Source organism: Furfurilactobacillus milii, from assembly GCF_009864005.1.
In the GTDB taxonomy this organism is placed as follows: domain Bacteria; phylum Bacillota; class Bacilli; order Lactobacillales; family Lactobacillaceae; genus Furfurilactobacillus; species Furfurilactobacillus rossiae_B.
This window is the reverse complement of record NZ_WEZQ01000019.1, coordinates 173,015-230,685: the sequence shown is the minus strand read 5'-3', so window position 1 is coordinate 230,685 and position 57,671 is coordinate 173,015. Positions and strand designations below refer to the sequence as shown.

The 57,671-nt window shown below is 42.7% G+C and carries 59 protein-coding genes (1 of these 59 cut by a window edge); 4 read left to right on the top strand and 55 right to left on the bottom strand.

Annotated features, from left to right (window positions below; translation table 11 throughout):
- Positions 1 to 88: 88 nt before the first annotated feature.
- The 12 genes from GB993_RS11015 to GB993_RS10960 form a co-directional block, all read right to left on the bottom strand.
- Positions 89 to 1,480: an amino acid permease gene (locus GB993_RS11015; RefSeq protein ID WP_161004324.1), complete on the bottom strand. Its 1,392-nt coding sequence runs from the start codon at positions 1,478 to 1,480 to the stop codon at positions 89 to 91.
- Positions 1,481 to 1,713: 233 nt separating this feature from the next.
- A complete protein-coding gene (locus GB993_RS11010; RefSeq protein ID WP_161000896.1) occupies positions 1,714 to 2,898 on the bottom strand; it encodes an acetate/propionate family kinase in 1,185 nt (394 codons plus the stop codon).
- A 46-nt stretch (positions 2,899 to 2,944) separates the two neighbouring features.
- Positions 2,945 to 3,955, bottom strand: coding sequence for a class I SAM-dependent methyltransferase (locus tag GB993_RS11005; protein WP_162854121.1), 1,011 nt, complete (start codon positions 3,953 to 3,955; stop codon positions 2,945 to 2,947).
- Positions 3,956 to 4,043: 88 nt separating this feature from the next.
- Positions 4,044 to 4,370 (bottom strand): hypothetical protein, encoded by a 327-nt coding sequence (locus GB993_RS11000; RefSeq protein WP_161004323.1) that lies wholly within the window; start codon positions 4,368 to 4,370, stop codon positions 4,044 to 4,046.
- Positions 4,360 to 4,812 (bottom strand): competence type IV pilus minor pilin ComGF, encoded by a 453-nt coding sequence (locus GB993_RS10995; protein WP_161004322.1) that lies wholly within the window; start codon positions 4,810 to 4,812, stop codon positions 4,360 to 4,362. Before GB993_RS10995 ends, GB993_RS11000 begins: the two co-directional genes overlap by 11 nt.
- Positions 4,772 to 5,014: a hypothetical protein gene (locus tag GB993_RS10990; RefSeq protein ID WP_161004321.1), complete on the bottom strand. Its 243-nt coding sequence runs from the start codon at positions 5,012 to 5,014 to the stop codon at positions 4,772 to 4,774. The genes GB993_RS10995 and GB993_RS10990 overlap by 41 nt, the downstream gene beginning before the upstream one ends.
- Positions 4,995 to 5,423, bottom strand: coding sequence for a pilus assembly FimT family protein (locus GB993_RS10985; RefSeq protein WP_161004320.1), 429 nt, complete (start codon positions 5,421 to 5,423; stop codon positions 4,995 to 4,997). The genes GB993_RS10990 and GB993_RS10985 overlap by 20 nt, the downstream gene beginning before the upstream one ends.
- Positions 5,410 to 5,757 (bottom strand): competence type IV pilus major pilin ComGC, encoded by a 348-nt coding sequence (gene comGC, locus GB993_RS10980; protein ID WP_161004319.1) that lies wholly within the window; start codon positions 5,755 to 5,757, stop codon positions 5,410 to 5,412. Before comGC ends, GB993_RS10985 begins: the two co-directional genes overlap by 14 nt.
- Positions 5,757 to 6,836 (bottom strand): type II secretion system F family protein, encoded by a 1,080-nt coding sequence (locus tag GB993_RS10975; protein ID WP_161004318.1) that lies wholly within the window; start codon positions 6,834 to 6,836, stop codon positions 5,757 to 5,759. The genes comGC and GB993_RS10975 overlap by 1 nt, the downstream gene beginning before the upstream one ends.
- Entirely contained in the window at positions 6,763 to 7,761 is a 999-nt protein-coding gene (gene comGA, locus GB993_RS10970; protein ID WP_161004317.1) for a competence type IV pilus ATPase ComGA, read from the bottom strand. The genes GB993_RS10975 and comGA overlap by 74 nt, the downstream gene beginning before the upstream one ends.
- A 138-nt stretch (positions 7,762 to 7,899) precedes the next feature.
- Positions 7,900 to 8,643, bottom strand: a complete 744-nt coding sequence (locus tag GB993_RS10965) for a YebC/PmpR family DNA-binding transcriptional regulator (RefSeq protein WP_161000889.1) — start codon at positions 8,641 to 8,643, stop codon at positions 7,900 to 7,902.
- A 141-nt stretch (positions 8,644 to 8,784) separates the two neighbouring features.
- Positions 8,785 to 9,858 (bottom strand): S66 family peptidase, encoded by a 1,074-nt coding sequence (locus GB993_RS10960; protein WP_161004316.1) that lies wholly within the window; start codon positions 9,856 to 9,858, stop codon positions 8,785 to 8,787.
- A gap of 152 nt (positions 9,859 to 10,010) precedes the next feature.
- Here GB993_RS10960 and GB993_RS10955 point away from each other — a divergent pair, with 152 nt between their 5' ends.
- Together GB993_RS10955 and GB993_RS10950 are read left to right on the top strand one after the other, a co-directional pair.
- Positions 10,011 to 10,460: a hypothetical protein gene (locus tag GB993_RS10955; protein WP_161004315.1), complete on the top strand. Its 450-nt coding sequence runs from the start codon at positions 10,011 to 10,013 to the stop codon at positions 10,458 to 10,460.
- 244 nt (positions 10,461 to 10,704) lie between these two features.
- The gene (locus GB993_RS10950) at positions 10,705 to 11,310 is read left to right on the top strand and encodes a recombinase family protein (protein WP_161004314.1); all 606 of its coding nucleotides are present in this window, start codon (positions 10,705 to 10,707) and stop codon (positions 11,308 to 11,310) included.
- On the opposite strand, the gene GB993_RS10945 is transcribed toward GB993_RS10950, so the two are convergent.
- From GB993_RS10945 to ccpA, 12 genes are all read right to left on the bottom strand, one after another.
- On the bottom strand, positions 11,307 to 12,071 hold the full coding sequence (locus GB993_RS10945) for a tyrosine-protein phosphatase (RefSeq protein ID WP_161004313.1): 765 nt from the start codon (positions 12,069 to 12,071) through the stop codon (positions 11,307 to 11,309). The genes GB993_RS10950 and GB993_RS10945 overlap by 4 nt on opposite strands.
- The gene (locus GB993_RS10940) at positions 12,072 to 12,839 is read right to left on the bottom strand and encodes a CpsD/CapB family tyrosine-protein kinase (RefSeq protein ID WP_161004312.1); all 768 of its coding nucleotides are present in this window, start codon (positions 12,837 to 12,839) and stop codon (positions 12,072 to 12,074) included. It abuts the gene before it with no gap.
- 12 nt (positions 12,840 to 12,851) lie between these two features.
- Positions 12,852 to 13,739, bottom strand: a complete 888-nt coding sequence (locus tag GB993_RS10935) for a YveK family protein (RefSeq protein WP_161004311.1) — start codon at positions 13,737 to 13,739, stop codon at positions 12,852 to 12,854.
- Positions 13,740 to 13,741: 2 nt separating this feature from the next.
- A complete protein-coding gene (wecB, locus tag GB993_RS10930; protein ID WP_161004310.1) occupies positions 13,742 to 14,893 on the bottom strand; it encodes a non-hydrolyzing UDP-N-acetylglucosamine 2-epimerase in 1,152 nt (383 codons plus the stop codon).
- On the bottom strand, positions 14,890 to 16,317 hold the full coding sequence (wzx, locus tag GB993_RS10925) for an O-unit flippase-like protein (protein ID WP_161004309.1): 1,428 nt from the start codon (positions 16,315 to 16,317) through the stop codon (positions 14,890 to 14,892). The genes wecB and wzx overlap by 4 nt, the downstream gene beginning before the upstream one ends.
- A gap of 22 nt (positions 16,318 to 16,339) precedes the next feature.
- Positions 16,340 to 17,467, bottom strand: coding sequence for a glycosyltransferase (locus tag GB993_RS10920; RefSeq protein WP_161004308.1), 1,128 nt, complete (start codon positions 17,465 to 17,467; stop codon positions 16,340 to 16,342).
- Between the two features lie 9 nt (positions 17,468 to 17,476).
- Positions 17,477 to 18,562: a glycosyltransferase family 4 protein gene (locus GB993_RS10915; RefSeq protein WP_161004307.1), complete on the bottom strand. Its 1,086-nt coding sequence runs from the start codon at positions 18,560 to 18,562 to the stop codon at positions 17,477 to 17,479.
- Positions 18,563 to 18,573: 11 nt separating this feature from the next.
- Positions 18,574 to 19,629, bottom strand: coding sequence for an EpsG family protein (locus GB993_RS10910; protein WP_238331657.1), 1,056 nt, complete (start codon positions 19,627 to 19,629; stop codon positions 18,574 to 18,576).
- Between the two features lie 14 nt (positions 19,630 to 19,643).
- Positions 19,644 to 20,513 carry a glycosyltransferase gene (locus GB993_RS10905; protein ID WP_161004305.1) on the bottom strand — a complete coding sequence of 290 codons (870 nt, stop codon included), beginning with the start codon at positions 20,511 to 20,513 and terminating at the stop codon, positions 19,644 to 19,646.
- A gap of 71 nt (positions 20,514 to 20,584) precedes the next feature.
- Positions 20,585 to 21,250 (bottom strand): sugar transferase, encoded by a 666-nt coding sequence (locus GB993_RS10900; RefSeq protein ID WP_238331653.1) that lies wholly within the window; start codon positions 21,248 to 21,250, stop codon positions 20,585 to 20,587.
- A gap of 15 nt (positions 21,251 to 21,265) precedes the next feature.
- Positions 21,266 to 22,201 carry an NAD-dependent epimerase/dehydratase family protein gene (locus GB993_RS10895; protein WP_161004304.1) on the bottom strand — a complete coding sequence of 312 codons (936 nt, stop codon included), beginning with the start codon at positions 22,199 to 22,201 and terminating at the stop codon, positions 21,266 to 21,268.
- 511 nt (positions 22,202 to 22,712) lie between these two features.
- A complete protein-coding gene (gene ccpA, locus GB993_RS10890; protein WP_161000886.1) occupies positions 22,713 to 23,714 on the bottom strand; it encodes a catabolite control protein A in 1,002 nt (333 codons plus the stop codon).
- Between the two features lie 209 nt (positions 23,715 to 23,923).
- Between ccpA and GB993_RS10885 the strand changes: the two genes are divergently transcribed.
- Positions 23,924 to 25,030: a M24 family metallopeptidase gene (locus GB993_RS10885; protein ID WP_161004303.1), complete on the top strand. Its 1,107-nt coding sequence runs from the start codon at positions 23,924 to 23,926 to the stop codon at positions 25,028 to 25,030.
- Positions 25,031 to 25,153: 123 nt separating this feature from the next.
- On the opposite strand, the gene GB993_RS10880 is transcribed toward GB993_RS10885, so the two are convergent.
- From GB993_RS10880 to racE, 7 genes are all read right to left on the bottom strand, one after another.
- Positions 25,154 to 25,378 (bottom strand): hypothetical protein, encoded by a 225-nt coding sequence (locus GB993_RS10880; RefSeq protein WP_161004302.1) that lies wholly within the window; start codon positions 25,376 to 25,378, stop codon positions 25,154 to 25,156.
- A 134-nt stretch (positions 25,379 to 25,512) separates the two neighbouring features.
- Complete coding sequence (locus tag GB993_RS10875; RefSeq protein ID WP_161004301.1) at positions 25,513 to 26,118, bottom strand: hypothetical protein; 606 nt, start codon at positions 26,116 to 26,118, stop codon at positions 25,513 to 25,515.
- Between the two features lie 20 nt (positions 26,119 to 26,138).
- On the bottom strand, positions 26,139 to 26,552 hold the full coding sequence (locus GB993_RS10870; protein ID WP_161004300.1) for a DUF948 domain-containing protein: 414 nt from the start codon (positions 26,550 to 26,552) through the stop codon (positions 26,139 to 26,141).
- Positions 26,553 to 26,645: 93 nt separating this feature from the next.
- The gene (locus GB993_RS10865; RefSeq protein WP_161004299.1) at positions 26,646 to 27,500 is read right to left on the bottom strand and encodes an aldo/keto reductase; all 855 of its coding nucleotides are present in this window, start codon (positions 27,498 to 27,500) and stop codon (positions 26,646 to 26,648) included.
- A gap of 2 nt (positions 27,501 to 27,502) precedes the next feature.
- A complete protein-coding gene (locus GB993_RS10860) occupies positions 27,503 to 28,027 on the bottom strand; it encodes a metallophosphoesterase (RefSeq protein WP_161004298.1) in 525 nt (174 codons plus the stop codon).
- Positions 28,027 to 28,629, bottom strand: a complete 603-nt coding sequence (locus GB993_RS10855) for an XTP/dITP diphosphatase (RefSeq protein ID WP_161004297.1) — start codon at positions 28,627 to 28,629, stop codon at positions 28,027 to 28,029. Before GB993_RS10855 ends, GB993_RS10860 begins: the two co-directional genes overlap by 1 nt.
- 61 nt (positions 28,630 to 28,690) lie before the next feature.
- Positions 28,691 to 29,515, bottom strand: a complete 825-nt coding sequence (racE, locus tag GB993_RS10850; RefSeq protein ID WP_161004296.1) for a glutamate racemase — start codon at positions 29,513 to 29,515, stop codon at positions 28,691 to 28,693.
- A gap of 192 nt (positions 29,516 to 29,707) precedes the next feature.
- On the opposite strand from racE, the gene GB993_RS10845 reads away from it, so the two are divergent.
- Positions 29,708 to 30,217 (top strand): DUF2507 domain-containing protein, encoded by a 510-nt coding sequence (locus GB993_RS10845; protein ID WP_161004295.1) that lies wholly within the window; start codon positions 29,708 to 29,710, stop codon positions 30,215 to 30,217.
- Between the two features lie 218 nt (positions 30,218 to 30,435).
- Here GB993_RS10845 and dltD read toward each other — a convergent pair whose 3' ends face one another.
- The 24 genes from dltD to GB993_RS10725 form a co-directional block, all read right to left on the bottom strand.
- The gene (dltD, locus tag GB993_RS10840) at positions 30,436 to 31,710 is read right to left on the bottom strand and encodes a D-alanyl-lipoteichoic acid biosynthesis protein DltD (protein WP_161004294.1); all 1,275 of its coding nucleotides are present in this window, start codon (positions 31,708 to 31,710) and stop codon (positions 30,436 to 30,438) included.
- 2 nt (positions 31,711 to 31,712) lie between these two features.
- Entirely contained in the window at positions 31,713 to 31,949 is a 237-nt protein-coding gene (gene dltC / locus GB993_RS10835) for a D-alanine--poly(phosphoribitol) ligase subunit DltC (RefSeq protein ID WP_017261174.1), read from the bottom strand.
- Positions 31,950 to 32,012: 63 nt separating this feature from the next.
- Positions 32,013 to 33,221 carry a D-alanyl-lipoteichoic acid biosynthesis protein DltB gene (gene dltB / locus GB993_RS10830; protein WP_161004293.1) on the bottom strand — a complete coding sequence of 403 codons (1,209 nt, stop codon included), beginning with the start codon at positions 33,219 to 33,221 and terminating at the stop codon, positions 32,013 to 32,015.
- Positions 33,218 to 34,747, bottom strand: a complete 1,530-nt coding sequence (dltA, locus tag GB993_RS10825) for a D-alanine--poly(phosphoribitol) ligase subunit DltA (protein WP_161004292.1) — start codon at positions 34,745 to 34,747, stop codon at positions 33,218 to 33,220. Before dltA ends, dltB begins: the two co-directional genes overlap by 4 nt.
- Positions 34,748 to 34,768: 21 nt before the next feature.
- A complete protein-coding gene (locus GB993_RS10820) occupies positions 34,769 to 34,915 on the bottom strand; it encodes a teichoic acid D-Ala incorporation-associated protein DltX (RefSeq protein ID WP_017261177.1) in 147 nt (48 codons plus the stop codon).
- A 203-nt stretch (positions 34,916 to 35,118) separates the two neighbouring features.
- Positions 35,119 to 35,436, bottom strand: coding sequence for a thioredoxin (gene trxA / locus GB993_RS10815; protein WP_161000873.1), 318 nt, complete (start codon positions 35,434 to 35,436; stop codon positions 35,119 to 35,121).
- 133 nt (positions 35,437 to 35,569) lie between these two features.
- The gene (locus GB993_RS10810; protein ID WP_161004337.1) at positions 35,570 to 37,939 is read right to left on the bottom strand and encodes an endonuclease MutS2; all 2,370 of its coding nucleotides are present in this window, start codon (positions 37,937 to 37,939) and stop codon (positions 35,570 to 35,572) included.
- A 21-nt stretch (positions 37,940 to 37,960) separates the two neighbouring features.
- A complete protein-coding gene (locus tag GB993_RS10805; RefSeq protein WP_161004291.1) occupies positions 37,961 to 38,488 on the bottom strand; it encodes a CvpA family protein in 528 nt (175 codons plus the stop codon).
- A 109-nt stretch (positions 38,489 to 38,597) separates the two neighbouring features.
- The gene (locus GB993_RS10800; protein ID WP_017261181.1) at positions 38,598 to 38,915 is read right to left on the bottom strand and encodes a DUF1292 domain-containing protein; all 318 of its coding nucleotides are present in this window, start codon (positions 38,913 to 38,915) and stop codon (positions 38,598 to 38,600) included.
- 82 nt (positions 38,916 to 38,997) lie between these two features.
- Positions 38,998 to 39,432: a Holliday junction resolvase RuvX gene (ruvX, locus tag GB993_RS10795; protein ID WP_161000871.1), complete on the bottom strand. Its 435-nt coding sequence runs from the start codon at positions 39,430 to 39,432 to the stop codon at positions 38,998 to 39,000.
- On the bottom strand, positions 39,429 to 39,695 hold the full coding sequence (locus tag GB993_RS10790; RefSeq protein WP_017261183.1) for an IreB family regulatory phosphoprotein: 267 nt from the start codon (positions 39,693 to 39,695) through the stop codon (positions 39,429 to 39,431). The genes ruvX and GB993_RS10790 overlap by 4 nt, the downstream gene beginning before the upstream one ends.
- Before the next feature lie 302 nt (positions 39,696 to 39,997).
- Positions 39,998 to 42,643, bottom strand: a complete 2,646-nt coding sequence (gene alaS, locus GB993_RS10785) for an alanine--tRNA ligase (protein WP_161004336.1) — start codon at positions 42,641 to 42,643, stop codon at positions 39,998 to 40,000.
- 333 nt (positions 42,644 to 42,976) lie between these two features.
- Positions 42,977 to 44,353 (bottom strand): DEAD/DEAH box helicase, encoded by a 1,377-nt coding sequence (locus tag GB993_RS10780; protein WP_161004290.1) that lies wholly within the window; start codon positions 44,351 to 44,353, stop codon positions 42,977 to 42,979.
- Between the two features lie 44 nt (positions 44,354 to 44,397).
- The gene (locus tag GB993_RS10775; RefSeq protein WP_161004289.1) at positions 44,398 to 45,339 is read right to left on the bottom strand and encodes a DHH family phosphoesterase; all 942 of its coding nucleotides are present in this window, start codon (positions 45,337 to 45,339) and stop codon (positions 44,398 to 44,400) included.
- A 79-nt stretch (positions 45,340 to 45,418) separates the two neighbouring features.
- Positions 45,419 to 46,558, bottom strand: coding sequence for a DNA polymerase IV (gene dinB, locus GB993_RS10770; protein ID WP_161004288.1), 1,140 nt, complete (start codon positions 46,556 to 46,558; stop codon positions 45,419 to 45,421).
- 150 nt (positions 46,559 to 46,708) lie between these two features.
- Positions 46,709 to 47,173 (bottom strand): preprotein translocase subunit YajC, encoded by a 465-nt coding sequence (gene yajC / locus GB993_RS10765; RefSeq protein WP_225439104.1) that lies wholly within the window; start codon positions 47,171 to 47,173, stop codon positions 46,709 to 46,711.
- 75 nt (positions 47,174 to 47,248) lie between these two features.
- A complete protein-coding gene (gene ruvB, locus GB993_RS10760; protein ID WP_017261190.1) occupies positions 47,249 to 48,256 on the bottom strand; it encodes a Holliday junction branch migration DNA helicase RuvB in 1,008 nt (335 codons plus the stop codon).
- A gap of 186 nt (positions 48,257 to 48,442) precedes the next feature.
- Complete coding sequence (ruvA, locus tag GB993_RS10755) at positions 48,443 to 49,045, bottom strand: Holliday junction branch migration protein RuvA (RefSeq protein ID WP_161004286.1); 603 nt, start codon at positions 49,043 to 49,045, stop codon at positions 48,443 to 48,445.
- Positions 49,046 to 49,133: 88 nt separating this feature from the next.
- Positions 49,134 to 51,197, bottom strand: a complete 2,064-nt coding sequence (gene mutL, locus GB993_RS10750; RefSeq protein WP_161004285.1) for a DNA mismatch repair endonuclease MutL — start codon at positions 51,195 to 51,197, stop codon at positions 49,134 to 49,136.
- Between the two features lie 53 nt (positions 51,198 to 51,250).
- Positions 51,251 to 53,878 carry a DNA mismatch repair protein MutS gene (gene mutS, locus GB993_RS10745; RefSeq protein WP_161004284.1) on the bottom strand — a complete coding sequence of 876 codons (2,628 nt, stop codon included), beginning with the start codon at positions 53,876 to 53,878 and terminating at the stop codon, positions 51,251 to 51,253.
- 243 nt (positions 53,879 to 54,121) lie between these two features.
- Positions 54,122 to 55,684 carry a ribonuclease Y gene (rny, locus tag GB993_RS10740; protein WP_017261194.1) on the bottom strand — a complete coding sequence of 521 codons (1,563 nt, stop codon included), beginning with the start codon at positions 55,682 to 55,684 and terminating at the stop codon, positions 54,122 to 54,124.
- Between the two features lie 143 nt (positions 55,685 to 55,827).
- Positions 55,828 to 56,616 (bottom strand): hypothetical protein, encoded by a 789-nt coding sequence (locus tag GB993_RS10735; protein ID WP_161004283.1) that lies wholly within the window; start codon positions 56,614 to 56,616, stop codon positions 55,828 to 55,830.
- On the bottom strand, positions 56,606 to 57,463 hold the full coding sequence (locus GB993_RS10730) for an ATP-binding cassette domain-containing protein (protein WP_161004282.1): 858 nt from the start codon (positions 57,461 to 57,463) through the stop codon (positions 56,606 to 56,608). Before GB993_RS10730 ends, GB993_RS10735 begins: the two co-directional genes overlap by 11 nt.
- Positions 57,435 to 57,671, bottom strand: partial view of a GntR family transcriptional regulator gene (locus tag GB993_RS10725; RefSeq protein WP_161000859.1) — the 3' portion only. It continues 159 nt past the right edge of the window; the window shows 237 of its 396 coding nt (coding positions 160-396); the start codon falls outside the window, past its right edge; its stop codon occupies positions 57,435 to 57,437. The genes GB993_RS10730 and GB993_RS10725 overlap by 29 nt, the downstream gene beginning before the upstream one ends.

Sequence of the window (57,671 nt, the reverse complement as noted above, 5' to 3'; positions counted from 1 at the left end):
TTAATGCTTCATTATAAAATGACAAAACAAAAGCCATTATCTGTCCGTTCAAACGGCAAGGTAATGGCTTTAAAAATTTATTTAATCATCAATCATGTTGTGCCATTTCGGACTCAGCCTTCATGCTAATTGACTTAGCCACAAACAAAAAGATAAACCAAGCTACAGCGCCAATAAGTGCAATCAATGTTTCCGTCTTAAATAACATCACAACCGCTACGAAACCAAGAAAGATCAATACTAGGTAATCAGTTAATGGTGCAAATGGCATTTTGAAATCAGCCAATGGAAGATGTTGTGCCTTCATTGATTGCCGATATCTCAAGTGCGCAACGATAATCAGCCCCCAAATGAGAATAAAACACGTTGTGGCAACACTGGAAATAAAGGTAAATACACCAGCAGGAAATAAGAAATTCAAAACTACCGCGATGGCAATAATCAAAGTTGAGAAACGTAATGCATTAGCTGGCACTTGATGTGAAGATAACTTACTCATCCGTTTGGAAAAACGTGATTTACCACCATACGTCAATGAGTAAAGCATCCGACCAGTTGTAAACAAAGAACTATTACATGCAGATGCAGCCGCGGTCAGCACAACAAAATTAATAATACCAGCCGCCGCCTTAATTCCAACGTTTTGAAAGACTTGAACAAATGGACTGCTAGATGGTGACACGTAAGACCACGGATAAATGCTCATAATAACTAACAACGAACCCACATAGAACAGGATAACCCGCATGGGGATTTCATTGATTGCCTTTGGAATGACTTCATGTGGATTGGCCGTTTCAGACGCAGTCATCCCCACCATTTCAATTCCGACAAACGCAAACACCACCATTTGAAATGACAGAACAAAGCCCTTTACACCCTTAGCGAAAAAGCCTCCATCGCGAAACAAGTTGCCAAAAGAAGCATGACCAACAGGCGTTTTAATCGAAAGAAAGATCATCGCCAACCCGCCAACAATTAGCGCAATAATCGCTACAATTTTAATAATGGCAAACCAAAATTCTGCCTCACCAAACGCCTCTACAGTGATTAAGTTTAAACACAACAACACAATTAAAATCACAAAACCTGGTAACCACTGTGGTACTTTCGGAAACCAAAACTGAAAGTACAATCCAGCAGCCGTGATTTCTGCCATGGCAATTGTGATCCATGACACCCAGTAGGTCCAGCCAACCACAAAGCCAGTGCGTTTACCTATGTAGCGGTCAATAAAGTCGATAAATGAGTGTTGCGACAAATCCGACATGAGCAACTCACCTAAGGCACGCATCAACCAAAAACACATCAATCCGGTCAACATATACACTAAAATAATGGCCGGCCCCGCCAAATGAATGGATTGTCCAGCCCCTAAAAACAGCCCAGTCCCAATTGTTCCACCTAGCGCGATAAGTTGTACGTGCCGACTTTTTAATGATCGTGATAATTCTTGCTGATCCGTTTGATTTTCTGCCATCGAATCCTCTACTTTCCGTATGTCCGTTTAAAATTAGCACTCACTAATTCATAAATTATATTATACGAGCGTTTTTCATAATGAACAAACGAAACGATTTCACAGGAAAGGTGAAAATAATTCATCTCAATATTTCAGGTACTAAAAAAAGAGTTAACTGACAGTGAAAAAATATGCCAGCTAACTCTCTCTTTATCTTAACTATATCCGTTAATCGTACTAATCACGCTCAATTATTTCTTCAATCTCTCAACGTCACGCGCAATCATTAACTCCTCATCAGTTGGAATCAATAAGACCTTTGCCGTTGAATCATCTGTCGAAATAATCGCTTCTTTGCCATGAATGTCATTACGTTCATCATCGATCTTGATACCAGCATAATTAAACGCATTAACCACTGCAGCACGAATGGCCTTCGCGTTTTCACCGATTCCGGCAGTAAATACCAACGCGTCAACACCACCCATTTCAGCAATGTATGAACCGACATACTTCACAATGCGGTTAACAAAAATCTTGATGGCCAATTGAGCCCGGTGATCATCACTTGTTTGTAGATCACGCATATCACCAGACGTACCAGAAATACCAAGCAAACCAGACTTCTTGTTCAAAATGTCAATCATCGCTTCAGGGTTAGTAATTCCCAACTTTTGTTGAAGGAACGTAACCAGCGAAGGATCCACATCCCCTGAACGGGTTGCCATTGTAATTCCTGCTAGTGGTGTAAAGCCCATGGATGTATCAATCGATTCACCATTTTTAATCGCGTCAATTGAGGCACCTGCCCCTAAATGCAACGTAATGACTTTTAAGTCTGACAATGGTTTACCCAGAATTTCAGCGGCCCGAGCGGAAACATAGCGATGACTTGTACCATGTGCACCATAGCGACGGGCACCAAACTTCTCGTAGTATTCGTAAGGGATTGAATACAAGTAGTTTTCTTCAGGCATTGTGCTGTGGAATGACGTATCAAAAACGGCGACTGCAGTTGCATTTGGCAAAACTTCACGGAAAGCACGGATGCCTGTTGCATTGGCAGGATTGTGCAATGGTGCATATTCAGCTAACTCATCAATCTTCGCTAAGACATCATCATCAATCACAACTGAGTCCTTGAAGAATTCACCACCAGCAACCACACGGTGTCCAACACCAGTAATTTCATCAAAACTGCCGATAACTTTCAGATCAATAAGTTCTTTCAACAAAACGTTGATAGCAACCTTGTGATCTTTAAAGGGCTGTTCAATTTTAAAGTGTTGACCATCACCATAGTCAATTGTAAATGAGCCTTCTGCTAAACCGATTCGGTCCACTAGCCCCTTTGCAATAACCTCTTCCGAAGGCATGTCGAAAAGTTGGAACTTTAAAGTTGAACTACCTGCGTTAACTGCGATTGTTTTTGCCATGTGCGCGATTCTCCTTTTAGTTACTTATCAAATTTATGAAACGAAACTATTTTTGAATATTTGCTGCTACCCAGTTATCAATTTGATTGGTGAACTGGCGGACAGCGTTTGAATCCTTAAATGATGGAAATTCACCCAATAGAACCTGACCGGCCTGTTTTGCATTGCCGCCCTTTTTCTGAAGCATCAAAATGGCCTTGCGAGCAGCCTTATTAATAAATAGTTCTGTCGGCAAGTTGAGTAGTCCCTGAAGGTGTGCCTCCGTTTGAATCCACTCAACCAATCCCTTGGCCTCAACAGATGTGAATAGTTCACTAGGAACAAGGAAAATCCCCCAGCCGCCGGGTGTTAACTGATTAACAGCTTGTTCAAGAAGTAAATGATGCACATACGAATGTCCTGATTGGGCTGCCGTTTTAAACTGTTTGGCGTGTTCATCCAAGGGGTAATACCCCACCGGTAAGTCACTCACCACTAGGTCTGCCTTAGGCATCACTAATGGATCTAACGCATCTTGATGAAACAATTGAATATCGTGTTTCTGCAAGGTGCCGACAACATTGGCCGCCGCGAGCATAGAATCATCGTTATCAACACCAAAACTGCTGATTTTTACCGAGTTTGACTCAGCTAGTTGATTAATAACTGTCGTCAGTAAGTTACCTGTACCCACTGTAAGATCCAACAGATTTAACTGGTCGCGATGAATAACGCGACTGGCCAAATATGCAACCAAAAAGCCAATGGTATCCGGTGTCAGCTGATGATTAGCATCAACTGCATCGGTCTCGACATCCTTCAATAGGACTAATTGGAGGCCACGTCGGATGGTTTCTTCATCTAGTTGATTTAACTTAATCTGACGATACAAAGCTGTTAACTTTTCGACCGCTTCCGTATCAGGCCGACCATTCTCAACTCTGACCTGACCGCCGTCAATAAGATCGTCACCCACTTCAATAAAGGCGTCTAAATAACTCGTTTCCAGCTGTGTCTGTAAAATCCCAATCGCTTGATCAAGTGTTTGATAAAGTGTTTGTGCCTGTTCTTGTGACAGCGCTACTCACCTCTTTAAAAATTTTTCTTTTTTAATTACATCAAAAACAAAAATCGATGTCCTTGTTAAGGATACCGATTTATGTCAGTTATTTCAAGTTATGTTTCCGCTCCCAAACTTGATAGGACGCGGTTTCTCCACTTGTTAAAATTATTTTTATTTGTGAATTTTTTAACGTGGCTTTCCCCTCAGAAAAAGAAAAGCTGATTTGCTGGGAATGCCTTGCCTGCATCAGACTGACTTCGTTCACGATTGTTTGAATCTGCCAATATTTTCGTTCATTTCTTTGGGCATAAATAGTCGACTCATACGTCATTAACTGAATGAGCAAAATAGTCAGCGTCATAGTCATCAAAAAAATGGCGGTTGGCATAACAAACGCTGTTCGTAATTTTGTATCACCGCTAACTTTCAAGACTAGCCTCCGGAAGGAACGTTGTTCTGCTTACTTGTCGATGATGACGTGTTTTAAACGAGATGGTCAAACAACCATTCGCATACATCATCGAAATGTCTGATATGTTTTCTACTAATGGCATATAACCACCCTTAGTTGTTGTCATAATAAGGCTGTTTCGCTTAGCAACTAAGCGATAATGCTGAACAACGCCCTTATGCGTTTGCCCAATCATCCTAACCTCATTGTCCTGCTGGCTTTCAAACCGAAATTTTTCTTCTGGATTTCCTAAATGCATAACAGTGTTATCCAGCTGGTGAATGCTTTGATATTCATTCGAGGCATTATACCGCAATTGTTGCAACGTTAATGCCACGGTAAACAATACCAGCACACCGATTGTTAGCCCCCACAAAGTTTCAACTATTGTGAACGCTGGCCTTGACCTCACGCTTACCATTCATAACCTCACCTAACTGTCGACTTGTTTTTTCGTAGCGTAAACGGGCCTTTTTTGTACGCTGTCGTTCGAAAGTTAGTCGAGTGTTCATTTGTTGTGTGACCCCCATTACTAGCGTACAAGCACTGAGCGCTAGCGCCAAAGCCAACATTGCCTCGACCATAACAAAGCCAGCTCGTTGACTAACGTTTGAGTTTTTCAATGTGAATAATCCCCCATCCCAGTTGTGGTTTAATCGCGTACTCTTCGCCTAGTGAGGACGTTAACACAATTCTTCTTGGCGCAATCATTTCATCCTTGATGATCAAGATTTTAGGTGATGTCTTTGTCACGGATAAGGTTGACGGCATTTTGATTGTTTGTGGTTGATGATAAGTTTCCTTGTAAACAACTTTTCGATCATCGATGTTAATTTCTGTAACTAGGCGTCCCAACATCGTATGCATTTTGGCCCGTTCAAATAGACTCACTAGTGTTTCAAAAAACTGAGTTTCGGCCTGGCGCTCACGAGTCACTTTAAACGTTTGCACACCAATTCCTAGAATTGCTGTCGTAACTGCAAGGACTAACAAACTTTCAACCAATGTAAATGCCGACCTATTTTTTAACATCCACGGCTGCCACATTATTGTGGATTTCAATGCCCTCATCCTTGGCCTTCGAAACTTGCTTACCCGTGAGATAATTTCCCGTCTGAAGTTCATCAAAGGTCACGTCCTTATCACCGTTATCATTCTGATAAAGATCTACTTGTGTTTGAACTACCTGTGTCATGGCTTCCCCATGGGTTTTAGTAGCATTGCGACGAGATGCCGTTAAGTTCGGCACGATGATCAGAATCAACAGTGAAATAATAAATAGAACAATGGCCATTTCAATTAACGTAAAGGCCTGCCGTTGTTTAACCCGCGTTTTTGGGGCATAGCTTTTCAATTTTTTTATCATTATGATAATCCTCCTATTGTGTGGTAAAGCGGCAACAGAATGCTGAGATAGACACCGACAATGCCTAACCCGATGACACCAAATAGTAATGGCTGAATCAGCCCAATCAAGCCCTCTATCCGATTAAACAAACGGTGGTAAGTTAGTTGAGCATCTACTTTGAGATCTTTAGCAATTTCACGATTACTCAAACCTTTGTTGAAAAAGACTTTAAACGTTGCCGGTATAAAACGGTAACGATCGACGAAAGTGTTCAATTTAGCGCCTTCCATCAAATGATCATTTAATTGATCAGCCAACTGGCGTAATAACGACTTTGCTTCATACGTTTGCAATAATTTCATAACATCATGTGACTGCATGCCACTATTTAATAGCAGACTCAAGTTAAGTGATAAATAGTAATGCCAATACATTTTCAAAAGTGGGCCAATGATGGGCAATTTACATGACACTTGTAATTGGCGTAACCTCGGCAGATGCCAAAAACGCCATCCCACAATGATGATGCCAGTGATAAAAAATATTAAACCCACTCTTAACGGCCATCCGATGCTAGGAATCAATAACTGTTTTGCACCCAGACCAGATAATTCTGGTAGCAATAACTGTTTGACGGCCACAATTAACAGGCCCAAACAAATCAGAATGCCCATTGGATACCGCAATACTGCACGAATCTTTTGTTGTTGGCGAACCTTAACAGCCAAAAAATTACCCAGGTTCGTCAAAACTGAAATCAATTCGCCATTTTCTTCAGCAATTTTTATTTGATAAAAACAGTCGACAGAAACAAACGGACGCATTGCCTCAGCAAACTGAATTCCCTGGGCCAATCGATTCTGAATGTCTGCGATTGTTTGATGCATTTTGGGCAGCATCACTCGTGCAAAATTTAATCCTTCACGCAATGAAAATCCTGCGGTCAATACGTCAGCCATTAGACTGAATAATTGTGCAGTCTGTGGTCCTGACAATTGCCGTATTGCTCCACGCTTGCGCCAACTAGCCAGCCTGATATCTTTGAGCCACCTCTGGGGCCACCAAACCGTCGTCAACTGCTTCTCTGAGCGCATCATGCCACCTCCTTGTCATTTGTGTTTTCCTTTGTTGACCATTGAAAAATGGGCTGGCTTCACTAAATAATTCTTCACGTGTTAACCAGTCGTATATTGTCACTGGCTGGTGCCGCCCCGGTAACAATCGCTGATAACATACTCCTGCAATTGCCTGTTCTAAGTCGTTTTTGGCAATGCCCAACTGTGTTAACCGGCCAACGACACCAGGCGCACTTTGAGCATGAACTGTGGATAACACTAAATGGCCACTCAAAGCTGCCTTGATTGCCACCCGTGCCGTTTGCTCGTCTCGAATTTCACCAATTATAAAAACATCTGGTCGATGTCGTAGCGCTAACTTCAAAAGGGCATCATAGGTCATGCCAGCAAGTTCGTTCACTTGTAATTGCAAAAAATCTGGCTCTTCGATTTCTACTGGGTCCTCAATGGACAGCACTACTGAGTCCGTTTGCCGTTCATGCGCTAATTGATAGATTGTGGTTGTTTTTCCAGAGCCCATCGGACCACTAAGGACAACTAGTCCGGCCGAATTTGTAAGTCCACGAATTGCTGGCCACTGTTTATTTTGCCGAACTGCATGACTCACCTCCGCCAAAGCATAAATAATTCGAATCACCATCGACTCACGGTCTTGAAAATCCCCGACCGTCGAAAGTCTCAGGTGAACTTGCACCCTATCAACTCGAACGTGTAGTGCTCCCAGTTGTGGGCGCCTGCGTTCACTAATTGACATATTCGCCTCATACTTAACGTATGCAATAAGTTGTTCTGCCTGCTCACAACTCAACTCCCCCATCTTTTCAATTCCGGTGACCGTATGGCAGACAATCTCGTAACCTTGAAACTTTGGAAAAAAATACACATCACTTGCATGTTTGGCAATTGCCTGAGTCAACGTATGCGTCATTTTTTCTGCTGGTTGCATCTCATCACTCCTTTCATACCCTTTACATACGCAAAAAGTGACCCCGTTGTTTGCCGATGTCAAAAAAAGACAAAAAAGACATGATTCAAAAAGAATCATGTCTTAGCTTGCACTATTTAATTCGAGTTTTGAAAACGCCTATTCAGCGAGATCCTCGTCAGCAACTTCAGCTGCTTCATAGACATCTGAAACGTCGTCATTGTCGCTCAACTCATCAATCAAATTGACGTATTGCTTAGCCTTGTCACTTGGAACCTTGGTTACATTTTCCGGAATCATTGTAATTTCGGCAGTATCCAAATCAAAGCCCTTTTCTTGTAAGGCATCACGAACTGCAGCCAATTGTGTTGGATCCGTGTAAATTTCAAATGCATCATCAGTCGTATTCATGTCGTCAGCACCGGCATCCAGTGCGTCCATTAACATGGTATCCTCGTCAGCATCTAAACCATCACGTAGGATTACAATGTACCCACGGCGGTTAAACATGAATGCCACAGAACCTGAGGCCCCTAATGCACCACCATGATGAGTAAAGGCAGAACGAATTGCCGAAGCAGTTCGGTTTTTATTATCTGTCAAAGCAGCAACCATGATGGCAGTACCACCAGGTCCGTAACCTTCGTAAGTGATTTCTTCAAACTTTTGACCACCAGCACCAGTCGCTTTGTCCAAAGCACGTTTAACAACGTCTTTAGGCATGTTAGCAGCACGCGCTTTTTCCATGACTAACCGTAGTTGTGCGTTTCCGTCAGGGTCGGCACCACCAGTTTTTGCGGCTTGGTATAAGTCACGTGATATTTTTTGGAAAATTTTTCCACGCTTGGAATCCTGGGCGTTTTTACGACCCTGAATATTATGCCATTTTGAATGTCCTGACATGTTCAGCACTCCTTTGATAGTTAGTATGATTTTTGAGCAAAAAATAACCCTATACACTATACCACTGGGCCGCGGTCGGTTCAATCATTTAACCAGATAATCACAAACGAACTCCCGCCACTAGATTACACGTCTGTCATCTCACTTAAAATAAGGTTCTTCAACCGTGACTGTTGCCTGATCAAAATCGACTGCAGTCGTGGCATCATAAGGTAAAATTGTTCGTGGGTATGCGTGCCCAAAGTTTAAGTTAAACAAGATTGGCGTTTGGTAACATTCCGTTGCATTCAATAATAACCGTTGATAATCCCTAAAGTAGCTTTCATCTTGAGGTTTACCAACTAAAATACCCCTTACTGATCTCAGGATACCAACTTGATCCAATCGTGTGAGCATTTTTTTGTACAGCGATGGGGCTGGTTGTTCTTCACTGGTTTCAATAAACAGAATCTTGTCTTGCCACTCTGTCGCCGGTGGAATGAGTTGAAATTTAGTTGCCACCTGCGCCTCATCGGCGTACCGCGTATTCGTTAATAAATCATAGAAGCTATCTAAACAACCACCAAGCAACCGACCACAGACAACACCGTGGCCCCGAAGCACGACATAACCATGTGTTTCATCATGCTCGATTGGAAGAGTCCCAATTGCATCTGTAGAAAAATCATGACGACTTTCATACCACTTTGAACTACCAATAATTTTTGTGGCCGCTGGATTATGAAAGACATGCATAAACTCGTCCTTCGTATACTGCAGCATTTGTGGCCCTAACTCTGCAAAGTCTGATAGAAAACTGGGTCCATAAAAGGTCTCCAAACCAATTTTATGAAACATTAAATGATTGATAGTGGTATCTGAAAATCCCATAAACACTTTAGGATGCATATGTACCAAATTGATGAATGTGTCGTCCTCACACAAATATGGCAGCAAACGATACGTATCATCTCCACCAATTGCCGCTAAAACACCCTGAACTGAATCGTCGGCAAAGGCCTGCTGCAAATCTGCTGCACGTGCTTCAGGATGATTGTGCAAGAAAGCACTACCCATCAATGCATGCTTCATATACACAGGAACCAAGCCGATGGCCCGTAATCTCTGGTCTCCTAACTGTTGTTCATGCTTAAAGGATTCGTCACCTAACCCACCACCTGACAAACTCACCACGGCAATGCGATCACCTCGTTTTAATTGAGTAGGCTTAAACATGTTCACTCACCTCACCACCCTGTTTTAAATTAATCACAGTATGAACCTTCATAACTTCAATTAATATTGTTTGTCGGATTAATTCAAGGTTTTCAAAAAGCGTTATTGTACAGTTTATTTTATAATAATTATGAAGAAAGGAATGGTTATTTATGAAGCAACCACCGATTGCCAAATTGTACGAGGCTTATTCCGCTGTCGCAGATCAACGAATTCATCAAATTGATGAAACGCACTGGCAAATTATTTCAAGTGATCGTGCACAACATTACACGGTCATCAGTAGTGACAACGGTCAAACATTTAGTAGCAATGATAATGCCACTTATTGGCAAGGTTATCCAGGATATCCTATTTTGGCCACTTGGCTGACGTTAGACGTGCTACCTACTGATCACGAAATTCTCCCCAGTTTTAAAAACATTAACTGGCATGTTCGTAATGAAGCCGTTCACAACCATTATGACCAGGCCATCGACCAATTTTTGAGTGAACAATCAGACAAGATGGCAAAGGTTATCCCACTAGTACTTGCGGCGGGTATGAATAAATTAGCGTCCTTTAATTACACCATCAAACGCAATCGGGCGGTAAAAAAATAGCGACGTTGTGTAGCCTAATTATTAAAACTTAATTCGATTCAAAATCGGAATACTCATCTCGGCACTTGTGCTACCTTGCGAGTATCCTGATTTTTATTATGTTTTCAGGTTCGCATTAACTCTGCTAACTAAAGAGAAATAGTACCAGTTTGGCATCTGAAACTAAAATGCAGGCATTTGTTCGGAAAAGATAGGTGCTTTCAGCTAACATGGTAGTTAACCATTAAAACTGGAGGAACCTAACATGCACCAACGTGTGATTGCATATATTCGAACATCCACAAATCGTCAGGATTTAGGTCTTGAATTTCAACTTGAGCAAGTACGTCAATACCATCCAGATAAGATTTTTCATGAACAAATTTCTGGCAGAAAACGTGATCGTCCAGAGCTCACAAAAGCCCTTTCTGAAATTCAACCTGGCGACCAACTTCTAGTGTATAAGCTCGATCGATTAGGTCGAAGTACAAAACAACTCGTCAATATTATCGCTGAATTAGATGTCAAAGGCGCACATTTTAAATCAATTCACGACAATATTAATACAGAAACCATTAATGGCCGTTTTCTATTCACGATTCTTTCTGCTGTGGCAGAATTGGAAGCCAATATGATTTCAGAGCGAACAAAGGATGCACTTAAAATGACAACAAAAAAGTTAGGCAGACCGGTTCGAATTACCTCAGACACCAAAGAGATTATTTTGCACAACTACGCTGAATCAAAATTAACTGTGAAAGAAATAGCGACACGAAACCACGTCAGTCCCGCATACGTTTACCGTCTAGCTCATCAGGCAGGACTATCACGAACCCATCCGCAACAATCTAATGCTCCCGTAGATTGTTAAAACCAAAATTGACGTCGTTTAATCGGAATCGGCGCGTTTTGAACGGTTTGACCATTTAAAATATCCTGCGCCGTTTGTTCAAATTGAGCGGCGACTTTTGAGCCAAAATCTTTGGTCAACTTATGAAAAGCATCATCCATTTCATATTTTCGTTCAGGCAAATCATGCGCATCAGAGGCCAACACATTCACTTGTTGGGCTGCAATTAGTTGCTTGCTAAATCTCTGAACCTTTTTACCAAATGTACCCACATAGCTACTAGCTGTCAGTTGTGCTAAGCATCCCCTGGAAACAAGATCATAAATCAAATTCGGCTTCGCAAGAATAGCGGTATTTCTTTCCGGATGAACAATAACCGGTACAATTCCACGCTGTTGAATATCATAGATCATCTGTTTGGTGTAACTCGGTACATCATTATCAGGAAATTCCAGCATAAGATATCTGCCGGTTTCGTCTGCAAATAAGATATCGTCCTGGTCAAGTGCCTCAATAAGCTCGCCATTTATCCTTACCTCTTGGCCAGGAAAAACTGTCAATGGGATATTATGTGCAACCAGTTCATGCTCAAAGATTGCAGTTTCTTTCAACACGTCAGCTTTGTGATTAACATACACACCATTCATATGATGAGGTGTTAGTAAGGCATGTGTGATGCCATCAGCTACAGCATCACGCGCCAATTGTAAAGAAACTTCCATACTTTTCGATCCGTCATCAATGCCTGGTAGCAGATGACAGTGTAAGTCAACACGACTCATTTATTTACTTCCATTTCCATCAGTTTTACCGTAGCCATAACCATATCCGTACCCGTATCCATAGCCATAGCCTCTACCTTCTGCTTCACCTGTTGCATCGTTCATAACATAACCCAACACATTGGCATTAGCCAAATCCAATAATTCTTTAGTACGAGCAATAGCGGCCTTGGTCGTTACTCCAAAACGAACGACCAATACTACCCCATCCACTTTTGCTGTTAATAACTGGGCATCGGTTACCGTCAACATCGGTGGAACATCAAACACAACAATATCGAATTCTTCTCGAAGTCGAGCAATCAGTTTATTCATTCTATGTGAGTTTAGCAGTTCGGCCGGATTGGGTGGGATGGGGCCACTCGTAAGAATTGATAAGTTTTCCACAGAAGTATTTTGAACGGTTTCCCGAAACGACTCAATCTTGTCTTGCGTCAAAATTGTTGTTAATCCTTGTGTGTTATTGACATTGAAAGTGGAATGTAGCGTTGGTCGCCGCAGGTCTGCATCAACGAATAATACTTTTCGTCCCTGCTGCGCCCAAGTAATTGCAACATTGGCAGAAACTGTTGATTTGCCTTCACTTGTGTCAGCCGAGGTAAACATAATGGTTTTAATCGGGGCATCGATTGAAGCAAACTCAATATTAGTACGAACAGTTCTAAACTGTTCTGAGACGACTGCCTTCGGATGCGTTGCTGTGACAACTTTAGCCCCGTTAAGCATTGTATCGTCTGACAATTTTTTTCGATGGTGAAATAATGGCATAATGTTTTCCTCCTAGACTCGATTTGATAAATGTCGTGGATTACTGTTTCCCTCTGATTCACCAACTGGTTTACTGTGAGCCGCTAATTTATTCGTACCTGAGATTCGCGTAATGTGTCCTAGATTTGTGAGCTTTAGAGTTTCACTCAAGACAGTTTCATCTTTAATAGTCGTGTCTGTTAATTCCCGGATAAATGCATATGATAATCCTAAAATGAGACCAATTATAATGCCAAGAAGTACTAGTAACGTCGTTCTTGGTGAGACCTTCTGATCTGATGCCACCGCTTTTGAAACAATCGTCACATTATTGACAGACATAATTTTTTTAATCTGCGTTTTAAAGACCTGCGCAGTAACATTTGCAATTCGTGCAGCCTCCTTCGGCTGACCACTCGTCACCGTGATGGCAAAAACTTGTGAATTCTGCTGGTTTGAGATTTTAATACTATTTTTTAGCTGAGCTGAACTGACGTCATAAGTTTCTTCATTGCTGGCCCTTGTCACGGCTGGCTGGGCCTTTTCAACTAAGACCTTTCCACCAGCCAATGTTGTTTCATAGCGCGCCGGGGTTGCCTTTTTAACTAATACACGTGAGGGATACTTTAATTCATGGCTGACATGATCTAAAACAACCTGATTCGTAATAATGTCTTTATAAGTTGTAATCATTTGTACATCGGCTTGTTGGTCCTGAAACTGTGCACCATTGTTACTAGCAGAATTAGTGTCGCTTTTGCGACTAACCAAAAGTTGCGTATCGGCACTATATTTTGGCGTCATCACAAACGTTGCAATGCCCCATGCCCCTACTCCAAATAAAATTGCCCACAGAAATATTGCCACAAGGTGTTTTCTAATGATGCCCCATGCCTGAAGTAAACTTATGTTTTGTTCCATAATTAAATTTTCCTTTCAGCGTTTCCCGAATGTTTTTCAATTTCTGAAAAGTACTGTCTGATGTCGCTGAGAATGTATTTAGCAGCATGACCGTCTCCATACGGGTTCTTCGCTTCAGCCATTCTGCTATATAAATCCGTGTTTGTTAGTAACTCAATCATTGCCTTTTTAACATTATTTTTGTCAGTCCCAATCAGCTTTAATGTGCCCGCTGTGACACCTTCTGGACGTTCCGTTTCATCTCGTAAAACTAGAACAGGCTTATTTAGTGACGGTGCCTCCTCTTGGACGCCACCGGAATCAGTCATAATAAAATCACTTTTGGCCGCTAAATTATGAAAGTCCAAAACATCGAGTGGCTCTACAAGGTGAACGCAATCAACATGTCCCAGCACCCGTTGTGCTACTTTCTGGACATTAGGGCTTAAATGAACTGGGTAAATAACCTCAACATTATTGTGTTGCTCAACAACTTCTTTCACAGCTTGAAATACATTTGTCATTGGCTGTCCAAGGTTCTCTCGACGGTGCATAGTGAGTAAAATCACGCGATTCCCTGGCTTTATTTGGTTCAGTACATCATGTTTGTAATCTGTTTTGACAGTCTCCTGTAGTGCATCAATTGCTGTATTACCTGTCACAAAAATATTGGTGGCCGCATGGTGCTCCCTTAGTAAATTACGTTTACTCAATTCGGTTGGTGCAAAATAAAAATCTGCTAATACATCTGTCATCTGACGATTCATTTCCTCTGGAAAAGGTGAATACTTGTCCCATGTTCTTAAACCCGCCTCAACGTGCCCAATTGGTACCTGATTATAAAAGCAGGCCAGTGCGGCGGTGAATGTTGTGGTTGTATCCCCATGAACCAAAACAATATCTGGATTAACCTGGCTAATAATCGTGGTCAAACCTGTTACAACTCTAGCGGTTAATTCATCTAATTTTTGATTTGGTTTCATAACATTTAGGTCATAATCTGGTGTAATTTTGAAAATCTTTAACACCTGATCAAGCATCTCTCGATGTTGGGCCGTGACAACGGTAATCGGCTCGAAATTCTTATCCTCATGCATTCTTAAAATTATTGGTGCCATCTTAATTGCTTCTGGACGGGTACCAAACACAGTCATTACCTTAAGCGGTTTGCTCATTTTTCTGACTCTCCTCGTTTAAATCTTCTTTTAATTAGTATCATCCACTCTTGAGAACCATCTAGAAGCGAACGTCCTAATGAGGTTCGTAACCTTCGAAAGACTTCAGATAACCACTTCCAATTGTTGTAACTGAGCTGGACTGATCCAGCACCCAAAATTAATGACCAGACACCGAACCTGCCAGTCATCAATAACGCAACGGTCAGTATCACGCTCAACAAACCACTAACTAAGTAAGCACGAACGTATGGCACATTGTTCGTATCAGATATGTAAGAAGCTCCGGCCGATTGCTGTTGCCACAAAAACATGTATATCGACATGCCGATGAAAAAGGGAACACTAAAACTACTATTCGGCTTAAAAATACGTAATAAGGGAAATACAGCGACGCACACCGCTAATGTACCCAGTATCGTTAATATATAAAGCATTGATAGGCCGCGACTAACAACTTTTTTTTGCGTCCTAACATCATGATTTAAAAAAGCAGATTGAAACGTTGGATGATATGCGTAGATCATAGATGCGGAAATATTGGAAACCGCGGTCGCAAGTTGAAGTGAAATTGAATACACACCGGTCTGTGTCAATGTTAAAAATAACGAAGCCAGAATCGAACTAGCTTGCGTGACTAAGTAGTTAGAAATGGCTACAATTCCATCTCGAACGGCGTTGAAAGACACTAGCCGTAACGTCGACATGACATCATCCCGACTAACCGATAATTTCCATTCAGGTGTTTGCTGCAGTTTAAAGGTGTCAAAACTATATTTACATAGAATTCGAAATGCAATGCCGTTTGTAAAAAATCCTAATGCTACAGCAATTAACCCAAATCCAAACACTAGTCCAAGCGCTGATAGGACAAATTGAATAGCCTTGGAAATAAAGGTTGCTTGATTGATATTAGCAACGGCTCCCAGTCCACGTAAAAGAGCAGAATAGTAACCGAGATAAAGATTCATAAATAAAGCGATGCAAAAGATAATCCACGCCGGCATAAGTGAATCAACCGAGATTGCATGACCAACATGAAGGACATAAAAGGTGCCAATAGTACCAACTGTTGCAAATGCAGCAAGCGACAACAGGCCATATAGCCGTTTCGAAGTCGCAATAATTATCCTAAGTAAATGAATATTAGGTGTACTGTTTTCTGAAAACTGTGAGGCACCAATTTTAGTCAGCGATTTTGCACCACTCCACGCATAAGCGATGTTGCGGGCAAAAGTTGGATCAAAGCCAAAGTCAAACAAACTAACCAATCCATTAATAGCTAGGAAGATGTACCACATGCCAATTTGATTGCCCGATAAAAAATGTAAAATAAACGGCAGTAACAGAAAAGAGCTTGATAAGGAGAAAAATGTCCCGACGTAACTCCATATCACATCTGCTCGTGAAGCTTTTATTTTCACTGATATCCTCTTTTCTGATCAATCAATTTTGCGACGATAACGTTTGATAAATACGCTGTAAACGATGTGTCATTTGTTCCCACGAAAATTCTGCCGTATAAGTTCGTTTCATAATTTCACCGTCATGTGTCCATGAGCTCTTATTGGCCATTACTTTTTTAATTCCCGCTTGAATGCCAGCTTTGCTTGGCTCAACCACAGCACCAACTGAAAGTTTAGTCAGCCACGAGCTCATCCCTGTACCTTTGATCATAATCAACGGTTTACCTAAACGAAAGGCCTCAAAAAACTTATTGGGTGATGCAAAACGGTGATTCTTGATGATTGGATCATATAAAGCAACCAAAATTTCAGCATTGCTTTCAATTTCGGCAACCTTCGAATAAGGAACCTTTCCTAAAAAGAAAATTCCCTCATCTTGCGACGCATAGTCAGTGATCATGGATTCATATTTACCAAAACCAGCGATTGTCATCGACCACTTTGGTTCCATGGCCACCACATCCACCAATTCTGGTAAAAATCGATACGGACTAAGCCCTCCAACATAGGCAATTGTATATTTGGGTTGCTGACCCTCTGGACCGTGATTCACTGGTAAATCTGGACTGTTGTAAATAACCCACAGATGTTTTGAGTGGGTTCCTTTGATCTGCGCCCGACGTTCCTCAGAACAGATTATGGTCGTATCCGCTCGATTAATAACATAAAACTCTAAATGATGAATAAATTGAGATAACCCCGCTGGGTAGTTTCGTGTATCAGCGGCAAAATCAAAAATGTCGTAAACCAATTTCTTATGCGTTAATTTTGCGGCCAATAAACCAATGACACCTGTCTGCAGGTTACAGGCATGAATTGCATCAATTCGTTTACAAACTTTAAGCAAATAAAAAAATAATGCAATTTCAAATTTTACATATGACCACACCTTAAAAACTTTATGATGGTAACTCAGCTTAGCCTTTAAAAAATGGATTGGCAGTGACACCCCAGCATACGATGTTTCACCATCAACACTGGAAGCGTCACGATGCTCATCCCATCCAATGATTGAAACGTTGTGTCCAACTTTAACTAAACTACTGGCCTCTTTAAGTATCCTTGAATCCGCAATAATATCGTTATCTCGTAGGAAAATTACTTTCATCAAACGCACCTATACCCTTTCGTCATGTTTCAACAACTTTTGATACCAGATCACATAGCGACGCGCCATAATTCGATCACTAAATTTTTTAAAGAAACTGTCTTTATAATCATTGAAGATTAATTTGCCTTCGCTCAACGCGTTAATGGTCTTAGATAATTCCGAAGTTGAAGAAATTAATCTGAAAGAACCGGCCGGTAACTGTGAACATATATATCTGTGTGGCGATATGTCGGATAAAATAACAGGTTTATTTGCGCTAATGGCCTCCAAAACCGTTAGTGGTAATCCCTCAGCTTTTGACATTGATATGAAAACATCAATGTCACTGAATATCTGTGTTATTTCATGTTCAAATCCATGAAAATGAATGTTGACGCACTCGTTGGATTGATCTTGAAGCTTCGTAAGTAGTGCACCCTCACCAAAAATTTCAAGCGATAAATTCAATGTCGAAACAGATTGAAACGCCTCAATGATTTGGTTAATTCGCTTTCTTGGAATCAAATTTGCGACTACACCCAATCTACATACTGACCTCTTCTTTTGAGCCATTCCATGATGTGTTTGTGCAGTCGGCACAGTTTCCACCCCGTTAGGAATCAACTGGGTCTGATGCACACGTAGTAAACGATTAAACTGTTCATCCATCTCAGGTGTTAATGTCGCAACGCCATCAAGTCTTCTAAACTGAATGATTTGGTACAAAGCCATTAGCCAACCCTTCAGATGATAGTCTGCTGGATAGTCTCGGAAAGGTTCATTATGCGACGTACTAACTCTAACCACCCGAGTTTGAGTCAACTGAGTATTAATCTTGTCGGCGCGAAGCCCGTGAGAATGGATAATATCTGGCTGAAATTTCCTTATTTTTGACTGCACCTTTTGAATCATTAAGGTACTGATTTTTTTATGGTCAAAATTGAGTGTTTCTATAACAATTGTTGGTTGTAACCCACTGTAAACAGGAAAATCATTACTCAATGCAATAATTTGCACTTGATGGCCCATTTTCAAAAGTTGATTTGCTAACGTCTTAACCACATTTCCCGGCCCACTTTGTTGAAAAGAGCTCACTATAAAAGTGATTTTCAAAAGATTTCCTCCTAATTCAAAAATGTCACGTAGGGTAAATAACCAATTGATAGTGTTGACTCTGAAATTAAAAAGAACGTCAAAACAATCACGGCGGCGGTCACAATGGTTTGCCCACCGCGCGGTACTAACGTCTTGATGATGTCAACAACTACAATTGCTTCAACAGTCACTAACACAGTCGAGGTCCGTCCGGCTAATACTCGGTATTGATTTAAAAGCAACAATATCAATGTACCGACCATATAAGTCTTGTAGAGTGTTCGACGAAACAATGTCGTATCTCGATGTTCCATAATGTAAGCGAGGAAAAATGAAATAACGCTTTGAAACAATAAGACGGGGTTAAGCAGACCACCACCTGACGTATAAACAGAAGCTGTCAAATAATCTGTGCCTAGACCAACTAAATTAAAAATGAATGTAATAATCGGCGTAATGAATAGTGACGCAATTAAGCTGGCGATATACACAATTCCATATTTAAGTGGTAACCCTTCGTCACTTTTAAAACCGAAGTAGTTGATCAGGACATATGGCACAAACATAATCAGTGCCACACTGTGAAAGAGACTTGCAAGCAACACAATGACCGTAAAACGTTTCAAATCACGTTTGGCCATATATTTGAGTGAAAACAACAGAATTGCTGCCGCTAAAGATTGACGTATTTGATTCATGTCTCGAGTCAAAAAAAATCGTGCATAGTAATAAGCCAAGGAAAAAATTGGTAAATAAGAGTAGCGATGAAAAAAGATGCCAAGTAAGAATAAAGTCAAAAATGCAAATAATAAAAAGAACATATTGGCGTTTACATTAAAGAAGACAAAGATTTTAACCAACAAGCTATATCCAGGTTCAAACTGGGAATGAAAATTAAAATCCATTGTTCTCAGCCAATAGTCGGTGTAATAACTAATAGTATCTGGACCAATATTTGTTGCACGCAGACCTGCGAAAAGGGCAAGTAAAATTGTTGTGACAAAAACAACCCACCGTTGCCTAAACACAACATTTAGACACCCCGTTACCACTAAAATAATTAAAACAATCGTGTATATGTTCATCAATTAGCTCAATCCTATTTACGTAAGAGTAATGAATAAATTGCCTTTTTAACTTTAGGCGGTGTAATCACTGTTCCCGCTAGACCAACAACAGAAACAATAAGTGCTCCAAGGGATATGGAATGTCTTATGAACATCCGCCATTTTAAATTTGTATATTCAGTAACATAACCGTTTCCGCCTCGACGTGCATATAAATCATTGCCAACATTCATATGAACCAGAACCTGTGTCAGATTTGCTGACTTAATTTCCGATTTATGCAACAGCCGAAACCATAAATCGTAATCTTCTAATCCTGCATGTGATTGATAGTTACCAACATTGAGAATAAGTTGTTTGCGAAACATAACCGTCGGATGGTTGAAGGGATTCCGAAAGGGCAATCTTTTTCTGATTGCAACATCATCAGTTGGAACAATGCGTAGCGCACCATCGCCAATTTTTTGATTAAACTCTTTGACTTGACCGCCCACAACGCCGACACTCGGATGTTTCTTCAAGAAATTTAATTCAAGCTCAAATCGGTTATTTACGTTGATGTCATCGGCATCTGCTCTAGCAATGATACTGTTGCGTGCCTTAATCACGCCCGTTTGTAGCGCTTTTCCTAGGCCATGATTGATCTTAAAACGCACAATTCTGATCCATTGACCAGTTTGTTGTCTAATTTTTTCTAACCAATATTCAATTTGCTGATTCACTGGTCCATCAAAAATGATGACAACCTCAGTTGGCAACAACGTATTTTCTAGAACACTAACAAATGCTCGTTTGAACGCTGTGAATTCGTCATTTTTATAAACTGACATTAATAGGGAAAAATCATCAAATTTATTTTGCGAAAAATTCAACAGTAAATTTTCAGCTTTTTCTTCAGACAAATCTTCTAGCTTCACTAAGATCCCTCTTTCACACCAGCGTATTAATCATTTAAACAGTTTTATTCACCAGGTTAGCGTGCACCGTCACCTGTTAAGACAACTCGTATCGTTTCAAAAATAATGAGTAAATCCATTTTTAATGAGAAATGGGCAATATAATATCGGTCCAATATTGCCTTTTGACCAGGAGTTATCTCATAACCACCGTGTACTTGTGCATAACCACTTAATCCAGGCATGATTCTTAAACGTTGTTCAAAACCTGGATTCTCATGACAAAATTTTTCCGTCAGTTCAGGACGTTCTGGTCTCGGACCAATAAAGCTCATGTCTCCCTTAACCACACTCCATATTTGTGGCAATTCATCGATTCGTGTCTTTCTCATAAAACTGCCAACACGTGTAACACGTGGGTCATCCTTCTCTGCCCATTTAGCGCCCGAATCGCGTTCTGCATCATTGCGCATGGAACGCAGCTTGGTCACTTTAATGAGCTTTCCCATATACCCGACTCGTTCCTGTGAATAGAATGCATTTCCCTTCGAATCCAGCTTTACCGCCACTGCAAAGACGGCAATGATTGGTAACGCAAAGATTCCAAGTATTAATCCAAAAACTAAATCTAGACAACGCTTAACCGGTATGTACCACGACTTCACCGGTGGTTGAATCTGACTAACAAAAGGCAGGTTGCTCATCGTCCCTGTCTGTTTTTCCATATTCCCCATTGTTTCCATGTTTCTCCCTCATGCTTATCGATTGATATACTGCCAGTAACGACGCAACCCTTCATAAACGTTAATATGTGGTTCGAATCCCAGTGTGGACAATTTATCGATATTTGCCCAAGAGTGCCTAATGTCACCTTGCCTCATATTTGCATATGTGACTGTAATTCGTTTATTCGTAATCTCTTCGTAATCCTTAATGACATCTAATAACGTTGTTGTCTGACCAGTTGCAACATTAAACACTTGTCCTTTAGCCAAATCATTTTTAGCCAGTAGTTGTAAAGCATCTAAAACATCCGTGATATAAATAAAATCACGTGATTGTTGCCCATCACCAAACACACAAAATGATCCTTCTGTTTTAAACGTTTGCGTTAAAATCGAAAGCACCCCAGAATATGGCGACTGTGGATTTTGATGAGGTCCAAAAACATTAAAAAAGCGCACAGCGGATGCATTAATTTGATAAAGGTTGGCATACGCCATTAAGAAACGTTCCGTTGCAAATTTATCAATTGCATATGGTGTTAGTGGTGCAATTGGTGATCCCTCTGTTTTGGGTAATGATGGTTCATCCCCGTATACGGCAGCGGATGAAGAAAATATGACGCGTTTTGGATGCAAATGATGTTTGCGAATGGTTTCAAAAATTCGTAAATTTGCTTCTTGATTAATTTCGTGCGTCTCAATTGGTCGTTCAACAGAATCTGCAACACTTGCAACGGCGGCTAAAAGGTAAATAAAATCAAAATTTTGATCTATTAATAGTTCACTCATAAATTCTGAATTCGTAATTGACTGTTGAATAAACGTCAAATTTGGCTGTTGTGGCAAATTATCTTGTAATCCCATTGAGAGATCATCCACCACTGTGACCTCATTACCTTCAGAAAGTAATCGCATCGTTAAGTTCGACCCTATAAATCCTGCTCCACCGGTAATCAATACCTTAGCCATTTTTTCCCTCCAGCCCTCTACAAATCGTTCGATTTTGGACACTAAAAAAAAACGTCACCAGTTCAAGATAAAACTCCTGTTCTGGCAACGTTGGGTGCTAAATTTGTTTGAATTTTAGAGGGCAAAAAAATAGCTCTACTAATCGAACGATCAGTAGAGCATTGGCATGTACATATCAACATGTACAATACCAAAAACATTTCGCATTTGCAACATGCCTTTTTGGAATCTACTGATGTTTGAATGATACAAGGACTAATCAAGCATTTGCTTTTAAAAAAGTCAAAATATTGGTATACATAGAACTGAAATAAATAATTTGTCAATTTAGCCTCAAAAATCCGATAACAACCAGCCCCGTTAGTTTACAAATCGAAAATAATTCATTAACAAGTCACCATTATTCCAACCCTTGTTAGACGACAAATAAAAAGCCCGCCATCTGTGTGAAAGCGGACCTTTGAAACTCACTATTAATAATTGATTGTATATTCTACCGGCCAACAATAATTTACTTAGTTGATTGCCGTTTCTTCAAACCATAAGGTAGAACAACCGTCTTATCGCCAATTTCTTCATTGTTCATCAATTTAGTTAACAAGCGCATGGATACAGCACCGATATCATAAAGCGGTTGCGTAATCGAGCTCATCGTTGGGCGAGAGATTTCTGTAAAGCGAGTATCGTTGCTAGTGATGATTTCGAAATCTTCAGGCACGTTAACACCTGCGTCGGTCAGACCGTTTAATACCCCAGCAGCTAATTCATCGTCACCAACGAATGCAGCGGTTGCCTTGACATCTTGCAATGCCTTAGCCAATGCATACCCTGCCTTATATGAATAATCTGTTTGGAAAACCAAGCCTTCATCATAGCCAATTCGTTTGCTACTCAAAGCCTGCTTATAACCCTTCAAACGGTAATCCTTGTTGATACTTTCATCCATTGATCCCGTTACAAACGCAATGCGTCTGTTACCACGACTAACCAGTTTTGCAACAGCGTCAGTTACTGCAGCAACATAGTCAATGTTGACGGATGGTGACTGGTGTTCAGGATCAACTGATCCAGCAAATACGATTGGCGCATTTGCCCGGTTAAAGGCATCGCGCAAATCTTTGCTTACTTGGTTACCCATGAAAATAATCCCGTCCACCTGCTTAGCGGTCAAGTTATCCACAACTTGTAATTCTTTATCATGGTTTTCATCGGAGGAAGCCAAAATAATGTTGTACTTGTACATCAAAGCAACGTCATCAATTCCCCGTGCTAATTCAGAAAAGTACGAGTTTGTTAAATCTGGGATGATAACCCCGATCGTTGTTGTCTTTTTAGAAGCCAAACCACGTGCAACCGCATTTGGACGATAATCAAGCTGATCAATCACATCCAAAACCTTCTGCCGTGTAGCTGGTTTAACATTGGGATTGCCATTAACAACCCGTGAAACCGTAGCCATTGAAACTGCTGCTTCACGGGCAACATCATAAATCGTGACTGTTTGTTTATCCATTGTTATACCCTTTCATTACTAATTTAATTTGTTTTCATCGGTTTTCATAACCTGTTAAATATAACAGAGCATTAAAATGAAAGCAATCATGAAACCGCTTACTTTTAATATAAATCAAACCTTTGTGGTCTGCAAGTCAGAAGCCACTGGTGTGATATACTGGTTTTACATTTGATTTTACAAATTAATATGAAAAATGAGGCGAAGTTATGGCAGATTATTCACAACTCAAACAAGTCCAGCAATGGATTGGTACACAAGGAATGGATCTTGGCTACTTTAGCAACTTTCAAACAATTCAGTATTTAACAGGATTTGGATCAGACCCTATCGAACGGGTACTGGCCCTGTTCGTTTTTCCAGATGCTGATCCTTTCTTATTCTGTCCTGCTTTGGAAGTTGAGGCCGTCAAGGACACTGGCTGGCCATATGGTGTGTACGGTTACTTAGACCACGAAAATGCCTATGCAATGATTGCCGACCAAATTAAGGCCCGCACTTCTTCACCTGCTAAATGGGCCATTGAAATGGGTAACTTAACCATTGAGCGATTCAATAAAATGCACGAACAGTTCCCTGACGCAATGTTTGATTTAGACGCTACAGATTACATTGCTAACTTGCGCGTCATCAAAACACCACATGAGATTGAGTTACTTAACGCTGCTGGTGCTGAAGCTGACTACGCCTTTGAAATTGGCTTTAAGGCGGTTGCCGCTGGTGTCCCTGAACAACGTGTCGCTGCTGAATTACAATACGCATTAATGAAGCGTGGCGTGATGAACATGAGCTTTGATACCTTAATTCAAGCTGGTGCACATGCCGCTGAACCGCACGGTGCAACTGGTGCCAATAAAATTGAAAATAACGAACTCATTCTGTTTGATTTAGGAACTGTTCACGAAGGCTATATCTCAGATGCCTCACGGACTGTCGCTCTTGGCAAACTATCAGACAAACAAGCAGATATCTACAAAGTTTGTTTAGAGGCCCAGTTGGCTGCCATGGACGCCGCCAAACCAGGTATTACCGCCGCCCAGTTAGACAAAGTTGCGCGTGATATTATCAGTAAAGCAGGCTATGGAGAATACTTTATTCACCGTCTCGGTCACGGTATGGGGCAATCTGAGCATGAATTTCCAAGCATCATGGAAGGTAATGATCTGGTGCTGAAGGAAGGCATGTGCTTCTCAATTGAACCTGGAATTTACATTCCTGACGTAGCTGGTGTTCGGATTGAAGATTGTGTCCACATTACCGCCGATGGTTGTGAACCATTCACTCACACTAGCAAAGACTTAACTTACGTCGGTTAATCTAGTAAACGCATCACACTTGTCGTTAAAATTTAGGTTTCTAAAAGCCACTGATAATTCCGAAACGTTATCCGGAATTATCAGTGGCTTTTTCTCTCAACGTATTAGACTCACCGTGCTCCATTAATAAAGTCTTGGACCAGGATGCCAGGACTTGCGTCGCCATTTAAATAGATTAACAAGGTTAACGATAATAAGGACAAGCATCACTGTCACACCAAATAGCAACAGCAAACTGCCCATTAAACTGAGATTAACCGCCAGAGCACGATTAACCGCCATTACAATCAGCCAGGCCAATACAACGATGCTACTAACATAATGTGTTGGATAAAACGATGGTTTCATATTAGCACCCCCGTTAACTTTTTCCTTATTATACAATTGATAATATCGCTGATACAAAACAATCAGCTCAACAAAAATGCTTCAATTCACGTTAGCGTGAACTGAAGCATTTTTGATTTAAAGATCAACACTAATTATTTTTTTGTTTTATCGCTGGCGCTATCAGCAGCACTTTTTGCTGTTGAAGTCGCTGACTTAGCAGCTGAGCCTGTTTGGCTTGCCTTGCTTTGCGCAGCGCTGGCAAGTGACTTTGCTGAGCTAGCAGTGGACTTTGCGGCACTAGCAGCCTTGTCTGTAGCTGATTGTGCACTGGCCTCAGCCGCGGATGCTTCCGAAGTTAATTTGCTATCAGCAGTAATCACAATGTCATCGCTATCGTCAGCATCGTCTTCGTCATTAACACCGTTCAGTTCATCCCGCAATGAAGCCGTCTCATCATCAAAGTCGTCATGCTTCTGACGGAAACGGTCACGGAATGAAGCCCCACGATCACCTAATGAACCGGCAAAATCATGTGCTGATTCATTAGCCGATTCCGTGTAGTCTTTCAATGATTCTTTGGCATCATCCACTGCGTCGGCAGCGTAAAATGCGTAATCAACAGCACGGTCACGAACCGCTTGATAGCGTTCTGTTGCTTCTTCGCGTAATTTATCGCGTTGTTCCTGTGATAACGAACGATACCCAGCATAAGCTGCAGCACCGCCTAACACTAGTCCTAACCAAAAACCTTTAGCCATTTTGTCGTCCTTCTTTCGCGTTATTTATTCGTTGCTCGAGACTGCTTTTTTGTTTGATGGTTTCGATACATCTTATAAACAGAGTTGGCAGCCTTAGTAGCAACGCCTACCTTGCCTGCACTTTTACCAGTGCTGGTAACCCGTGTGGTCAGATCACGTGTTGCGTTATTTAAGTCAGAGACACTTTCACCTAAATCAGCAGCAGCCTGAAAGACTGGATCCACTGTTGCAACCTTGTGGTTCACATCATCTAACAGTTCGTTTGCATTACCAAGAATGTCTTCTACCTGCTTGGACAAGACATCCACAGAGCTACGGATAACCGCGACACTCTGGTTAACTTCGTGAAATGTCCGCAATAATACCATCAGAAAAATGCTAATAAAGATTGCCAAAATCAAGAATGCAATTGCTGCAATTACGCCACCTGTCATAATCTTTCCTCCAACTTTTCATAATGAATCATGTACTTAGCATCAGCATACCATAAACCGCAAACGCACAAAACCGTTTTCATTCGTCAATCATTATTCTGCATTACTCAAGTTTGTGAGCTGAGTCATTTCTTCAGCCGATAATGCAATTCTCGAAGCAGCGGTGTTGCTAAAGAAGTGATTGACATTGCTAGTCCCAGGAATTGGCAGAATCACGTCTGAACGATGTAATAGCCATGCCAATGCTATTTGTGCTGGCGTTGCGCGATGTGCCTTCGCAATATCGGCCAGTGGACCAGTGGCGGTGGCAAGATGCCCCGTTGCCAATGGATACCACGGAATAAAAGCGATATGATGCTGATCAGCGTAGTTCAAGACGCCTTCATCATGTCTATCCGTTAAATTATAGCGATTTTGAACTGATGCAATCGGCGTAATCTTTTGAGCTGCTTCAAGATCATCAATCGTGACCTGACTTAACCCAATATGTTTAACCTTACCTTCTTTTTTCATATCGGCCAGCACACCGACTTGGTCAGCTAACGGATAGTGCGGATCAATTCGATGCAACTGAATCAAATCAAGACTATCTAACCCCAATGAAAAAAGATTTATTTCAACTTGTTGGCGAAGATAATCGGGATTTCCAAGCGGCGTCCAAACATCCGGTCCTTGCCTGGTAAAGCCAACCTTGGTGGCAATCATTTTATGGGCGCCTTCATAATCCTGCAAAGCTTGTCTAACATAGTCATTAGCAAACAATGGACCATAAGCATCGGCCGTATCAATGAAATTAACATCACTGTTAAGAACAGCATCCATCACATCAATCGCAGCCTTAGGATCCGCATTTGGGCCCCAAACGCCCTTCCCTGGCAACTGCATCGTGCCGTAGCCCAGTCGGTTAACTTCTAATTCGTCATCAAACTTAAACGTTTTTGCTACCATGCTTAGCCTTTTCCTCCATAAGTAACAGTTAATTCTGGAACGGTACGTCCATCTCGCGTGCAAAACTCAATCTTCGTTTGATCACCAGTCGACGTGACGAGTGCAAACGTACCGCCTAGAGTGGCATATTGGCCACGTGGCTGGCTAATACTGCCAGGATTCAAGAAAATAATCCCGGACGTTTCAACCACGCCCAATTCATGCGAGTGTCCAAAAAAAGCAAAGTTTGCCTTTGCTTCCCGTGCGGCCAGAGCCAGTCGCGTTAAATCTTGTTTGATTCCGTAACGGTGACCATGTGTCAAGAAAATCCGTTTGCCATCCACGGTAACCGTCTGTGAAACAGGATATGAAGCATCAAAATCCATGTTCCCGCCGACCACATGATAAGTTGCCCATAACGGATCGTTCGCTGGCAATTCAGAATCACCACAGTGAAAACAAGCATCCACTTGGCCTTTAAATTGATCAGCAAGGGTTACCAAAATATCTCGATCACCATGACTGTCACTTACCACTAATAATTTCATCAGTCTTCACGCCACCAAATTGGAAATTGCGCCATCAGTGAATCCATTGCTTTGCCCCGATGACTAATCTCGTTTTTTTCATCCATATTCATCTGGGCAAACGTCTTTTTCTTTGAAGCCACATAAAATAGTGGGTCATAACCGAACCCATCTTTACCACGCGCCTCACGTAGAATTGTGCCACGCACATCCCCACTAACAAACAACCGTTTACCATTTGGCTTAACGGCCACAATCGTCGTGTGAAAATTAGCCGTGCGTTCATCATCAGGCACCTTGTCCATGGCTGCCAAAAGCTTACGGTTGTTTGCCTCATCATCGTGGTTGCCAGCGTAACGAGCTGAGTGGATACCAGGTTCACCATTTAGCGCATCGACCTGGAGACCAGAATCGTCCGCAATAATCGGCAATTCCACCGTCTTTGCCAGCGCGTCCGCCTTAATTTGAGCGTTTTCAGCAAACGAACTGCCATTTTCTGGCGGCATCGTCACACCAGGAAAATCTTTGAGCGTTAGTACTTTAATTCCCAATGTTGCAAACCGTTTGCGGTATTCCGCAGCCTTACCTTCATTTTGAGTCGCAATTACAATTGTATCTGCCATAACTAGCCTCCACCTTGTTATTGTCTTACACCCTTAATAATGACCATTTTCAGTAAAAATTTCAATCAATGACCGCTTTATCCACATTCATTCCCGATAATTCAAGCCACTGCATCGCGATCGTTTTGAACATTGCTGGCGAACCAGTGGTAAAGTAGTGATCTTCGCCAACCTTTTCCTTAGCGGCCATGTGATAAACATCAAGTAACTGGGCCACCACGTTGACAGTTTCTGCTCCGGAGTCAATCAAGGTTACATTACTCCCCATGACGTTTTGAATCAGCGGCCGTAACAACGGATAATGCGTGCATCCCATGACGAGCGTGTCGACTTTGCTATTTGCAAATGGTTGTAGTCCCTGTGCCACGATTTGTTTTGCAATTGGTGCTTGGTATTCATTGCTTTCAACAAGCGTGACAAACTTCGGGCAGGCCACACTCTGGACATCGACTGCAGCATTCTGTGCATGAATCGCCCGAGCATACGAGCCACTCTTGACCGTTCCCTCTGTTGCAATAACACCAATATGGCCGTTTTTGGAAGCCTTGATGGCCGCCTTGGAACCTGGATTAATCACACCGATAACGGGAATCGTCATTTTCTTTTGCAAGTCTGGTAATGCGGCTGCAGTTGCCGTATTACAGGCAATGACCAGCATTTTAATGCCTTGCTTTTCTAGAAAATGAACCATCTGCCAAGTAAATTCGACAACCTGTTCAGCGGGTCGTGGCCCATAAGGCAATCGAGCTTGATCACCAATAAAGCGGATCGTCTCGTTTGGCAATTGACGTAACGCTTGCTTAACCACCGTTAAACCGCCGACACCAGAATCCAAAAAGCCAATTGGCAAATCCGCCCGCAACCGAGTTTTATCCATTTCAACCATAATGACAAACGCCCCTTTATGTTTTCGTACTTTTTTCCGTTCTCTAAAAAACTTGAAACTATAGCATGACGCTTTCTGCGGTCTTTTTCAAGCATGCAGTCTGAAAACTTCTGTCCAGTTTTTCTTGACGGATGAAAGTTTGCCGCCGCAAGGCTATAATTAAAGTAATTATGTATTTTAAGGAGACCAGTCATGGACCAATCAACCTATAATAAACTTTTACAACAGCCCGCAGTGTCTGCACTCGGCGCTGGTTTCATACGCGACGAAGTACTTCCTGCTATTCTCGGCAGTGACCAGTTGACCATTCTCTATTGGATTGGTCGTCAAATGGCACGTCAAAATCCCCTTTCAGAAGAACAAGCCATTACCACGTTATTCGCACAACTTAATTTTGGTCGGCTGGTTCAAACTCACGGCGGTCGCAAACAACAACGTTTCGAACTAAACGGTCCAGCAGTCAGTCATCGGTTAGCTGCCTATCCGGAAGCAAGTTTCGACTTTGAGGCCGGTTTTCTCGCTCAAGAAATCGAGATCATTACTGGTGCCGCTACAGAAGGTACCGTTGATGAAATTCATAAAGATCATGTGACGTTTATCATTCAAAGTGATCCAAAAAACATCGTCGGTGAAGTCGCTGCCAGAGTTCCGAGCTTAAAGATCAATAGTGAAGATACCACTGACGCGCAACAGTCAAAATAACTGTGAATTCAAAATGCCTGCCACATGAGCCTCTATTGCCCATGATTTAAGATTATTTTTTTATGATTTAATAATTCAAAAACGATGTCAGTTGGCATCTATGTATGAAAAAACACTTCAAATCCATTATGGACTGAAGTGTTTTTTTACGACTAATTATTTTAGTCTAAAAATGCTTTTAAAACATCAAAATGCGCATTACCGAAACAAAACCTTAACTACTTAAAACTGGTCAGATTTTGTGTCGTTGGATCCAACTGTTGCCAGTCCTTTGAGTAGTAACGTGTATTGATGTGATACTGCGGCTTAGCCTGTTTGTTAGCCATGAATGGGCGAACACCCTTATCCACAGCAACCCAACCACGCCAACCTAAATGAATCGTGTCTTCCATAAAGTATGGTTGACCACCATCCTGACTCAAATCAAGCACATTATTGAAGCCCTGTGAGGCCAGTTGTTGCTTGATCTTATTGTTCGTTTGGTCGATCATCTCACGATTCAGCCCCGTATACTTGGCCCACCGTTCGTTGATTGGTGGCAAGATAAACAAAACATCCGTATGCGTTTGCGCAAACTGATTCAGTACCAGTTCAAAATCACTGTACTCAGGAGACTTTCGGTAATCGAACTTGGCCTGTTCACCCTTTAATCTAGCAACATGGCCTCGCAAACGATTACTGTAAAAACTGTTTTTAATACCCAACGTATTATTGGTCGTGTTCTCTTTACCCAACGTGGTCGCCGTCTTGTCGAGAGAAGCATAGCTTTGAGAATCCGGCAATTGTTTGACACCTTTATCAATCTTGCTCAAGTTATGTCCTAAACGATAATCGGAGAAAAGTTGATCTTCATGAGATAAAATCAAAGCACTAACGGATAATTGGAGACGATTGTAATTTGACAACGGCTTGCCCTTAGCCACTTTACGTAACATTTGAGCAATTGCATGGTCTGAGTGACCGGAAGGCATCTCCAACAACCGCTGAGCCGCGTAACGGTTCATCCGTGTATTTTGAATTTGTTGTAACCAATCTACCGTCTGCAGTTTAGAATAGTAAAATCCAAAAGCGTCGGGACGGGCACCCTGTGGCACACACCACTGAGGAGAAATAATGAAGACAGCTTTTTTATTCTTCATTTGCGTTTCAATTGGTTGCATTGAGTAATACTGGGTTAACGATTGTGTACCGGCCGCACCGAGCAAAAACGGACGGTAATTACGGTGATACTTTTGCGCCAAAACAGATGGGTGTAATGGATCCATCCGTGACAGCTCACTAGAGCCAAAGAATGGCACGTACTTACCAGCCAACGCCTGCTTTTTGATCTGACGGCCCTTAAAAACTTGTGGCGCTAATGAGACCGCCGCACGACGCTCCGTTTCCGCCGAGTTGTGAGCAAAGTTAATTGGCGAAAGTAATAGCAAAAGTAAAATGATGAATGCCGTAATGACCGGGCCGATAATCAACCAAAGTCGTTTCGAGGAATTCATGATTAGTCTACAAGTCCTTCCACCTTAGTCACAATTTTGTTAGGTGTGTCCCATTCGCTACGAACAAATTCAGATACAGGTACGTTAACACCTAACTGACTTTGTAATTCGAGTAACAACTGAACTGAACCCATTGAGTCCATCAAGCCAGAATCAAATAAGTTTGTGTCCATATCCTCTGAAACATCGTTCCCTGTTAAGTCGTTCAAAATTGAAATAACCGTTTCTTTAACATCCATAATTAATTTTCCTCCTGTAAGTAGCTCGCAATAACAATGTGTTACTAAATTAAATCACTTGGTTTAATAATGACCCAACCAAAGTTTGCTCAAGAATCCAGAGAAGAGCAAGAAACTAAAACAAACAAAGTTGAACGTCAGAAAAATCGCAAATGCTTCCGTCAACTTGTTGTGCGGAATACTCTCACGATGTTTCTTCTTAAAGCGTAGCCACCAATCATTGACGACTAGTCCGACACCATGAAGCAACCCATAAGCAATGTAATACCAAGTTACCCCGTGCCAGAACCCCATGATCAACATATTGAAGATATAGGCAACATTGCTGACCGTTACCCGACTCTTAAAAATTTTGTTTTTCATCATGGCGAAAACTAACCGCATAAAGACGAAATCACGGAACCAAAATGATAGCGTCATGTGCCAACGATTCCAGAAATCCTTCAAATTGTGAGAACGGAATGGTTGGTTAAAGTTCATCGGTGTTTCGATGCCCATCAAATATGAGATAGCAACCGCGAACAATGAATATCCGGCAAAATCAAAGAACAGATACATTGACCATGCGTACATTACCCCAACTAGTGGCCATGAGAATCCTGTTCCACCGTAGCGCAACGTTAACGTTTCCAGCTTTGGTACAAGCATGGTACCAAACAAATAGGCTAATAAAAACTTATACATAAAGCCCAAGAAAATGTAATGCACGGCCTTTTCAATCATGCCAACATATTTTTCACGATCGGGAACTTTTTGATAATCATCGAGCCAACGTCTGTACCGATCAATTGGTCCCGACGAAATGGTTGGCATAAACAGTAAGAACTCAAGAAATAGCATTGGATGGAATTCTTTAATAATGCCATCCCGCATTTCCATGATCATCCCAACAGATCTAAAGGTTAAGTAGCTAATCCCCAAGAATCCAAATAAAGAAGTATGTCCAGGATTAATGGCGGGCGTAATTTTAACAAACAACAACGGGACAATGCTCAATAAAAATGCACCGTAAAAAATCCACCGATTGTTGGCCCGTTTACGATAAGCCATGTAACCACCGACCATGAGCCATTCCCAGATTACGAAGCCAATCAGTGCCACACCTTGTTGCCACTTCTGACTATCAAACATCAAGAAGATAAAAACAAGCGACACTGCACTTTGATACCAACGCCAGCGATGACCGTGGTACAAACCGATCATTAGCGGGATTAACCCAATTAACAGATAAATAAAGTATTGGGGGTTCCCATATGGCTCTAAATTAATCATGCAGGGTTCACCTCGGCAATAATCGATTTAATGTCGACCTTCCCGTTTGCCGTCAATGGCAGGCTGTCTTTGTACACAAACCGGTTAGGAACCATATAGTCCATCATGACATCTTTCAGTTCCTGTTTAATCGCCGTTGTCCGTTGAAGATCGTTCTTAAAGTCGTCCTTTGAATTTGGCACAACGTACGCCCACATTTGACTCACTTTGTGGTTGTTATCATACTTTGGCACAGCCACGGCCTGCTTGATCCATTTATTGGCGTCAAGATAATGATTAACCTCTTCCAATTCGATTCGGTAACCATGTAACTTAATTTGGAAATCAATGCGACCTAAGTAATGCAACATGCCGTCTTCATCAAGAAAGCCAAGATCACCAGAATGATAGGCAGAGCGACCATCTTCTGTAAAGAATGCTTTTTCCGTTTTTTCTGGATTATTAAGGTAACCCTTGGAAACACTTGGTCCACTGATAACGATTTCGCCATTCGTACCAGCAGGCAAGGACTTGTTTTCGTCATCGACGATACGAATCTGGGTGTCAGACTTAACCGTGCCAATTGGCAAACGCCCTTTTTCGATCAGTGCATCGGTTATTTCAACGCCAGTAACGGCAACTGTCGTTTCAGTTGGCCCATAAGTGTTGAAAATGTGCGCATGCGGGAAGCGCGTCCGTAAATTTTTCGCAGTAGAAACAGTCAGCTCTTCACCACAAAACAGAAAGTGACTCAAATCTGGCAAATGTTGCTCGTCAAACGTTGGTTCCAACAAGCAAATATCAGCAAACGATGGCGTTGAAACAAACACATTCAAGTTCATTGTTGGCAATGTTTCAAACAGCTGTTTGAAATTATCCGTCACTTGTTTTGGCAGTGCCATTAAAGTACCACCCAGAGCCAGTGTTGGTGCCCAATCCATAACGGATAAATCAAACGAATATGGCGGCTGTGCCAACGTTACTGGATTTTGAGACAACTTAAAATCGTCGCTAAGCATCCAGTTTGTATAACTGAGCAAATTGGTGTGACTGATTTGCACACCCTTGGGCTTCCCAGTTGTGCCTGACGTGAAGATAATGTAGTAATTGTCATCACCATCAACAGGATGATCCAACTGGTAAGTTGCAGTTTGCGCACTAAACAAGTCACTTAACGTATCACCTGTCAGTACAGGTTGTTCGCCAACATCCACTGGCAATGCATCAACAGCAATCACTGCAGACGGATGCGCAATATCTTCAATCATCGTTAACCGATCATTAGGTGAATGTTTATCCACCGGAATGTACGCATGCCCAGCCTTAACAGCACCTAAAAAACTTGCAATCATTGCAAACTGTTGACCACCGAAAACGATAATCGGTGATTTAGCAGGTAGATTGAGTCCGTCCAAATAGGCAGCAATGGCGTCTGATGCACGCTTTAACTGTGCATATGTATGCGTCTCCCCCATGTCATTGTAAACAATGGCATCAGGGGTCGTTGCTGCCCAGTTATCAATCGTGGTAATCATATTATCAATCATAATTTCCCTCCATCCCACGTTCTAGAATTCGTTATAGATGAACTTACTCTGATTCAAGCCAGAGTAACTGTATAAGTAGATCAACAATAACAAAATCACGAAATAAAAAGCAGTCCGTAAGACAAATGTGACCCATGGCTGATTCAGCCATATTTTAAACTTTGCCATATTTTCTCTGTCCTCCACTTTGTACCAATGTCTCCAGTATAACGATTTTGACCCCATCCATTGTTAAAAAAAGTCTTAAACTAGACTGGCTCTATTTTGGTACACCGACTAGCATACCAGAAAACACAAAAAAAGACCCTAACCACATAACGATGTGGTCGGAGTCTCACTAAATTCTCACTTTACGAACATTATGCGAGAATCTACGCCATGTACTGTGCTAGCGTCTTTTGAATTTGTTCTTTTGTGTGGTAACCCACGAGTGTGTCCACAACATTACCGTCTTTCTTGACGATTAACGTTGGAATCCCCATGATTCCAAATTTTGATGGTGTGTCAGGATTTTCATCCACATCCATCTTTGTAAACGAAACTTTATCACCCATTTCGTCGGCTAATTGTTCCACAACTGGTGATTGCATTTTACATGGTCCACACCAAGTTGCCCAGAAATCGGTTACCGCAACACCTTTATTAGTGTCTGCCTCATAGGTTTTGTCTGTTGTTACATTAACTGCCATAAACATTTAGCCTCCATTCACTAACTTTTTGTACGTAAACATAGTGTACTCTTTTTTGGGGAACACGCAATTCTTTTGCTTATCTCTACAAACTGACCACTTCACGCAGTCAATACGCCTTTAGTTGTCTTCACTAACCAAGTTTGACAACGGTTGCGCCATCACCACCGGCGTTTGCTGGTGCAAAACCAAAGCTTTTGACCCGCGGATTAGACCGTAAGTACTCTGTTACTCCTTGGCGCAGTGCACCAGTTCCTTTACCATGGACAATCGTCACTTCACCAAGATTAGCCAACAATGCTGAATCGATAAAGCGATCCACTTCACTCATTGCGGCGTCGTAACGGTGACCCCGCAAGTCTAATTGTGCCTGCGCGCGTGCACCAATATTACTGTGAACAGCTGTACGGCTGGCACGTTGTTCCTTTTCATTGGCGGTTGGTTCATTAGACTTTTCAAGATCTGAACCGTCTACTTTCATCTTAAGCGCACCCATTTGAACTTCCCATTCATGCGCACTCAATTGACGATTGATCGTTCCGTGTTGGCCATAAGATTTGACGACCACAGCATCTCCAGGATGGAACGTATGCTTTTTTCTCGCACGTGCCAATACTTTATTGTTAGCCAATGATGGGTCTTGTCTTAACGCATTAAGCTTTCCTTGGGCGTCAATGAGCTCGTTCTCGCGAACGCCAGCTCCCTGCTTCACTTCCATTTGACGCAGGTGATGAATGATCTTGTCAGACTGTTTCTTGGCATCTGCCACAATGTGATTTGCTTCTTGTTTTGCCACATCTAGCTGATGCGTTTTTTGCTCCGTGAATCGATCAAATTGAGCAGTCAACTCGGTCTGTAGCCTCGTCGCATCAGCTAATTGTTCAGCCAACGCAGCTGCCTCATCCGTAGCTTGTTTACGTTGGGCAACAAGATCCCCAATCATCGCATTCAAATCTTGGCTATCTTGACTCGTTAGCTCACGCGCCGCCGCGATAATATCTGAACGCAATCCTAATCGCTGTGAAATTTCCAGTGCGTTTGAACGTCCTGGAATGCCTAATAGTAGCCGATAAGTTGGCTGTAATGTCTCCGCATCAAACTCCATGCTGGCATTCGTTGTCCGTGGTCGATCATAGCCATAAGCCTTGAGTTCAGGATAGTGGGTAGTGGCCACCACGTCCGCGCCAATCGTTCCAAATGCATCTAGAATGGCAATCGCTAACGCGGCGCCTTCTTTAGGATCCGTTCCTGCGCCGATTTCGTCTACCAGCACTAAACTGTTTGACGTTGCTTGATTTAGTATTTGAATCAAATTGTCCATATGCGAGCTAAACGTACTTAGCGACTGCTCAATGGACTGCTCGTCACCAATATCAGCAAAAACATTGTCAAAGATAGCGACTTGACTGCCCTCAAATGCCGGAATAAATAGGCCGGATTGTGCCATTAATTGGCTTAGCCCCAATGTTTTCAAAGTAATTGTTTTACCACCTGTATTAGGTCCGGTGATGATGATTGCATCGTAATCGTCGCCAAGTGTGATGTCATTAGGCACGGCTGTTTCAGGATCCAATAATGGATGCCGCGCCTGTCTTAAGTTAATGTGTCCATCTGTGCTCAATTGTGGCTCTGTCGCATTCAATTGATGCGCATAACGGGCCTTAGCATTCACAAAATCTAGATGTCCCAACACATCCGCATTTGCCAAGATATCTTCACGGTGTGGTGTTAGCACGGCCGATAATTCTTGTAAAATACGGGCCTCTTCATTACGTTCCTGAACCTGGCTTTGTCGCAAACGATTGTTTAAGTCCACCACATCTTCTGGTTCAATATATAAGGTTTGACCGGATTGACTTTCATCATGAACGACACCGCCCAAACGTCCGCGATACTCTGTTTTGACCGGGACAACGTAACGATCATTACGCATCGTGATAATTGGCTCACTCAAATAACGGGCCTGCTTGCCACGAACGTAATTTTGCATACGAGACCGAATTAGGTCTTCGGTGCTCTTAATGCGGCGACGAATTGCGGCCAGTTCCTCACTTGCAGCATCACTAACCCGACCATCTGGCTCAATCGCGGTGTTTAACTGACGAGTTAGGTCAGGCAATGCAACAATTTGTTTGGCCGTCTCATTGAGTTGTCGCAGCTCAGTTCCGTCCTCCGCCAGCTGACTGAAGAAAGTTCTGACGCTCATTGCAGTTTGCAAAACACGACCAACCGCAGCTAATTCAGTTCCGTTTAGAGCTGCATCGATGGCCAATCGTTTCATGTGCGGGGTCAAATCAGCCAGTTCCGGCAACGGGATACCGCCTTTGAGCCTAAGAATGTCCGTGGCATCCTTTGTTTCGTCCAAACGTCGCTGAATGATACTGGGATCCGTTGCCGGCTGTAATTCAGCAAGCTCTCTATGACCAATCGGCGAGCTTAACATACCGGTCATTTTTTCTTTTACTTTATCAAATTCGAGGGTTGTGAGCCCACGTTTATTCATCAATTTATATTCAGTCCTTTTCTACCGAGTCAGCCACCATTGAAAGATTTTTTCTGACAACAGTGGTGTTTGGTGCAAAATCCAGTGGCTTACTGGTGAATGTAATAATTGATCATGTATCCATGCTGCCGGCCAGACAGAAGCAATTGCGAGACCAAAAAAGATTAATACATACATCAGTAACCCGGCAATCAACGCACCACTCAGGGCGTTGATACCGTGAATCACCGGAATATTGGTAAATAATTTTAACGATCGCGTTAACCAGCGAAGAAGAAGCAAGCCAACAATCATCAACAACCAAAAGGCCAAACCGGCGGACCAAAAGTGATTCACCTGACTGTTTAATAGCTGATCATTAGCGGTTGGTTGATGATTCATCGGCAACAAATGGGCCAGCCACCCTGCCACTGTTGGCATTAATAGTTTGACAATGATAATGACAAACACATAGCCAACTGTCGTGGCAACTTCAACGACAAAACCACGCCGATACCCTCTACCCAACGCGATAAGCGGTAATAATATAACAATTAACGATAACACCATACTGTTACGCTCCACCTATTTCTAAATTTAAGTCAGTTAACGCAAGCAGCGCTGCACTCCTCATGAATAGGAATACAGCGCCGTCATTAAACACAAGTCAGTATACAAGTTAATTCGACATGTTTGAGTCATCATCGAGGAAAGTATTTAGCATTTCCTCAACCATGTCCCATTCGTCGTCATTCTCAATCGGTGATAGCTCGCCTTCTGTCGAACCATCTTCCTCAGGATCAAATGCATATGCCTGAATGTCCACCTCTTCATCATCTGCCGCGCTGGCTGGATAAAGTAAAATGTATGATTTGCCATAATCGTCTGACTTAAACGTAAATAAAACATTATAAAGTGTCTCATTGCCATTATCGTCAACTAGTGTAATTTGTTGTTCGTCGTTGTCTTCCGCACCACTGTGTTTTGTTTCTGCCATTTTGGTTCCCACTTTCTTTATTACGATTATGAAGAATTTCTACAAAATTAAACGACTGATTGTCACCTTAGACATCCGACAATCATGCCTGTGTCAGTTTACCATGACCGTCTAAATAATTCTGCAAAATTAGAGCAGCAGCTAACTTATCGATTACTTGTTTACGCTTTTTACGTGAGGTGTCTGCTTGTTCAACGAGCATTCGTTCTGCCTCAACCGTTGTCAACCGTTCATCGACAAAGTCAACCGGTTGGTGAAAGCGCTCAGTGAGTAACTCACCATAATGTTGCGACGCCGCCACGCGTGGTCCAAGCGTGTTGTTCATATTTTTCGGTAATCCCAGCACAAAGCCCTGTGTCCCATGAGCCTTGACCAACGCTTCAATTCGATCTAAACCGAATTCACCCTCATCTTCATTGATGCGGACAATTTCAACACCTTGCGCGGTCCAACCAAAAGCGTCACTGACTGCAACACCCACGGTGCGTGAACCAACATCTAATCCCATTAATTTCATTTATTACTGTTGTCCGCCTTTAAATATGAACGTACTAGTTCTTCAATAATTTCGTCGCGCTCATGCTTCCGAATCAAATTGCGAGCATCATTCAAACGTGGAATGTATGCTGGATCCCCCGATAACAAGTACCCGACAATTTGATTGATCGGGTTATAGCCCTTTTCTTCAAGTGCAGCATACACCGTTGTTAACGTATCATGCACGTCTTTTTGTTGCTGATTATTAAAATCAAAGAACATGGTTTTATCTGTCGTACTCATCTGTATCCCTCCATGGTCAATCAACCCAACGGACTTCCGCGTGCAGTTACAGACCATTACCGTGAGCCTTAAAATCTACACACTCCGATTAATAACTATTCTACTGAAACATTAGCCAAATAACAATTATCCAGCCCATTGTAACCGTATTGTCAAATAAACAGCCCCAAACTGAAACAAAAACAGAAACTAACGATGTTTTCACCGTTAATTTCCGTTTTCAATAAACACATATGATCAATAACACCATTAGTTACGTTTAATTACACAAGTAACTTTTAGTGAGCCAGTGCTTTAATTTATTATTTTTCCAGCCAAGTCTTGGCCTGAGTCAAAGCTTCGCTAATACCATCTGGGTTCTTGCCACCGGCCTGAGCCATGTCAGGACGGCCACCGCCACCACCATTAATAGCTGGCGCGATCGCCTTGATAAGATCACCCGCTTTGCGGCCGGCCTTAACCTGATCCGGTGCCATTGCCACTAACAAGCTGGCCTTACCTTCATTGGCAGTTGCCAATACAAGCACATCTGAAGGTAACTTTTGTTTCCAATCATCGGCTAGTTGCCGTAATTGACCCATGCCAGCAACGTTAACCTGCTGAGCAATTAGGGTTGTTCCGTTGACAGTTTCAATATTGTCAAATGCACTAGCCGCTTGTTGGGCAGCCATCTTAGCTTGCAATGCGCGCTGATCGCTTTCAAGCTGTTTGACTTCACCTTGAAGTGCTTCAACACGATGTGGCACTTCCTTTAGTTGTGGCGCCTTAACCAATGCAGCAGTTTGGCTCAACAAGTTTTCCTCATCGTTTAAGAACTTAAATGCATCTCCAGCTGTGACGGCCTCGATCCGGCGGACACCGGCACCAACACCAGTTTCTGACACAATCTTGAATAACCCCAGCTCGTTTGTATTTGAAACATGGTCGCCACCACAGAATTCTGTGTTGAAGTCGCCAACAGAAACAACCCGCACCCGTTTACCATATTTTTCAGAGAACATGGCAATGGCGCCCATCTTCTTAGCCGTCTCAATGTCAGTTTCCACAGTTTTTACAGGGATTTCAGCAAAGATTTGATCATTAACCATCTGTTCAACCTTATGCAAATCTTCACTGGTAACTTGACCAAAGTGTGTAAAATCAAACCTCAAGTAATGCGGTTCAACTAATGAACCTGCCTGAGCAGTATGCGTTCCCAGTACGTTACGCAGTGACTGGTCTAACAAGTGGGTAGCTGTATGATTTTTTTCGATCTTGCTGTGTCGTGCAGCATCTACCGTTAACGTATAAGTTGCGCCTTTAACCAGCTTGCCAGTCACCTTCACTGTATGCAAGTTCTGACCGTTTGGTGCATGTTGAACATCCGTAACTTTAGCTACTTGGTGTCCATTTTCATCAACGATACTGCCAGTATCGGCAACCTGACCACCCATTTCTGCATAGAACGGTGTCATATCAAAAATAACTTCGGCACTGTCAGCATTCTCATCGGCCTGATCGACTAATTTTTCATCAACAATGATATCCAGCAACTTAGCATTTTCAACCGTTAATTGGTTATAGCCCACGTACTTGCTAACTGACTTAATATCCGTTAACAAGGCACGCTGAACACCCATTGATTTAGCTGATGAACGCGCATTACGGGCCCGGGCACGCTGCTTTTCCATTTCGCTCTTAAAGCCTTCTTGGTCAACGCCTAAGCCTTCGTCACCTGCATATTCGGTGGTCAATTCAACGGGGAAACCGTAAGTATCAAATAACTTAAAGGCTTCTGCCCCGTCTAACTGCGTTTTTCCAGCAGCCTTTGTTGCAGCAATCGTATCATTCAACAACGATAAACCAGTGTCCAAGGTCACATTGAACCGATCTTCCTCAGAATGAATAACGCCGGCAATATAATCAGCTTGTTCCAGAACGGCTGGGTAATGACTCTTCATAATTTCGCCAACAACTGGCACAAGCTTGTATAGAAAGGCTTCGTTAATACCTAACTTTTTACCATTCAAGATGGCCCGGCGAATCAATCGACGAATGACATAGCCACGGCCTTCATTTGATGGCAATGCACCGTCACCGATAGCAAACGTAACTGCCCGAGCGTGGTCAGCAATAATTTTGAAGGAAACGTCATCAGTCTTGTTAGCCTCATACTTTTTACCATCAGAGAGCTGTTCTGTCGCCCGAATGATTGGTAAAAACAAATCCGTTTCAAAGTTGGTCCGGGCATGTTGGAACACAGAAACAACCCGTTCCAATCCCATCCCCGTATCAATGTTTTTATGCGGCAATGGTTCGTAAGTACCTTCCGGCGTGTGGTTAAACTGTGAGAACACAATGTTCCAAATCTCTAGGTAACGTTCATTTTCACCACCGGGATAATTTTCTGGATCATCCTCAGCAACATTGTTCATTTCTTGACCACGATCATAGAAGATTTCTGAGTCAGGACCTGAAGGACCTTGACCAATATCCCAGAAATTATCCTCTGCCTCCACAATATGGTCTTCTTTAACACCGGCATCTAGCCACTCTGCCTTAGCGTCAGTATCCTTTGGGTAAACTGTGATGTACAGTTTTTCTGGATCGAAATCAAACCATTGTTCGCCGGTTAATAGTTCCCAAGCCCAGTGAACAGCGTCATGTTTGAAGTAGTCGCCCACGGAAAAGTTTCCCAGCATCTCAAACAACGTGTGATGACGCGCCGTCCGACCAACGTTTTCAATATCATTAGTCCGAATACTCTTTTGTGAACTCGTCATCCGTGGATTATCAGGCACAACGGATCCATCAAAATATTTCTTCATCGTTGCAACACCAGAGTTGATCCATAACAAAGTTGGATCATCCACAGGAACTAGTGAAGCACTAGGCATAATTTTATGACCGTGCTGTTCAAAAAAATCAAGGTACATTTGCCGAACTTGGCTACTTGTTAATTCTTTCATGACTTTCCTTTCATCACCTGTGACAGAAACAAAAAACAACACTGCCGCTTGCAAAGACGGCCAAGGGCCGCGGTACCACTTTGCTTGCAACGATGTTGTCGTTAACCACTCACTCATAACGCTGAGTCGCGTGTTTGTTTTAAAACAAGTGTTTATCAAATTTTATTCAAGGGAGCACAGTCACGCTTACCTCGCCCTTTTCACCGGCCAGAGCGTCGCTTAAAAGTAAGTTCATGCTGCATATCCTTGACTGTTTTTTAGTATAGCATTCACGCTTAGCATGTCAATTTGTTTTCAGAAAATTAACAGGCTACACCTCAGTTGCTTTCAGAACTAGTGACTTCTATTTGATCGTTGGGATTCACCTTGACGCCGATTTTGACGTCGCTGGCTACGAGCCGATTCACGCATTTCAATCCGCTTGTCCGCCTGAGCTTTCCGCTTAATGGCCGTCTTAATCTGATGCTTATAACCAGGCTTAATCTTCTTTTTCTTTTTCTTGACCATCCCCACTAAGGTCGGATCAAGTTTTTCATGAGTAGCCGTTCGCTGGAAACGACGGTTCCGGTCGTATGAATCAACGACTTCACCATGACGAACATCCTTCGGGGCAAACTTAACACCAAGTTTTTCAATCTCAGCAATTTCGTTTTCTTCACCAGGTTTGTACAGCGTAATTGCAATGCCGGGCATTCCGTTTCGACCTGTCCGACCCACTCGGTGAATAAAGAAATCAAGATCATGCGGAATATCATCGTTAATAACGTGTGATACCCCTTTAATGTCAATTCCACGGGCCGCTAAATCAGTTGCAACAACATATTGGTAATCTAAGTTTTGAACTTGCTTCATAACCCGTTTACGCTCACGCGCCTGTACGTCACCGGAAATCATGGCAACCTTTAACCCACGACCCTTAAGGTAAGCAGTAAGTTCAGCAGTTCGTTGTTTTGTATTACAAAATACCAACACTAAGTACGGTTCCCCCATCGTCAGTAATTCGTAGATTAATTCATCTTTTTGTTTACCCTTAGTCGAAATCAACCAGTTATCAATTGTTGGGCTGATAATTGAAGTTACAGGAATTTCTTCTACCACAGGGTTCGTCAAATACTTTTTCAAAAATGGCTGCAATTTCTGTGGAATTGTCGCAGAAAAAACCATCATTTGAAGATTCTTTGGCAACGCACCAGCTATTTTATCTACGTCCTTTAAAAAGCCCATGTCTAACGTCATATCTGCTTCATCAATTACAAATTGATGAGCCGTATGCAAATCTAGTTCGTGTTCTTCCATGAAATCGCGTAAACGACCTGGCGTTCCAATAACCACTTGTGGCTGATGTTTATCTAATTGGCGTTCTTGACGTGAACGATCAGTACCACCAACATAATTGGCAATTCTAATCTGATCCTTGAAATGACCAGCCAATTGCTTTGCGTCCTCATAAATCTGGCTAGCCAGTTCACGTGATGGCGTCGCAATAATCGCCTGTACTTCATCAACGTCTATCTTTAATTGATCAAAAATTGGCAGCAAGAATGCGTGAGTCTTCCCGCTTCCTGTTTGTGACTGGCCAACTACAGATCGACCGCCTAAAATCACAGGAATAAGCTTAGCCTGTACTGGCGTTGGCTTAACAAAATTAATTTCCTGCAGTGCTTCCAATAACTCCGGTCGCAACTGTAAATCCTTAAATGTTTCCGTCATTGTTTCTCCTTTAACGCGTGAATCATCACGACTCACATTAGCGTTTACTTATCTTGGGCTGTCAGTGTTTCAAGCTTAGCAATCATCAGTTTAACCTCATCAAGATCCTTAGCTTTGGCACCACTTGCCAGCGGATGACCACCGCCATTGTGTTCACGAGCCAAGCCACTAATAACAGGCCCCTTGGATCGTAAACGGACCCGATAACTGTGATCATCTTGTTCTTCAAAAATGGCCCATGTCTTGACACTGTCAATCTTGCCAGCCATGGGAACAAGACTAGCAGTTCCAGCATCACCTAAATTAAACGATTTAATCGTGTCTGCGCTCAGAATAACATGCGCTGCACCAGATGCAGAAATCGTAAGGTGCTCATACAAATACGCGGTCAACCGAGCCACTGGCAAGGACATTTCATCTTCCATCTGATTAACAGCAACTGCATCAATACCAGTCTCCATCAACTGTGCCGTTACGGTCATGGTATGAGGCCGCGTATCCGAGTACAAGAATCGACCAGTATCGCCCACAATCCCCGCGTAAAGGACCCTCGCTGCCTCCTTAGAAACCTTCAGGTCAAAACGATTGGCAAAATCGACAATCATTTCAGACGTACTCGATGCATCCTCTTCCACCCAGCTCAAATCGCCAAACGGATCATCATCAGGATGGTGATCTATTTTGATAACTTCCTGACCGCGGCGCCATCGCTGATCATCCACTCGAGGTTCGTTTGCGGTATCCAACACTAAAATGAGCGCAGAATCGAACTGAGCATCCTCTACTTCATCCATTTCTGCTAACCAAGCTAATCCCGGAATCTGCTTACCAACCGCAAAGATTTTCTTCTCTGGAAAAGCCTGTTGCAGAATTTTAGCCAGACCAACCTGTGAGCCAACAGCATCTGGATCTGGTCGCTGATGCCGGTGAATAATGATTGTCTGTTTACGTTTAATGTCATCAAAAATTGCCTTTTGCACGTCCATCTTTTGTTGGACCTCCACTTATCTCGTATCTGCAAGTATAGCGAAAAAAGCCATTAAACACAAAGCAGACTCAATCAATTTAAAATGCCCGATCAGAATTCAACGAATATAGTGGCAAACTTAAGTTTTCAAAAGTTAACGGATCTAAGTTGGTCATGGTAATGCCTAACAGCCGAATCCCCTTACTCAAGTCAGCCGTATCATCGAAAATTTCATGAGCCGCTTCATAAAGTACCGTGGCGTCATTTTCAAAATATTCAGCCTGCGTTTGACGCTTTGTTATCGTATTAAAATCAGCGTCACGAACCTTTAAAACAATCGTTTTCCCATGACGCTGTTGCTTGTTTAGATGACTGACCAAATCTGTAGCAAGCAATTGTAATTGGGTTTCGACATCTGCTTCGTTATCCAACGGTGCATCATACGTTTCTTCGCGACCAATTGACTTGCGCGCTCGTTGCCATTCGACTGGGCGGTCATCACTACCACGCACATGACGATAGAGACTGTACCCTAATTTGCCGAAGTTTTGCATCAGATCTGCCTCCGACCATTTCAGCAAATCAGCTCCGGTCAAAATTCCCAAATCATGCATCTTAGGCACTGTTTTCTTGCCAACACCACGAAATTTCTCAATGGGCAGCGGTGCAAGAAATGCCTCTGCATCGCCGGGTAAGACGACTGTCACACCGACCGGTTTAGCAAAATCAGATGCCAATTTGGCAAGAAATTTATTGTAGGAAATGCCGGTTGAACAAGTTAAATGAACCTTTTCCCAAATTTCGGCCTGTAGCTGATGGGCTAGAGTCACTGCAGAATCAATTTCTTGCTTGTTATTAGTAACATCCAAATAAGCCTCGTCGAATGCAATCGGTTCAATATGATCTGTATATTCGTGAAAAATTTGGTGAATCGTTGCTGAAACAGCACGATACTTCGTGAAATCTGGTGTTTTAAAGATTGCCTTGGGTGCCAGTTTCTGCGCTTCCTGCGCGCTCATTGCTGAATGTACACCCAGTTTTCGAGCAACGTAATTGGCCGTTGTCACAACACCATGACCGCCCGTTTCTCGTGGATTGCGCGCGACAATCAGCGCTTGATGACGAAATTCAGGATGATCACGTTCTTCAATTGACGCGTAAAAAGCATCCATATCCACATGGATAATTTTCCTTTCCGCATTAACTGTGAGTGGGATTTTTAACAACGTATTGGCCACCGATTTCGCCCCCCTTTTCACCCAGACTGATTTCAACTTGAATTAACTGTATGTCCATTTTAGCAAACGTACGTTCGTTTTACCAGAATAAAAAAGGTCAACACGGTAACCCCGTGTGACCTGTCTTATTCTGCAGTTTATGCAAAACAATTATTCACTATCTTTTTCAGTAGCTTCGCTGGCAACACTGTCAGCGCTTTGTGCAACGCTACTAGTAGCTTCACTAGTTGCACTCGTGGCTTCACTTGTTGAAGCAGTTACACTACTTGTAGCCTGGTCAGTAACTTTAGCGGTGCTTGTTGATTTAGGCGTTTCTACGTGATGAATGGCCTGCAGGTCAAACACAAGGTAAATTCCGTCTGCATCAATTGTAACCGTCTTGTTAGCACTGTCGAGTGAATCAATCACACCGTGCATACCGCCGATGGTAACCACGCGATCACCCACGTGAAGACCACTCATCATTTCCTTACGTTGATCCTGTTGCTTACGATTAGGACGCATGATGAAAAAGTAAAAGATTGCGACAAACAAAACAATTAGAAGTACTGAACTCCATAAGTTACTTCCTTGAGCAGCCGCACCGACTAAAGTCGTTGTTAAAGAGCTTACCAATTTATCCACCTCATTCATTTATTCTGTAGAGTACTGTAACAGACTTTCCGACGCTTGCCAAACGAATCCAGCAAATTAGTCCCCTTTTGGTTCGGGAATTTTTAAATGTTGGTAAGCTGCCGAAGTCACGGTTCGACCCCGTGGTGTTCGTTTGATCATGCCAATTTGTAGCAAGTATGGCTCATAAACTTCGGCAATCGTATCCGATTCTTCACCAATGTTTGCCGCCAATGTGGTCAAGCCAACCGGTCCGCCATCATAATATTTAATCATGGTTCGAAGCAATTTTAAATCCACTTCGTCTAAGCCGAGATCATCCACGCCTAAGACTTTTAGCGCATGATCTACGATTTCAGCATCAACGGCATCGTGATCACTAACCTCAGCAAAATCGCGCACCCGTTTTAATAGCCGGTTAGCAATTCGGGGGGTGCCACGAGAACGACGGGCGATTTCATGAGCCCCCTCCTTAACGATCTGAGTCGCAAGGATATCGGCAGAACGTAACGTGATTTCTTCCAAGTCAGCGGTCGAATAATAGTTCATATGTTCCACAATCCCGAATCGATCACGCAAAGGTGCTGACAGTAAACCTGCTCGCGTAGTCGCCCCAATCAAAGTAAACGGAGGCAGCGGAAAATGCACCGGATGAGCTGTGGGACCCTGGCCGACAACAATATCAACGAAAAAGTCTTCCATTGCGGAATACAACATTTCTTCGACAATTTTTGGCAAACGATGAATTTCATCGATGAACAAAATATCGCCGGGCTGAAGCTCGTTTAACAAGGCAATTACGTCACCCGGCTTTTCAATCGCTGGACCACTAGTTGTTTTGATGTTTACGTGCATTTCATTAGCAATCACCATGGCAAGCGTTGTTTTCCCTAAGCCAGGTGGTCCATAAAGGAGCACGTGGTCTAATGATTCTTCACGGGCACTAGCAGCCTGAATATAAACTTCTAACTGATGTTTGACGGTATCTTGACCAATATACTGTGCCAACGTTGCGGGTCTTAAAGAACGCTCTAAAGACTCTTCCTGATCATCCACAGGCTCATTTGACATTAACTCGTCGTCCATAACAGTCCCCCTTCTAGTTTATTGCCTGGTTTCTACCCGGGCTTCGGCATCACTCTCAAACGTGCACCTAACGCCCAGAAGTCTGTGCATAAGATGAAGCTGAATGATTCGGAAATTCACCGAATACTTCACCTTCCCGTTATTGCTCAACTTCTCCCGGGCTTCGGCATCACTCTTTCAATCATACTACGCTTGAGTTAACAAACGTAGGGCCTGACTTAAATAGGCATCCGTACTTGTTGTTTGATTATCATCTAATTTTTTTGCCACCCGTTTTACGTCGGTACCACTGTAGCCTAATGCGCTAAGCGCCGCCAACGCATCACGAAGAGCTGATGAATTAACAGTAGGTCCTGTTTCGACCTCTGTAGCTGACGTAACGATTCCAATATCGCCCAATTTCCCCTGTAAATCCAAAACAATTTGTTGTGCCGTCTTTTTACCAATACCAGGAAACTTCGTCAGATACTTAACATCATTATTTGTAATTGCACTAATTAGGCCGCCATGATCTTCGTTTGCCAAAATGGCCAGTGCACTCTTGGGACCGATACCTGATACGTTAAGCAGTTTTAGGAATAACTGCTTTTCTTCACTATCGACAAAACCAAACAAGTTAATGTCAGTATCGCGAACAGCTTGGTAAACGTAGATTTTAACGTTCTTTTTAGAATCCTCTTGAAACCGGTACGGGTTCGCTGTTTGTAACAAATAGCCGACCCCGTTTACTTCAAGAACAACATAGGCCGGCGTCACCACCGTCACGAGACCAATTAAATACTCAAACATTCATTTTCCTCCGTTTGCATCGGCCAACTTTAAACAGTCTGAACGAGAGCTCGTCATTACTCAAAACCATCCCAAGTCAAACCACACGCTAAAATTCATGCTCATCAAACTCTGCCCACGATTCGTGAGAATCCTGGATTCGCTTAAACATTTTTTCCATATCAGCGTTAGTAAAATGAACCACGACAGGCCGCCCATGTGGACAATTAAACGGATTTTGTGTCTGAGCCAAATCGTGTAATAACGCCCGCGCCTGCCGTTCATCCAAATGATGATTGGCCTTAATTGACCGTTTACAACTCATCATAATCGCCGTTTTTACACGGAATTTGGCAACCGTTAAATCATGATCAGTCAGCACCCAGTCAATCATTTCACGAATCGTTGACTCTTCTTGACCTTCTTCAAACCAGGTTGGGTGCTGACGCACAATAAAACTGTTGTTGCCAAACGGTTCCAAAAATAATCCCAGTTGTTCGAGCTTATCCTTAGCGTCATTAATCTTTAAGACATCACTAGTCGGATAGTCCAAAACGATCGGTACCAACAGGTTTTGCAAATCACGACTAACTTCACCAATTTTGACACGGTAGTATTCATACTTGATTCGCTCCTGAGCGGCATGCTGATCAATGAGGTAAAGACCATCTTCAGCTTGAGCAAACAGAAAGGTGCCGTGCATTTGACCAATGTAAGTTAATTCTGGAAAACGGCGTTGACCATCACTACTGGTTGATTGATCCGGTAACATTTCCGTTTCCTCATTTGGCATTGGTACTTGAGGTGCTTCTTCATCGCCGAATGGTGTCGTGTCATCATGAGCATAGCGCGCATCGAAAGCCGCAACTGAAGCGTCTGCCATGTCGTCCACATGATGCACCACAACAGGTGCCAATGTTTGTGTTGGTAAGGCATTTGGCAACGTTGTGCCAACGTTACCATCATCCCTGGCTGTCGTTTCAGCATCTGTTTCTGAACCTGAATCCACAACTGGTGAAGATGATGCTACCGGTTGCGGTTGCCGTCCCGCTAACTGTTGTGGCCGCGCATAATGAACATTCACATCCGCATTCCTAGTGGTCGATGCTTCGCTTAGTCGCTGTGCTAACGCATTTGAATCCAAACTTGGTTCACCACGTAAATTTTGATAAGCGTCAGGAATTAGGTTTTCCTGCGCAATCCGGTTATAAACCGCCTTGTCAATTAAATCCGCGAGTTCAGGCTCTTTACTTAGCCTAACCTCCTGTTTAGTTGGATGAACGTTAACGTCAACTAAGAATGGATCCATCGTTAAATTAAGGACGGCGATAGGATAACGCCCTACCATCAGTTTGGAACCATAGCCCTTAATGAGAGCTTTCGTCAGTTGGTAATTTTTAATGTAACGTCCATTAATCAGAATCGAAATGTAGTTACGTGAAGCACGCGTCAATTCAGGCAGCGATACATAACCAGTCAGTTTGAAATCGGCGTCCTCATTTTCTATCGCTACCATCTTGCGGGCCGTTTGAACACCGTAGATTCCTGCAACAACCTGCTGACTGTCTCCACGCCCTGCTGTCCGCAATAGTTCGCGTCCATTGTGACTTAAGCTAAAGGCGACATCTGGGTGCCCCAGTGCAAGTCTGTCCACAATATCCACAATGTTGGCTAGTTCAGTTTGCGGTGATTTTAAATATTTTAAGCGTGCCGGCGTATTAAAAAATAAATCGCTGACGGTTACTTCAGTCCCTGGTCGTGACTGCGCGGCCGTATGTGTCAGAATTTCGCCGCCTTTGATGTGCACTTCACTTCCCGCACCCTTACCCGTCGCCGTTTTTAGCCAAACATCGGCAACCGATGCGATACTAGGTAACGCTTCACCACGAAATCCCAGCGAGTGAACACGAAACAAATCTTCACGTGAGGTTATTTTGCTGGTCGCATGCCTTGAAAAGGCCATTTCGACATCTTCATCCGCAATGCCAACCCCATCATCAACTACTTGAATCGATTTTAGTCCTGCTTCTTCCACCAGCACATCAATCGTTTTAGCATGCGCGTCAACGGCATTTTCAACAAGCTCTTTCACCACTGATGCCGGTCGTTCAACCACTTCCCCAGCAGCAATTTGATCTGCGAGGACAGTGGGTAATTCATGAATTTTTGCCATACTGTTTAATCCTCTTGTTAACCTTCACCGCTTCATTTTGAATAATGGTCAAATTATGACTGTAGTTTTTGTTGAATATCATAAAACTTGTTCATAACATCCATCGGTGTCATACCCATTAAATTCATCTGTTTTAAATCCTTGATAATATCTGCAACCTTCGGATCCATCGTCGGCGTTTCAAACAACGCCAACTGTTTGCTCGTTGCCGTCTGCTTTCGTTTTGACGCAGGTTCCGGTGCTGGCTCTGATAAAGGTTCATCAACATTCACAGGCGTTGGTGTTTCACCTGCATTAGCCTCAAGCTCTTGCAAAATTGTGCTAGCCCTAGACAACAACCCATCCGGCATCCCCGCTAGCTTAGCCACGTGAATCCCGTAAGACTTGTCAGCTGGTCCCGGTTGAATTTGATGAAGAAATACCAGTTGACCGTTCTCTTCGACCGCGCCAACGTGAATGTTTTTCAACGCGTGCAAAGATTCATCCAGTGCTGTTAATTCATGGTAATGCGTACTGAACAGAGTTTTAGCATGAACGTGATCATGAACATACTCGATAATTGCTTGGGCTAATGCCATTCCATCGTAGGTCGCAGTGCCCCGGCCGATTTCGTCAAATAAGATTAAGCTATTAGCGGTCGCATGCATCAACGCATCGTTAGCCTCCTGCATTTCAACCATGAACGTTGAATTACCGGAAATTAAATCATCTGCTGCACCAATTCTGGTGAAAATTTGGTCAAACACCGGCATACTAGCGGATTTAGCAGGCACAAAACAACCCATTTGGGCCATCACGACGGTTAATGCCAGTTGACGCATATAGGTACTTTTCCCAGACATGTTCGGTCCAGTGATAAGCAGCACAGTTGTATCGTCAGCCATTCGGACATCATTAGGCACATATTCCTGTTTTCCGAGTACTTTTTCAACAACGGGATGACGACCATCTTCAATTTCTAAATCATGCCCGTTATTCAGTTCAGGGCGAACAAAACGATAGTTTTCTGAAACGACGGCAAAACTCTGCAAGACATCTAAACTGGCCAATGCTTTAGCCAGTCGTTGCAAACGGCCAATGGCAGCCTTCACGACCTCCCGAACCTTAGTAAAGAGTTGATACTCCAAGGCGGTCGACTTTTCCTGAGCCTCCAGAATCAACGTTTCCTTTTCCTTCAATTCTGGTGTTGAAAACCGTTCCGCGTTAGTCAGTGTTTGCTTACGCTCATAACGATCATCTGGCAACTTGCTAAGGTTCGCCTTGGTGACTTCAATATAGTACCCAAATACCCGGTTATAACCAATTTTAAGGGTACTGATCCCAGTGGCTTGCCGTTCTTTGGCCTCAAGCTCGGCAATCCACTGTTTGCCATTTTTCATTGCATCCCGATACTCATCAAGCTGATCATCATAACCATCCTTGATGACACCGCCGTCAGTCACTGATATTGGGGAATCGTCGTTGATAGCACGATCAATCAGCTCAGCAACATCATCAACAGGATCTAATCCAGTCAACATGTCGCCAAACACGTTTTGATCCAACTCTTCTAAAACATATTTGATTTTTGGCACCTGTTGCAATGAAGTCTTCAATTGGATCAAATCTCGGCCATTCACACTACCAAACGCCACTCGACCAGCCAGCCGCTCTAAATCGTAAACTTTGACCAGCTCATCCTGTAGATTTGAGCGTTCAAAATAATGTTGAAGCAACTCATCCACTTTGTCTTGACGTGCTTTGATTTCATCCAGTGACAACAGTGGTCGATCCAACCATTGCTTTAATAACCGACCACCCATCGCTGTCTTAGTTTCATCTAACAACCATAAAAGTGTGCCGGATTTTTTGCCGGTACGAATATTAGTTGCCAATTCCAAGTTCCGTTTGGCATAATGATCCATTTTAAGATAGTAGGATGGTTCATACGCAATTGCGCGCTGCAAATGAGACAGACTCCGCTTCTGGGTGCCTTCCATATAGCTCAACAGCATGGAAACTGCTGACGTTTCAACACCGTCATCCAGATCCTGTGTTACAAAGCTCAATTCTGCCCCAGTCGTGATTTCCGTTTGATGAGAGACCAAAATACCAAGTGGCTTAAACTGATCAGTCAGCTCAGCAGGTACAGTGTCGTCAACAACCACCTCTTTAGCCTCGACAGACATGACTTCATTCATCACCGTATCAAATGTCGATAGATTGGCGGTTCGCAGTTCACCCGTAGAGACATCCGCATATGCAAAGCCAAAATGATCGTCTTGTTTGATAAAGCCTGCCAAATAATTATTTTCCTTCGCGCCACTAACACCGGTTTCCATGCGCGTTCCTGGTGTAATCAACTGAATAACTTGTCGCTTTACCATGCCCTTTGCAAGGGCCGGGTCTTCCATTTGTTCACAAATGGCAACTTTATACCCGTGATCTACCAGAATATCAATATAATTTTGAACAGCGTGATGTGGAACGCCACACATTGGGATTGGATCGGCTGAATTATGGTTACGCGCGGTTAACGTCAATTCGAGCAATTGGGCACCCTTAACTGCATCATCATTAAATAGTTCGTAAAAATCACCGATTCGATAAAACAAAAAGGCATCAGGATACTGATCCTTGATGGACTGATACTGCTTCATCATTGGCGTTTCCATACTCTCTTGTGCTGACTTTTTTGCCATGTAACGTAAACTCCTCACTACTTCAAAAAATTCGTCGTTCATCGTAAGTGGCTTCACCCACTTAGAACTAACAAACAATTTCATCTAAGTCCCCAAAAAACGATGGTCTAAGTTTAACATTTTTTGCGGTCACTGTCTGGGTTGATTCGAACACGTGGTCCCTACTAAAAATAATGTTTAACAGCAAAGAAAAACGACATCAGCCAAATCTCGGCTAAGTGTCGTCTTATGCTATTAAGTCACCTATTTGGCGTACTCGACAGCTCTCGTTTCCCGAATAACGGTCACTTTAATATGACCAGGATATTCAAGATCGTTTTCAATTTCATTCTTTATGTCACGGGCAATGACCGTTGCTTGAAGATCATCGATATCCTGAGGCTTAACGATAACCCGTACTTCACGACCTGCCTGAATGGCATAACTTTGTGCCACACCATCGTGACGGTTAGCAATTTCTTCCAACTGTTTCAAACGCTGAATGTAATTTTCAAGCGATTCGGAACGTGCACCTGGTCTTGCTGAAGAAATAGCATCCGCAGCGCCAACCAAGACGGCGATGATAGATGTCGGTTCAACATCACCATGGTGAGAAGCAATTGTGTTAATAACAACTGGGTTTTCATGGTACTTAGTTGCCAATTCAACCCCTAATTCAACGTGAGATCCCTCAACTTCATGATCCACGGCCTTACCAATATCGTGTAATAATCCTGCGCGCTTAGCTAACGCAACATCCTCACCAAGTTCTGCCGCCATCACAGCGGTCAACTTAGCAACTTCAATAGAGTGGTTCAAAACATTTTGACCATAACTAGTTCTGTAGTTCATTCGCCCAATTGTCTTAATTAAATCAGGATTCATGGCTCGAATGCCTAAATCAAAGACGGTTTGTTCACCAATTTCACGGATTTTATCGTCCATTTCCTTGCGTGCTTTTTCAACCATTTCTTCAATTCTGGCCGGATGAATCCGACCATCAGCAATCAATTTTTCCAACGCCAACTTAGCAATTTCACGACGAACGGGATCAAACCCACTCAGCACAACTGCTTCCGGCGTATCGTCAATAATGAGGTCAATTCCAGTTAACGTTTCAAGTGTCCGGATGTTACGACCCTCACGACCAATGATTCGGCCCTTCATGTCATCATTCGGCAATGTAACGACCGTCACTGTATTATCAGAGACGGTGTCTGCAACACTCCGCTGAATGGCAGCAACAATTAGGTTCTTAGCTTCCTTATCAGCAGAGATCTTGGCCTCTTCTTCACTTTCTTTAATCAGTACGGCTCGTTCATGAGCCAACTGATCCTTTGTTTCCTGAATAACTAAATCACGTGCTTCGTCTTGAGACAAAGCCGCCACTCGTTCAACTTCTTGTTGTCGCTTATCGATGAGGTCTGCTGCTTCTTGCTGTTGCTGTTTCAGTGCATCCCGATCACTAGTTAACTTGTCTTCTTTACGTGTTAATTGAGCTTCACGCTTTTCAAACGTATTATCCTTGCGATCCAGAGCTTCTTCACGTTGCAATAACCGATCTTCTTGCTTTTGAACCTCCGCACGTCGATCCTTTAATTCATTTTCAACGTCCGTTCGGTACTTGTGGTTCTCTTCGCGAGCCTCAAGTAAAGCCTCTTTTTTAGCGGTTTTTGCATCCTGATGAGCTTTCTTTAGGATGGCTGCGGCAGAATTGTTGGCATTGTCAATATCGCGTTCGTGACGCTTCTTGGCAATAGCAAGTCCACCATACAGACCGGCAATAATAGCGATGAGCACGAGGATTATGGTTACAACGTAAACCATATTTAATTCCCGCCCTTCATCAAAAATGGCTGACCGTTAAGCCAGCCGCAAACTTGTAAGATGTTAAATTGATTAATTACACAATTTCAGTTTACTGATAAACGAGCAAGCTGTCAATAAACGATGGTTAACGTTTGTGTTCATTAAATTCGTCTTAGGCGTAGCAAACGGTTAAAGCAGTAACTAACAGCCAAACCGATTGCACTTAAAATAAAGTTTGTGATAACTAAATTTAATGGATGTTGATAGCGAATGTAGCCATCAAATCCGTACATCACCCGGAATAGGCTTCCTAACCAGGTTGATGTGAATGAAATCGGTTGACCACCATTTGTACCAGCGTACAAAATAAATGTCAGCAGGCCAAGACCGATGATTGGCGCCGCAACAAATGTAATAATCTTCCACCTAGTCGTCATTAGCCCCAACACAGAGCCAACGAGCATACCGAGCGCCAATGCTAATGTCAACGTACTCAGCGCACGAATCCAAAACCAAAAGATATCAATATTGCCGTGTTGAATGAAGTGACCAAATTCTGCGCGACCGGCACTTTCAAATGTTCGCATCCCCAGCGGCTGTGCTACCAGTAGCCGATATAAAACATTAATAAAGGAAATACCAACAGCAATTGTCATCAGACTCAGTAACTTTCCTGTCCAGTAAGTGCGTCTTGAAATGCCATTTTGAATAAATAATTCAAATCCCTGATACACAAGTGCGCCGACTACAAAGAGAAACAAGACCATAATCGACTCTAACGCATTAGTTGCAAGATACGGTTTGAGTGGCAACGCTGCTTTAAGACCACTGGTCATCCATCTGATCAAAAATGGAATGAACCACAAGCCAACGAACGAAGCTAAATAACCCCATCCCAACAGTTTTGCATCACGCTGAAGACGAAATTGATAAACTGGTTTAATCTTCATGACTATCCTCCGTTAATGCCACAAACAGATCCTGCAAGCCCAAAGCGTGTTTAGCAATCCCCTCTGGTAACGCCGGTGAGCCAATCATCGTTACAATTGCCCTCGTTTCATGCCCAAAGGAACTTTGTGACAGCACCTTGACATTAGGCAAGAACGTTGCCATCGCATCGCTTGGTCCAGCCAAACGATATGACCGAGCCATCAGTGACTCGACAGGCTCAGCTAGTTTAATTTGACCTTGATTAATCACAATCACATTATTTAGGATCGTTTCTACTTCCTCAATCAAATGGGTCGCAATAATAAAGGTTCGTGGGCGGTTCGCATACGTAGTTATCAACTCGCGGTAAAACAGTTCACGATGTCCAGCATCAAGGCCAAGAACTGGTTCGTCTAACATGATGTAATCTGCCGGTACGCAAAGTGCAACAATATCCTTAAATATAGTTCGATAACCTGTCGATAAGCGTCCAAAACTGGTGCGTGTATTTAAGCCAAATGCTTTAGCTAAATATTCAGCATAGTCATCATCAAAGTCGCCGTATAGTTGCTTCGTGATCTTAAATAGGTTATTTACTCGTTCACGAGCGGGATACAGGTTATCTTCGCTGGCCAAAAAAAGTCGTTGTAAAACATGATCATTTTCGTGAACTGATTGGCCATCAATTGTGATTTCACCGCTTGACCGGGGGATTCGGTCGGCAACCATATTTAGTAAAGTGCTTTTGCCAGCCCCATTACGACCCAGTAGACCATAAATTGTTTCCGGTTCAAACGTTAGATTGGCACTGTGAAGGAGCATTTTGCGCCCTGCGTGCTTAGTCAATTTGGTGATTGTCAGTGCCATTATCTGCATACCCCCGTTTAATCATCTCTGCCAAAACAGCTTCCGAAAGACCGATTTGCCTTGCGGCGTTAATCAGTGGCTGAATGTTGTCTTCATAAAATTGGGTACGCCGCTTGTCCGTAATCCGTTCACGTGCGCCTTCCAATACAAACATGCCAAGTCCACGACGTTTTTCAATAATCTCATCATTAACCAAAATATTCATACC

Bases quoted from the DNA above. Each gene is read 5' to 3' on its own strand.
- alaS (WP_161004336.1), bottom strand. From the start codon at position 42,643: ATGAAAGAATTAACAAGTAGCCAAGTTCGGCAAATGTACCTTGATTTT.
- GB993_RS10735 (WP_161004283.1), bottom strand. From the start codon at position 56,616: ATGAAGATTAAACCAGTTTATCAATTTCGTCTTCAGCGTGATGCAAAA.
- GB993_RS10910 (WP_238331657.1), bottom strand. From the start codon at position 19,629: ATGAACATATACACGATTGTTTTAATTATTTTAGTGGTAACGGGGTGT.
- rny (WP_017261194.1), bottom strand. From the start codon at position 55,684: ATGGTTTACGTTGTAACCATAATCCTCGTGCTCATCGCTATTATTGCC.
- GB993_RS10985 (WP_161004320.1), bottom strand. From the start codon at position 5,423: ATGTTAAAAAATAGGTCGGCATTTACATTGGTTGAAAGTTTGTTAGTC.
- GB993_RS10730 (WP_161004282.1), bottom strand. From the start codon at position 57,463: ATGGCACTGACAATCACCAAATTGACTAAGCACGCAGGGCGCAAAATG.
- GB993_RS10870 (WP_161004300.1), bottom strand. From the start codon at position 26,552: ATGACAGGTGGCGTAATTGCAGCAATTGCATTCTTGATTTTGGCAATC.
- GB993_RS10810 (WP_161004337.1), bottom strand. From the start codon at position 37,939: ATGAATAAACGTGGGCTCACAACCCTCGAATTTGATAAAGTAAAAGAA.
- GB993_RS10875 (WP_161004301.1), bottom strand. From the start codon at position 26,118: ATGGCTAAAGGTTTTTGGTTAGGACTAGTGTTAGGCGGTGCTGCAGCT.
- GB993_RS10960 (WP_161004316.1), bottom strand. From the start codon at position 9,858: ATGTTTAAGCCTACTCAATTAAAACGAGGTGATCGCATTGCCGTGGTG.
- GB993_RS10950 (WP_161004314.1), top strand. From the start codon at position 10,705: ATGCACCAACGTGTGATTGCATATATTCGAACATCCACAAATCGTCAG.
- GB993_RS10920 (WP_161004308.1), bottom strand. From the start codon at position 17,467: ATGAAAGTAATTTTCCTACGAGATAACGATATTATTGCGGATTCAAGG.
- GB993_RS10865 (WP_161004299.1), bottom strand. From the start codon at position 27,500: ATGGTAGCAAAAACGTTTAAGTTTGATGACGAATTAGAAGTTAACCGA.
- GB993_RS10800 (WP_017261181.1), bottom strand. From the start codon at position 38,915: ATGGCAGAAACAAAACACAGTGGTGCGGAAGACAACGACGAACAACAA.
- GB993_RS10780 (WP_161004290.1), bottom strand. From the start codon at position 44,353: ATGACGGAAACATTTAAGGATTTACAGTTGCGACCGGAGTTATTGGAA.
- dltD (WP_161004294.1), bottom strand. From the start codon at position 31,710: ATGAATTCCTCGAAACGACTTTGGTTGATTATCGGCCCGGTCATTACG.
- wecB (WP_161004310.1), bottom strand. From the start codon at position 14,893: ATGAGCAAACCGCTTAAGGTAATGACTGTGTTTGGTACCCGTCCAGAA.
- GB993_RS10995 (WP_161004322.1), bottom strand. From the start codon at position 4,812: ATGGTAAGCGTGAGGTCAAGGCCAGCGTTCACAATAGTTGAAACTTTG.
- GB993_RS10965 (WP_161000889.1), bottom strand. From the start codon at position 8,643: ATGTCAGGACATTCAAAATGGCATAATATTCAGGGTCGTAAAAACGCC.
- GB993_RS10900 (WP_238331653.1), bottom strand. From the start codon at position 21,250: ATGGAAACAATGGGGAATATGGAAAAACAGACAGGGACGATGAGCAAC.
- trxA (WP_161000873.1), bottom strand. From the start codon at position 35,436: ATGGCAGTTAATGTAACAACAGACAAAACCTATGAGGCAGACACTAAT.
- comGA (WP_161004317.1), bottom strand. From the start codon at position 7,761: ATGCAACCAGCAGAAAAAATGACGCATACGTTGACTCAGGCAATTGCC.
- GB993_RS10940 (WP_161004312.1), bottom strand. From the start codon at position 12,839: ATGCCATTATTTCACCATCGAAAAAAATTGTCAGACGATACAATGCTT.
- GB993_RS10945 (WP_161004313.1), bottom strand. From the start codon at position 12,071: ATGAGTCGTGTTGACTTACACTGTCATCTGCTACCAGGCATTGATGAC.
- comGC (WP_161004319.1), bottom strand. From the start codon at position 5,757: ATGATAAAAAAATTGAAAAGCTATGCCCCAAAAACGCGGGTTAAACAA.
- GB993_RS10895 (WP_161004304.1), bottom strand. From the start codon at position 22,201: ATGGCTAAGGTATTGATTACCGGTGGAGCAGGATTTATAGGGTCGAAC.
- GB993_RS11015 (WP_161004324.1), bottom strand. From the start codon at position 1,480: ATGGCAGAAAATCAAACGGATCAGCAAGAATTATCACGATCATTAAAA.
- GB993_RS10790 (WP_017261183.1), bottom strand. From the start codon at position 39,695: ATGAGTACGACAGATAAAACCATGTTCTTTGATTTTAATAATCAGCAA.
- GB993_RS10805 (WP_161004291.1), bottom strand. From the start codon at position 38,488: ATGGTGTTATCGTTAATTGTTATATTATTACCGCTTATCGCGTTGGGT.
- GB993_RS10880 (WP_161004302.1), bottom strand. From the start codon at position 25,378: ATGAAACCATCGTTTTATCCAACACATTATGTTAGTAGCATCGTTGTA.
- GB993_RS10855 (WP_161004297.1), bottom strand. From the start codon at position 28,629: ATGGCAGATACAATTGTAATTGCGACTCAAAATGAAGGTAAGGCTGCG.
- mutS (WP_161004284.1), bottom strand. From the start codon at position 53,878: ATGGCAAAAAAGTCAGCACAAGAGAGTATGGAAACGCCAATGATGAAG.
- GB993_RS10935 (WP_161004311.1), bottom strand. From the start codon at position 13,739: ATGGAACAAAACATAAGTTTACTTCAGGCATGGGGCATCATTAGAAAA.
- mutL (WP_161004285.1), bottom strand. From the start codon at position 51,197: ATGGCAAAAATTCATGAATTACCCACTGTCCTCGCAGATCAAATTGCT.
- ccpA (WP_161000886.1), bottom strand. From the start codon at position 23,714: ATGGATAAACAAACAGTCACGATTTATGATGTTGCCCGTGAAGCAGCA.
- GB993_RS11010 (WP_161000896.1), bottom strand. From the start codon at position 2,898: ATGGCAAAAACAATCGCAGTTAACGCAGGTAGTTCAACTTTAAAGTTC.
- dltA (WP_161004292.1), bottom strand. From the start codon at position 34,747: ATGATTGATAATATGATTACCACGATTGATAACTGGGCAGCAACGACC.
- racE (WP_161004296.1), bottom strand. From the start codon at position 29,515: ATGGTTGAAATGGATAAAACTCGGTTGCGGGCGGATTTGCCAATTGGC.
- dltC (WP_017261174.1), bottom strand. From the start codon at position 31,949: ATGGATGTTAAAGAAACGGTTATTTCAATTTTGAACGACTTAACAGGG.
- GB993_RS10975 (WP_161004318.1), bottom strand. From the start codon at position 6,836: ATGATGCGCTCAGAGAAGCAGTTGACGACGGTTTGGTGGCCCCAGAGG.
- GB993_RS10775 (WP_161004289.1), bottom strand. From the start codon at position 45,339: ATGGACGTGCAAAAGGCAATTTTTGATGACATTAAACGTAAACAGACA.
- GB993_RS10885 (WP_161004303.1), top strand. From the start codon at position 23,924: ATGGCAGATTATTCACAACTCAAACAAGTCCAGCAATGGATTGGTACA.
- ruvA (WP_161004286.1), bottom strand. From the start codon at position 49,045: ATGTTTGAGTATTTAATTGGTCTCGTGACGGTGGTGACGCCGGCCTAT.
- GB993_RS10955 (WP_161004315.1), top strand. From the start codon at position 10,011: ATGAAGCAACCACCGATTGCCAAATTGTACGAGGCTTATTCCGCTGTC.
- GB993_RS10860 (WP_161004298.1), bottom strand. From the start codon at position 28,027: ATGAAATTATTAGTGGTAAGTGACAGTCATGGTGATCGAGATATTTTG.
- GB993_RS10845 (WP_161004295.1), top strand. From the start codon at position 29,708: ATGGACCAATCAACCTATAATAAACTTTTACAACAGCCCGCAGTGTCT.
- ruvB (WP_017261190.1), bottom strand. From the start codon at position 48,256: ATGGACGACGAGTTAATGTCAAATGAGCCTGTGGATGATCAGGAAGAG.
- ruvX (WP_161000871.1), bottom strand. From the start codon at position 39,432: ATGAAATTAATGGGATTAGATGTTGGTTCACGCACCGTGGGTGTTGCA.
- dltB (WP_161004293.1), bottom strand. From the start codon at position 33,221: ATGATTAATTTAGAGCCATATGGGAACCCCCAATACTTTATTTATCTG.
- GB993_RS10820 (WP_017261177.1), bottom strand. From the start codon at position 34,915: ATGGCAAAGTTTAAAATATGGCTGAATCAGCCATGGGTCACATTTGTC.